The following is a 56,049-nucleotide window of genomic DNA, read 5'->3' as shown; positions in this document are numbered from 1 at the left end:
GGAGGCACCGATGCGCCGCAATCCCGGCGGCGCATCGCCTCACCCCAACTCCATCGACAAGGAAAACATCGTGGCAAACATTCTGTTCATCAATAGCAGCGCCCGCAACAGCGGTTCTATCTCGCGCCAGGTCGCCGGCGAATTCGTCGCCAAACTGCAGGCCTCGCAACCAGGCAGCGTCGTCGTCGAACGCGATGTCGCCGCCAATCCGATTCCGCATCTGGACGAACAAAAACTGGGCGCGTTCTTTACGCCTGCCGACAAGCGCAGCGCCGAACAGCAGGCACTGGTCAAGGTCTCCGAAGAACTGATCGCCGAAGTCAATGCCGCCGACATCATCGTCATCGGCGCGCCGATGTACAACTTCTCGATCACGTCCACCCTGAAGACCTGGATCGACCACGTGGCGCGCGCCGGCGTCACCTTCAAGTACACCGAAACCGGCCCCGTCGGCCTGATCCAGGGCAAGAAGGTCTACGTCTTCACCTCGCGCGGCGGCGTCTACAGCGAAGGCCCGGCCAAGGTCATGGACTTCCACGAAACCTACCTGCGCGCCGTGCTGGGCTTTATCGGCATGACCGACGTGACCTTCGTTCACAGCGAAGGCCTGGGCATGGGCGAAGCGGCTGTTGAAAAGGCCATCGCGCAAACCCGCGAAACCATCGGCACCCTGGTTGCGGCATAAACTGCCGCTTCAATAAAAAAGCGCGACGGCCACAAGCTGTCGCGCTTTTTTTACGGCCTGAGAAATCTGTTCGTTAGTTCGTTACAAACCGCCATCGGCGATCTGCGACAGCATGCGATTGAGGACGCCGGTTTCGCGCATGCGCTTGAGCCACCAGGTGAGCGCCGCGCCGTCTTCGCCGACGCGCCAGGCCAGCGAGAAGGTTTCTTCTGCGCGCGGCTGTTCAACTTCCTTGACCACCAGCGCGCCGGAGGCGATCGACTTCTGCACGCACGGCTCCGGCAAGAAGCCGAAGCCCACGCCGGCCAGCTGCAGCGCATACTTGCTGCGCATGTCCGGCACCGTCAGGGTGTCCTGGCCGAACAACAGCCCGACGGTGCGCGGCGCCATCTTGCGCGCCGAGTCGGCGACGCTGATGGCACGGTAAGGATGCAGGTCGGCCTTGCTCAGGACCTTGTCCATCTTCGCCAGCGGATGATGCGGCGCTACCACGAACACGAACTTTACGGTGCCGATCTGCTCCGCCACGTAACCGCCGCCTGCCGGCCCCTCGCCGGGCGCCGCGATCAGCAGATCGACACGACGATCCAGCAAGGCTTCCCAGGTACCGGCCAGCGACTCGCGTGCGATGCGCAGGCGCGTGCGGTCGGCGACCTGATAGAACGCCACGATGTCCGGCTCCAGCGACGCCGCCGAGAAGAGTGAATCGAGGCCGATGGTGAATTCGGTTTCCCAGCCGGAGGCAACGCGGCGCACCCGGTGTTCGAGATCTTCCGCCGCCTTCAGCAGATAGCGGCCTTCCTTCAGCAATTCTTCGCCGGCGCGCGTGAGCACGACCTTCGGTCCCTGGCGCTCGAACACCTGCACGCCAAGGTCCTGCTCCAGCTTCGACACCGTATAGGAAATCGTCGACGGCACCCGATGCAACTCCAGACCGGCGGCGGAAAACGAACCGCGCCGATCAATCGCATCGAGGATCAACAGGGCATCGAGACTGATTCTGAACATGGAATTTTCCGGATAGTGAGAACGAACGCCGCTCAGGCTTCGATCGAATGACCCGCCGCCACCCAGGCGTCGATACCGCCGGTGAGCGGGCGTACGCGCTTGTAACCGCGCCGCATGAGCTGCTTGGCGACCAGCGCGGCGGAGGCTTCATTGGGACAGGCGCAGTAGACGATGACTTCGTCTTCCATCGGCGCCTCAAATGCGAAGGTCTGGATCTCCTGGTTGGAAATCGTCAACGCGCCGGGAATGCGGCCAATCTGCTGCGAGGCCGGCGAACGCACGTCGACGATGGTCGGGCGCACGCCGCTCTTGAGCAAGCGGTCCAGTTCGCCGACCGAGATGCGCGCCATTTCCAGCGACTTGCGGAAGCGGCGGCGCTGCCACCACTTGCTGGCGACGAATACGGCAAAGCCGATCAGCACCAGCATCATGCCGTATTGACCGAGCTCGGCCAATACGCTCAGCACGTCGTCGATGGCGGTGTTGAACAGCGCGCCGAGAAAAATTGCCAGCCCCGACCACAAGGCCGCGCCGACGCCGTCGTACAGCAGGAACTTGCCGCGCGAGGTGCCGACGGTGCCGGCCAGCGCGCTGGCGATCGATGCGAAACCGGGGATGAATTTGGCCACCAGCAGCGACCGTGCGCCCCAGCGCGAATAGATGGATTCGGTCTGGCGTACGCAGGAATCGGGGGAAAGAGAAATGCGGCACAGCGTCGACATGATGCGGCGGCCGTAGCGCCGGCCGGCCAGATACCAGACATAGTCGGCGATCAGCGCGGCGACCACCGCCACCAGCAGCAGCAATACGATCGGATACTGGCCGCGCCAAGCCAGCGCGCCGGTGATCACCAGCGTCGGATACGCGGGAATCGGCGCGCCCAGCTGCTCGGTCAGCACGTTCAGGAATACGATGATCAGACCGTACTGTTCAATCAGGTGATACAAATAACTCATCGCTGTTCCACTGCCTTCCGCTTCCCTGCTGCCTTATCGTTCGAATACCCCAGACGCACATTATAGGTCGAAGCGGCGTTCAGGCCTTGCTCGCTTGCGCGGCACGGAATTCAGCCACGATCATTGCCACCAGGATAAGCACCGGCAACAACAGCGCGAGGAACAATGCCTGGCGGTAGGCAAACGCGCCGCCTATCGCTCCCACGCCGAACGCCACGATGGGCCAGAAGAACTTGATGCAGCGCTGGCGCACGGCGTCATCCGCCGCACCGCGCACGATGTCGGTCACGTCGATGACCAATTGCGTGACGTTGCCGGTCATGACGGTAGTCGGCGCCGCCTGCGGCAGGATCAGGCGGGCGGCGGCGTTCTGGATGCCCATGGCAGCGGCGCCTAACATGCCCGCCAGCAAGACGCCGATGGCGCGTGCATCGGTCACATTGACCGGGGCCATGCTCTGGCCCAAGCCCATGAATGCCAGCAGGAACACCAGTTGCAGCATCAGCACCCACGGCAAGGCAGGCTTGCCGCTGCGCTCCAGCGCAATCACCACCAGCCGCGTCATGACCACCGACAGGATGAATGCGGGGAAAGCCAGGAACTTGATCAATACGCCGTGAGAAGGATTCGCCAGTTCACTGCCGATCAGCACGAAGTTGCCGGTGACGTGGGCAGTGAACAGGCCGAACAAGGCGACGAAGCCCAGCGTATCCACATAGCCTGCCAGGAAACTCATGGCGATGCCCTGGCAGGTGGCGCGATTCAGATAGCGAAACGCAGTGGGACGACCGGCACTATTTAGCGCATCCATCTCAGCTCTCGACTTTCTTTGCCAGGACGGCGTCGATCGAATACCGGCCGGCGCCCATCAAGGCGATGCTGCCGAACACGATCATCAGCAACCAGCCGAACTGACCTTCCGCCACGCTCCAGTCAGGGTGTACCAGGAACATCGACACGCCCAGCAATACCAGCACCGCTGCGCTGGCCAATCGCGTCAGGATGCCCGGCACGATCAGCAGCGGGCACAGGACTTCGGCGAAGATCGCGAAACCGAGCGTGAAGGCGCGGCCGACGTGCAGCGGATCGTCGATGTGCTGCAACTCGCCGGCGAAGTTGATCAGCTTGGGCAGGCCGTGCACGTACAGCAGCAGCAAGGCGCCGGTCAGGCGCAGGAACAGCAGGCCGAGGTCCTGGGCCGGCGCCCACAGCAGACGCAGGAACAGATTGTCTTTTTCGTTTTGAAATGTTTGCATGTCGATTCTCCTTGATCAGAAATGTCCTGCCAGCACATAGCCGGCAAGCACGTAACCCAATGTCATGGCCACCACCAGCGATGCGCCGACCGGTGTCGGCGGCGTCGGCGACGGCAAGCCGAACCAGCGGCAGACGGCGCCGATCAGCGTGCCCAGCACCGCGCCCGCGAACAGCGCGCTCATGGTTGCACCCCGGCTTGGCCGGCTGCCTTGGCCGCCTTGGCGGCCAGGTGGCGATCCACCAGCCAATAGCCGCTGCTCATCATGAACACCAGCAAGGCGCCGCTGAGGACCGGCGGCGACGGCACCGGGATTTGCGCGAGGTGACAGCAGAAGCCGACCACGAAGGAAAGCAACAGGCCCCAGATGATTTTGGAATAAGTCATGTTCGTCTCCCGATCAGAATGCGAAGCAGCTGCAACCGAGCGCGCCCCAGAAACCGGAGAAATTCGACGCCGGCACCGACGAGCGGCGCGCGACATCGTGCGAATGTGCATGAACGTTGCAAGCCCCTGCGCACTGGTGCGGCAGGATGGAGCGGCGTTGCTGCTGCTGGCTTTGCGCGCCCGACTTCAGTGCACGGTAATGACCCGGTACGTTCTTCACCGGCGACCAGTCCGGCAGCACCGGGATGGCCGGCGGCGCCAGCGGGTCGAACTCTTCGGCGCCGTAGACGATCTTGCCGCCGACCACGGTCATCACCGACTCGATGGCCTTGATGTCTTCTTCGGCGACGCTGAAGAAGTCCGACGACAGCACCACCAGGTCAGCCAGCTGGCCGGCCTTGATGCGGCCCTTCTTGTCCTGCTCGTTGGAGAACCAGGCGCTGCCTGCGGTCCACAGTTCAAGCGCGGTTTCGCGCGGCAGACCGGCTTCCGCCAGTTGCAGGCCGCCCACGGTCTTGCCCGACACCAGCCAGTACAGCGCAGTCCACGGGTTGTAGCTGGCGACGCGGGTGGCGTCAGTGCCGGCGCCGACCGGTACGCCCATGTCGAGCATGCGCGCCACCGGCGGCGTTGCCTTGGCGGCTTCCTTGCCGTAGCGATCGACGAAATATTCTCCCTGGAACGCCATGCGATGCTGGATCGCCAGGCCGCCGCCGAGTTCGCGTACGCGCTCGATGTTGCGCGGCGAAATGGTTTCGGCGTGATCGAAAATCCAGTGCAGGCCGTTGAAGGGGATGTCGCGATTCACTTTTTCAAACACGTCGAGCATGCGGCTGATCGACTCATCGTAGGTCGCGTGCAGGCGGAACGGCCAGCGATTGGAGACCAGGTGGCGCACCACCTTCTCGAGTTCGTCCTCCATGCCTGCGGCGAGTTCGGGACGCGGCTCGAGGAAGTCCTCAAAGTCGGCTGCCGAGAACACCAGCATTTCGCCGGCGCCGTTGTGGCGATAGAAATCGTCTCCCTGTCCCGGCTTGATCATGTCGGTCCAGCGCTGGAAATCTCCCAGCTCCTTGCCCTTGTTCTGGGTGAACAGGTTGTAGGCGATGCGCACGGTGAGCTGCTGCTCGCGCGCCAGCTGGTCGATGATGGCGTAGTCTTCCGGATAATTCTGGAAACCGCCGCCGGCGTCGATCACGCTGGTGACGCCGAGGCGATTGAGTTCGCGCATGAACTGGCGCGTCGAATTGACTTGCTGGTCGAGCGGCAGCGTCGGCCCCTTGGCCAGCGTCGCATACAGGATCATGGCGTTGGGACGGGCGATCAGCATGCCGGTCGGATTGCCGGCGGCATCGCGCTGGATTTCGCCGCCCGGCGGATTCGGGGTGTCCTTGTTGTAGCCGACGGCGCGCAGCGCGGCCTGGTTCAGCAAGGCGCGGTCATACAGGTGCAGGATGAATACCGGAGTGTCGGGCGCGGCGGCGTTGATTTCTTCCAGCGTCGGCATGCGGCGCTCGGCAAACTGGAATTCGGTCCAGCCGCCGACCACGCGCACCCACTGCGGATGCGGCGTGCGCAGCGCTTGCTCGCGCAGCATGCGCAAGGCATCCGCCAGCGACGGTACGCCTTCCCAGCGCAGTTCGAGGTTGTAGTTGAGGCCGCCGCGAATCAGATGGATGTGCGAATCGTTCAGGCCGGGCACCACGCTGCGGCCGTTCAGGTCCACCACTTTGGTGGCGCTGCCGCGATGGCGCATGGCGGCTTCGGCATCGCCGACGGCGAGGAACTTGCCGTCCTTGATCGCCACGGCGCTTGCCAGCGGCTGGGCTTTGTCGATGGTATGGAAATTTCCGTTCAGCAGAATCAGGTCGGCGCTCATGTTCACTCCGGGGGGTTGTACGTTGTTGTCAGGGGATATCAAAAAACTGCGGGATCCCGTTCATCGCGGAACGGGATCCCTGTGCTGCTTAGTGGCCTTCCGAGGCGTTGAACATGGTCTTGGCGTAGATCAGGCCCAGGCCGTAGGCGCCGCCGTTGGTGATCGCGGTGGCGACCGTTTCATTGTAAGTCTCGGTGCGGGCCCAGTCGCGCTGCAATTCGAGCAGGTATTGCAAGGAAGTCATCGGACGTGCGCCCAGCTGGATCATGCGTTCGACGGCGCGTTGGTGCGCTTCGTTCGAGACGTCGCCGCTGGCGTCGGTGATCACATAGACTTCGAAGCCCTGGTCCAGCGCCGACAGCGCAGGACCGACGATGCATACCGAAGTCCACAGGCCGGCCAATACGATCTTTTCCTTGCCGATGGCGTTGACGCGGTCGGCGATGCGCGGGTCTTCCCAGGTGTTCATGCTGGTGCGGTCGATCACTTCTTCGTTCGGGAACACCGATTTGATTTCATCGAACATCGGACCGGAGAAGGACTTTTCAGCGACGGTTGTCAAAATCGTCGATACCTTGAATTCCTTGGCGGCCTTGGCGACCAGTGCGACGTTGTTGCGCAGTGTGACCATGTCGATAGAGTGAGTGGCGAACGACATTTGCGACTGATGGTCGATCATGATCAGTGTGTGGTTGCTTGGGTTCAACAGAGTTTTGCCTGGTTGTGCTTTTGCGATTGCCATGATGTTCTCCTGAGGTATTGACGATTAATTCGATAAGGGGTGATTGCTTCGTAGGTGTCCGTCTTTGTCTGTGCCGTTCACCATGGAGCGAAGTATGGGCGAACGTTAAACGAAAGAAAAACGGAAAGAATATCCATCAATCATCGAAATATTCGAAAATAGAATCGAGGGCGTTCAGGCCTATCGATATTTGCTTCTTGGGCAATAAAGTTTTGCTTTGCACCGTATTTTTGCAACAGCACTTTGACCGCATACTGCTTTCCCCGGAGTACGTACCGAAAGGTCCGTCCCACCTCACTTACCAAGGAATTTCATGAGCACCATTCCCGCATTCGGCCTCGGCACCTTCCGCCTGAAAGAACAGGAAGTCATCGATTCGGTCACCAACGGCCTCGAACTCGGCTACCGCCACATCGACACCGCGCAGATCTACGGCAACGAAGCCGACGTCGGCAAGGCCATCGCCGCCGCCGGCGTGGCGCGCAAGGACTTGTTCGTCACCACCAAGATCTGGACCGACAATCTCGGCAAGGACAAACTCATCCCCAGCCTGAAGGAGAGCCTGGACAAACTGCGGACGGAGCAGGTCGACCTGACGCTGATCCACTGGCCGTCCCCCAATGACGCCATTGCCGTCGCGACGTATATGGAAGCGCTGGCCGAAGCCAGGGCGCAGAGACTGACCAGACTGATCGGCGTATCGAATTTCACCATCGCGCATCTGCAGCAAGCCATCGCCGCCGTCGGCGCCGCAGAAATCGCCACGCTGCAGGTCGAAATCCATCCCTTCCTGCAAAACCGCAAGGTGGTCGAGTTCGCGCGCGCTCAGGGCATACACCTGACGGCCTACATGCCGCTGGCTTACGGCAAGGTCATGACGGATCCGACCCTCATCGGGATCGCCAAGGCGCACCAGGCCAACCCGGCCCAGATTGCACTGGCATGGTCGCTGCAGCAGGGCTTCGCGACGATTCCGTCGTCGACCAAACGAGCCAACCTGGAAAGCAACCTGGCGGCGCAGAAGATCGTCCTGAGCGACGCCGACATGCAGGCCATCACCAAGCTGGACAAGGGTGAACGCCTTGCCAATCCGGACTTCGCACCGCAATGGGATTGATGCTGTCCTGAGGAATTGCTTGCGCCTGCGCGGCGCAAGCCCTCCCCCAATTTCTCGCCGGGCCGCAACGACATTCAGAAATTTTTATTTTAAATTGCTTGCAATTTAATTTTCATCAATTTATTATTCATTCCATGCACTGCCCCTTACCCCGGAAAGGCAAGCGCATGAATGACTTGTTTCATTTGTCAAAACACCAAATATATTGTGCGCAATTTAATTGCGCAGATACACAACCCTATCTTCGAAAGGAAACATCATGAAATCGATCAAGCAACTGCTCGCCCTCAGCACCATCGCTCTCGCCGCCGCCTCGGCCGCCCAATCTGCATCGGCAGCCTCTGTCGAACCGCAAACCCAGGGATTCCTCGATGCGCTGGCCGCAGCCGGCGGTCCTCCGATCTACAAGCTGACACCTGAACAGGCGCGCAACCTGCTGGCCGGCGCGCAGTCCGGCAAAGTCGCCAAACCCGCAGCCGACATCGAAGACCGCGTGATCCCGGTCGGTCCGACCGGCAGCACCCGCATCCGCATCCTGCGCCCGCAAGGCAACAAGGAAACGCTGCCGGTGGTGATGTACTTCCACGGTGCGGGCTGGGTGATGGGCGACGTCAATACGCATGATCGCCTGGTGCGCCAGATCGTTGACGGCGCCAAGGTTGCCGTGGTGTTCGTCGATTACGACCGCTCGCCGGAAGCGCGCTACCCGATCGCCATCGAACAGGATTACGCCGCCACAAAATACATCGCCGAACACGCCGCGGAATTCAACGTCGATGCCAGCCGCCTGGCGATTGCCGGCGACAGCGTGGGCGGCAACATGACCGCCGTGGTGAGCCTGCTGGCCAAGGAACGCAAAGGTCCGGCGATCAAGTATCAGGTGCTGTTCTACCCGGTCACCGATACCAATTTTGAAAACGGTTCGTACAAGCAGTTCGCCAACGGCCCATGGCTGACAAAGGAAGCGATGAAGTGGTTCTGGAACGCCTACCTGCCCGCCGGCGCCAACCGCAAGGATCCGCATATCGCACCGCTAAACGCGACGCTGGAGCAATTGAAGGATCTGCCGCCGGCGCTGGTCATCACCGATGAAAACGACGTTCTGCGCGACGAAGGCGAAGCCTACGCCGCCAAGCTGGCCAAGGCCGGCGTACCGGTGACGCAAGTGCGCTATCTCGGCACCATCCATGACTTCGTGATGCTCAATGCGCTGGGCGACACGCCTGCCGCGAAGAGCGCCATCGATCTGGCGACCTCCAGCTTGCGCAAGGCGCTGGCCAAGTAATCCCGGCAGCGCAAAATAAAAACGCCCGCTTCATCCATGTGAAGCGGGCGTTTTGCGTACGGCGGAAAGAACAGGTTTATGCAGGCACCGCGACCGGCTTGTCATGCTGCTGCCCCTTGATGCGCAACACCATCACAGCACCGATCAGGCAAGCCACGCCCATCAGCATCGACGAGGCCGTGTAGTCACCGAGATTGGCGCGCATGAAACCCGATATCGTGGTGGCCGCAGCAGCGCCGAGCTGGTGGCCGGCGACGATCCAACCAAACACGATCGGTGCGGCCAGGCGGCCGAATACATCGTTGGCCAGGCGCACGGTCGGCGGCACGGTGGCGATCCAGTCGAGACCATAGAAGATCGCGAACACGGTCAGGCCGAAATAGTCGAGTCCGAACGCGAACGGCAGGAAGATCAGCGCCACGCCGCGCAGGCCGTAGTACCAGAACAGCAGCACGCGCGGGTTGAAGCGATCCGACAACCAACCCGACAAGGTCGTGCCGACCAGATCGAGCATGCCCATCGCCGCCAGGATGCTGGCGCCGCCGACTTCGGAAATGCCGTAGTCGTTGCACATGGCGATGAACTGCGTGCCGATGTAACCGTTGGTGCTCATGCCGCAGACGAAGAAGCTGAAAAACAGCAGCCAGAAGTCGCGCACCTTCATCGCCTGGCGCAGCGCATCGAAGGCAATCGCCAGCGGATTGCGCGCCGCCACGGCGGCATCGGCCGGCGCATCGGCAGCCTGGCCGTAGCGGCGCAGACCGACGTCGGACGGACGTTCCGGCAGAAACAGCGCCACCAGCGGCACCGCTGCAGCAGCGACGATCGCCACCAGGAAGGCTACCGAACGCCAGCCGTAATGCTCGACCATCGACGCCATCAGCGGGAGGAACACCATCTGGCCGGTGGCCGCGCTGGCGGTCAGCAAACCCATCGCCAGACCGCGGCGCATTTCAAACCACCGGCTGACGATGGTCGCGCCCAACGTGTTGGCGGCGACACCGGTGCCGGAGCCGACCAGCAAACCCCAGGTCATCACCATGTGCCACGGCATCTGCATCAGCGTGCTAAGCGCAGTGCCGACCGACAACAGCACCAGCGCGCCCATCACGACGGGACGGATGCCGAAGCGCTGCATCGCGGCCGCGGCGAACGGACCGATCAGGCCGTACAGCGCGATGTTGAAGGAAATCGCCAGCGAGATGGTGGAACGGTTCCAGCCGAACTCATGTTCCAGCGGCAGGATCATCACCGACGGCGTGGCGCGGATGCCGGCCGAGGTCAGCAGGACGAGGAAGATCACGGCGACGACGACCCAGGCGTAACTGAAACGGTGCGAGGTGCGCTGCGCGATGGCTTGAGTGACTTTATTCATGACGCTCATTCGAAATAATGGTGAATAAAAAACCATCAATGCGTTTGCTGCGCTTACGCATTGATGGTGATTGATGATGACTGATGGTGCTTGTACTGAAACTGTCCCCGGCGCCTGAAATGGCCGCTCAGGCTTCCTGCAATTTGTCGTAGGCGTCGTCGATCATGCCGGACAAGGCCGCATGCAAGTCCTCGCCGAGCAGGCCGTCGATTTCCAGCTGCGCCTGCACCCAGTTGGGCCGGGCCGCCGCCAGCTTGGCCTTTCCTGCCGCGCTGAGACCGAGTCCGAACGAGCGCTTGTCGACGTGCTCATCGGGCGGCATGTCGACGGTCTCGATCCAGCCGGCCGCCATGAGCGGCTTGATATTGCGGCTCAGGGTGCTGCGGTCCATGCCCATTTCCGCAGCCAGGCGCAGATTGGCGATGGAACCGTGCCGCCCCACCCGGCTCAGCAGCGAGTACTGGCTGATGGTCAGCTCATCCGGCAGCAAGTGGTGGTCGTAAATCGAGGTGATACGCCGCGTCAGCCGACGCAGGCGGGTACAGGTGCATTGGTTAAACATGACGATCCGGCCTTTTCAGCGCATTCAAATCAATGCATATGCATTAATGTATATGCATACTAATCAGCGAGATCGTCGCTGTCAAGCGCGTATTTTTGGAACGGGACAAAAAAATGGCGTCGCAACAACGACGCCATGGAGACAAGCGAAACAGGTGAATCAGGCGCTGCGTGGGGCAGCCTTCTTGCGCGGAGTCTTGACCGGCTTGGCCGGCTTGGCGGCGGCAACCGCCTCGGACGGGGTCGCGGCCGCATCGTTGGCAGCCGCTTCGGCGGCGCGTTCGCGGGCAAAGTTGATCCGCGCCTTCATGCCTTCATTCGCCTGCGGACCCGGAGCAAACACGAAATCGGGGGAATTCAGGCGCTTGCCGCTCTTGCCGTCGATCATCACCGGTTCGGCCTCCTCGCCCGTGGTCGAATCGACCAGCAGCACGCTTGGGCCTTCCGGGGCGAAATGCTTGTTGCCCCAGGTGTTGAGCGCGACCAGAATGGAGCGGAAATCACGTCCCAGGTCAGTCAGGATATATTCGTGGCGCGGCGGCCGTTCGCTGTACTGGCGGCGCTCCAGCAGGCCGGATTCGACCAGCGAGTTGAGACGGCGCGTCAGCATGTTGGGCGCGATGTCCAGACTCTTCTGGAACTGGTCGAAGCGGGTCAACCCGTGCAGCGCATCGCGCAGGATCAGGATGCTCCACCACTCCCCCACGCGCTCCAGCGTGCGGGCTACCGGGCATTGCATGTTGCCGAAGCTTTTACGTTCCATGGACAAGTCCCATCTGGCTGGCTATCATTCGGATGAACAACTAACTATCATTTTGCAATCTACATTATAAAACAAGTCAAGGGAGATCGCCATGTCCGTTAATCCGATGTATCTGGAAGACTTCGCCCCGGGCCAGAAATTCGGCCACGCCGACGAGGAAGCATTGAGCGCCGACGCCATCAAGGCGTTCGCTGCGAGCTACGATCCGCAGCCTTTCCATCTCGACGAAGCCGCTGCAGCGCAGAGCTTTTTCGGCGGACTGGCCGCGAGCGGCTGGCATACCGCCGCACTGACCATGCGCCTGCTGGTGAAAACCCTGCCGATTCACGGCGGCATCATCGGCGCCGGCTTCGAGGAATTCCGCTGGCCGCGCCCTACCCGTCCCGGCGACCGCCTGCACATCGAGGTGGAAGTGCTGGAGTTGAAGTTCTCGCAATCGAAGCCGCAACAGGGCTTCCTCAAGCACCGCGTCACCACTTTCAACCAGGACAAGCAGCCGGTGCTGGTCATGACCGGCAATCTGCTGGTGCCGCGCCGTCCGCCGGCTTAATTATCGAAGATGAATTGGGTGGCCTTGTCGGCCGACAATGGCCGGCCGTAGAAATACCCCTGGATTTCATCGCAGCCCCAGGCGCGCAGCAGTTCACGCTGGGTCACGGTTTCCACGCCTTCGGCGATCACCGACAAGCCCAGATGATGGCCCAGGTTGATGACCGCCTGCACGATCGCCGCGTCTTCGCTGTTGGGGCGCAGGTGGCGGATGAAGGACTGATCGATCTTGAGCTTGTCGATCGAGAATCGCTTGAGATAGGCCAGCGACGAGTACCCGGTACCGAAGTCATCGATCGCCAGCGTCAGGCCGCGCTTGCGCAGGTCTTCCAGCAACTCGATGGTGCGTTCGACATCGCGCATGACGATGCCTTCGGTGATTTCCAGCTCGATGAAGGATGGATCGATCATGCTTTCGCTGAGCGTGGTGGTGACGCGGCGCAGGAAGGATGGATGGTGGAACTGGCGCGGCGAGATGTTCACCGCGATGACGAATTTGCGCGGCGTCTCCAAGCTCCAGATCTTGGCCTGGCGGCACGCTTCGGCCAGCACCCAGTCGCCGATCGGTACGATCAGGCCGGACTCTTCGGCCAGCGGAATGAAGTCGGCAGGTGAAATCAGCTCGCCGTTGCGGCGCCAGCGCACCAGCGCCTCGAAGCCGACCAGGCGATCGTCGGTCAGCCCCTGTTGCGGCTGGAAATGCAATTCCAGTTCGTTGCGTTCGATCGCGTGGCGCAGTTGCGCTTCCAGCGCCAGGCGTTCCTGCGCGCGCGTGTTGAGCGCATTCGAATACTGCACAAAGCAATCGCCGCCGGCGTCGCGCGCCGCCTGCAGCGCCGCATCGGCATTCTGCAGCAGGTGCGCGGGCTCGGCGCCGTCGCGCGGATACTCGGCGCCGCCCATGCTCATGCTGGAAAAAATCTCGTGCTGGCCGAACTCGAACGGTTGGCGCATGTATTCCTGCAGGCTCGACAGGGCTTCCTGGAAGCTGACGTTGTCGCCGTTGGACTTGTACAGGATCGCCACGTTGGCGCCGTTGAGGCGGAACACCTCGCCGCCGTGACGTTCGGCTGCGCGCTTGATGCGGGTCGCCATTTCCTGCATCAGGCGATCGCCGAACGCATGGCCGAGGCCGCCGACCACGCGCTCGAAGCGGTCGATCATACCCAGCACCACCGTGTGCGGCTGGTCCGCCATCGTCTTGAGGCGACGCTCGAACGAGCCGCGGTGCGCCAGCCCGGTCAACGGATCATGCGCCGCCTGGAAGGCCAGCACATTCTCGGAACGGAAGCGCGCCCATACGTGATACATCATGAACAAGGCGGTTAGCAGCATGCCGACGCTGTAGATATGCACCAGCCGTGAAATCTCGTCGACGCCGCTGTTGGCCATGTCGCCCACTTCATAGACGCCGGCTTCAACCTCGTGCTTGGCCTTGCCGAGCAAGACGCGGATCTGGTTGGTCCTGACGTTGAGTTCGCTGAGCAGCAGGCGCGCCTTTTCCCGGTTGACCGGCGGCGCCAGCATGATCTTTTCGAGCACCGGGCCCATCGCCAGCACGGCGTCGTAGTTGCTGCGCAGATTGCCCATCTCGGTAGCCTGCTGCAAGTCGCGCCGCACGTAGTCGAAGTTGTCGGCCATTTCTTCGCCGGCCTGGGTTTCCAGGGTGTCGAAGCGGTCGCGTCCGATGGAGGCGACGTAATACTTGTTGAGCGCCAGCTGGTAGCGCAGCAATGCACTTTCAAAATCGGACAAGTGGCGCAGCGTGGGGATTTTTTCCTGCAGCAGCGGCGTCGTCGACGCGCGGATATCCTTGGCCGTGCGCGCCATGGCGAAAAACAGCCCGATACCGGCGGCGATCACGACCACCAGCAAACCGTAAATCGCCCAGCGATAAGGTCGGCTGACCACTTGCATACTTGAACCCCAGCGAAGAAAAACCGCCCCCCGGAAACAGCGTCGGCATGCGTGAACGTGGTGGTGAACATCTGTCGCTCTGCACGCCTCCCACGACCGCAGTCTTCTCCTGCGGCGCGGTGCAGCGGCATGTCAAGTCGATGTCATTTCCCGCTTCCCGTCATCACGACAACGTGATTCCCTGAGTCAGACTGAATCGTTTTATGGACAGACGGTGCGAGCGTCTGCAATATTGCTTTTTTGCCATCGGACCACGTGTGTCTTTTTTTATTATCGGCAGCGCAGAAAATTATACCGGCAATCGCCAGCGCTCCCGCCATTTCCGGGATGCGCAGTACGTCCAGGCGACAAACTTTGGTAAATTTCCAACAGGCATTACTCGAAATCCCTGCAACGCAATACCGTGGCAGGATTTCAAGATGCTCTTGGGAGAGATTGCCGGCGGCAACGACGGCGCCGCCGGCGGACGCCTCGAACGAGGCTGCAGAAAATTACGCCGCGTCGGGCTGGGCCGAAGGCTGCGCCAGCTGGAAGGCCTCGAGCGCGCTACAGGCTTCCTCAATAGCCGCAAGCGTCGGGTAAGGCGTCATGTCGACGTTGAAGCGGCGGGCATTGAAGATCTGCGGGATCAGGCAGCAATCGGCCATGGTCGGCGTATCGCCGAAGCAAAAACGGCCGCGCCGGGGGCTGCCCGCCAGTTGCGTTTCCAGCGCGCCGAAGCCGAGCGTGATCCAATGCTGTATCCACTGCTGCTTGATCTCGTCACTCAGGCCCAGCTCCTGCTTGAGCATGCGCAGCACCCGCAGGTTGTTGAGCGGATGGATGTCGCAAGCGATCGCCAGCGCAATTTCGCGCACGTGAGCGCGGTCGAGCAAACCCGGGGGTAGCAGCGCCGGGGTCGGGAAGCGCTCTTCCAGATATTCCAGGATCGCCAGCGATTGCGTGATATGACGTCCCTCTTCCTCCATCACCGGCACCAACGACTGCGGATTCAGGGCGCTGAATGCCGGCGCATATTGTTCGCCGCCGTTGTTGAGCAGATGCACCGGCACGGTGTCGTAGGACAGCCCCTTGAGATGCAGGGCGATCCGCACGCGATACGACGCCGAACTGCGAAAATAGCTGTAGAGATGAATCGTCATGGCCCTGTCTCCTTGTACTGTTCAAACCTCGCGCGCCGGCAGCACGGTGCCCGCGACCTCGCCGAAACCGATGCGCGGCAAACCATCGCATCCGGCCCAGCCGCGCATGATGACGGTATCGCCGTCTTCGATGAAGACGCGCGTTTCGCCATTGTTCAGGTTGATCGATTGTTTGCCGCCGGCGGTCAGTTCCAGCAGCGAACCGGCCGACTCCGGCGTCGGTCCCGATAGCGTGCCCGAACCGAGCAGGTCGCCCGCGCGCAGGTTGCAACCACCGACGGTGTGGTGCGCCACCAGTTGCGACACGGTCCAGTAAGCATCGCGGAAATTGCTCAGCGACAGACGTTGCGGCGCCGTGCCGGCCTCGCGCATGGCTTTGGTCTGCAGCAGTACTTCCAGTTGCACGTCGAAGGCGCCGTGCTCGCGCACCTCCGGCGCATCGAGATAGGCCAGCGGCTGCGGATCGGCGGCATCGCGCGTCCACGCGGCACGATACGGCGCCAGCGCTTCGATGGTGACGATCCATGGTGAAATCGTCGAAGCAAAATTCTTCGCCAGGAAAGGGCCGAGCGGCTGGTATTCCCAGGCCTGCACGTCGCGCGCCGACCAGTCGTTCAACAGGCACAGGCCGAACACATGCGACTCGGCGGCACCGATGGCAATGGCGTCGCCGATGGCGTTGCCCTGCCCCATGAAGACGCCGACTTCCATTTCATAGTCGAGACGCTTGCACGCGCCGAACACCGGCGTGTCTGACGTCGGCGATTTGAGCTGGCCGAGCGGACGGCGAAATTGCTGGCCCGAGACTGCTATCGAGGAGGAGCGGCCGTGATAGCCGATCGGCACCCATTTGTAATTCGGCAGCAGCGGATTGTCCGGGCGGAACAGCTTGCCGATGGCGGTGGCGTGATGGATCGAGGTGTAGAAGTCGGTGTAGTCGCCGATCTGCGCCGGCAAGGCGTGTTCGGCTTCCGCCTGCGGCACCAGCGCCGCCTGCAACTGCGACTGATGCACCGAACCATCGCGCAACAGAGTCGACAAGGCCAGGCGCAGGGCCGACCATGCCGCTGCATCGAGTTCCATCAGCGGATTCAGATTACTCCCCGCCGTCGCTGCGACGATGGCCTTGTGCACGGTCTCGCCGAAACCGGCGAATGCGCCGCTTTCGAACGCCGCGCGCAAGTCGAGGATGCTGTCGCCGATGGCAACGCCGGCGCGGAAAACCTCGTCGCCTTCCCGGCCGCTCCTGCGGAACACGCCGTACGGAAGGTTCTGGATCGGGAAATCGCTGCCCGCGGCATTGGCCGAGGCGACCCAGCTTCGCAGGTCAGCGTCGTGGGTTTCATTCAGGATGATGCTCATTGTTGCTCCGGACGATGTTGTGGATTGAAGTGCGGGTCAAAGTTCTTTTTGATATCCATCCAGCACTGGTAGTAATTCTTTTGCAGCGTCGGCGAGCTCAGCGCATGGCGCGTCGGCTTGATCACATTGCGCGTCTCGAACATGAAGGCCATGGTGTCGCCGACCTTGTCAGGCTTGCTGGTGTCGCTGCGGCTGGCCTTCTCGAACGTGGCGCCGTCGGGGCCGTGGCCGGTCATGCAATTGTGCAGGCTGGCGCCGCCGGGACGGAAGCCTTCGGCCTTGGCATCGTACACACCGTGGATCAGCCCCATGAATTCGCTCGCCACGTTGCGATGGAACCACGGCGGGCGGAAGGTGTTTTCCGCCGCCAGCCAGCGCGGCGGGAAGATCACGAAGTCCAGCGTATCGACGCCCGGCGTATCGCTCTGCGCCTGCAGCACGAGGAAGATCGACGGATCGGGATGGTCGTAGCTGATCGATCCGATGGTGTTGAAATGGCGCAGGTCGTATTTGTACGGCGCGTAGTTGCCGTGCCATGCCACCACGTCCAGCGGCGAATGCCCGATCCTGGCCTGCCACAGGTTGCCGCCGAATTTGGCGATCAGCCTGAAGTCGCCTTCCCGGTTTTCATACCAGGCATGCGGCGTCAGGAAGTCGCGCGGATTGGCGAGGCCGTTGGAGCCCAGCGGACCGAGGTCGGGCAAGCGCAGCAGCGCACCGAAGTTTTCGCACACATAACCCTGCGCGGCGCCGTCGGGCAGCTTGACCTGGAAGCGCACGCCGCGCGGAATCACCGCGATCTCCTGCGGCTCGATGTCGATCGCCCCCAGTTCGGTGAGCAGCTGCAGGCGGCCGGTTTGCGGCACGATCAGCAATTCGCCGTCGGCGGAATAAAAGTAGCTGTCGGTCATCGACTGGTTGGCCGCATACAAGTGAATCGCGCAACCGGTCTGAGCATCGGGCGAACCGTTGCCGGCCATGGTGATCAGTCCTGCGACGAAATCGGTGGGCGCGTCGGGCATGGGATGCGGATCCCAGCGGTACTGGTTGGGCGGCGTCTCGACGTCGTCGAAGCGATCGACCAGGCCGTTGCCGATGCGCTCGAACGGCTCATGCATCGCCGCCGGACGAATCCGATACAGCCACGAGCGACGGTTGTGCCCGCGCGGAGCGGTAAAGGCGGTGCCGGACAATTGTTCGGCATACAGGCCGTAGGCGACTTGCTGCGGCGAGTTCTGATTGACCGGCAACGCGCCGGGCAGCGCCTCGGTCGCAAACTCGTTGCCGAAGCCGGACTGATAACCGGCGGTCCTGATCACCGCTTGGGCAATGAAAGATTCTGCACGCGTATTCATGATGCGTCCTTCTCAAAAAACCGATTCCAAAAACTATTGCGGGCGATACCAATGCAGGCGCGCCACCATCAGCGCCGAGATGATCGCCGGTACGGCCGCAGCCATGAACAGCGAACCGTTGGCCCATTGCATGGCGATCAGCTGGCCGCCGATGACCGGCCCCAGCACCGAGCCGATGCGGCCGATGCCGAGCGCCCAGCCGATGCCGGTCGAGCGCAGCTGGGTCGGGTAGAAAGTGCCGGCCAGCGCATTGACCGCAGGCTGTCCGCCCACCACGCAGAAGCCGGCTACCACTACGCAGATGAACAGCAGCACCGGCGTCGCGGCGACGTGACCGATCAGGGCGATGAAGACGCACGCCACTACGAAGCAGCTGCCCAGCACGCGGGTAAATCCGAAGCGATTGATGAACCAGCCCAGCGTCAGCGTGCCGACGATACCGCCGACTTGCAGCGAAGTGCCGATCAGCACCGCTGCGCCGGTCGAATAACCGGCGTCCTTGATCAGCGTCGGCAACCAGTTGGACAGGAAATATAGGTTGATCAGGTTCATGAAGCTGATCAGCCACAGCAGCAGCGTGACGCCGGCGCGGCCCTCCCGGAACAGTTCGGCCACCGGCATGCCGTCGTTGCGCGCTTCCTTGACCACCACGGTGCTGCTTTCGGTAACCAGCAAACCCGGCTGCACCTTGTTGAGCCAGCGCGCCACTTGTTTCATCGGACGCTTGCGCAACACCAGGAACTGGATCGACTCCGGCAACCAGATCAGCATCGCCACGCCCAGCGCCGCCGGGATCAGGCCACCGACCAGGAACACCGAACGCCAGCCGAAGGCCGGGATCAGCGCCGCGCTGACGAAGCCGCCGACCGCTGCGCCGACGGTAAAGCCGCACGACACCAGCATCATGCGCGTTACGCGCGAGCTGTTCGGGCTGAACTCGCCGACCAGCGCCATTGCGTTGGGCATGATGCTGCCGAGGCCGAAGCCGGTGATGAAGCGCAGGACCAGCAATTCATCGATGGTTTGCACGCGCGTGGTCAGCAGCATGCAGGCGGCGAAGAAAAAGGTGGAGATGATCAGCACCGGACGGCGGCCGTATTTGTCGCCCACGGGGGTGAGCACCAGCGAACCGAGCAGCATGCCGAACAGGCCGGCGCCAAACACCGGACCGAGGCTGGCCTTGTTGACGTGCCAGTCGCCGATGATGGCGGGCGCGACGTAACCCATGGCCTGGATGTCGAAACCGTCGATGATCAGGCACAGGCCGCACAGCAGCAGCAGACCGAATTGAAAGGCGCCGAAACGGCTCTGCTCGACGACCTGGTCGACATTGATGACATCGGATTGCATCCTTGCTCCTCCTTATTGGTTGTGGATGGTCGCAACTTGCCTGCATGACAACACGCAGGACGACGTCGCGTTTTTTTATGAGTGGTGCAATGATCCGACTTTTACGATATAAATGGGTAAATGTGGTCCATTGATATTATGAATAGTGGTCGGAAAAATAACGGAAGCGCTGCACGAGCATGATCGAACCCAAAGACATCGACCTCAACCTGCTGGTGGTGTTTCAGGAAGTGTTCCAGGATCGCCAGATTTCCTCGGTGGCGCGCCGCCTGAACCTGTCGCAGCCGGCCGTCAGCAATGCGCTGGCGCGCCTGCGCCGCACCTTCGGCGACGAGCTGTTCGTACGCACAGCGCAAGGCATGCAGCCGACGCCGTTCGCACAGCAGCTGGCCGAGCCGGTGGCGGCGGCGCTGATGCACGTGTCGAAGGCGCTGAACCGGCAGGAGCCGTTCTCGGCGGCGGGCAGCGCGCGCCATTTCACCATCGCCATGACCGACGTCGGCGAGGTGTACTTCATGCCGCTGCTGATCGAGACCTGTGCCCGGCTCGCGCCCGGCATCCAGATCAGCACGGTGCGCGCCGGCGCCATCGATCTCAAGAGCGAGATGGAATCGGGCCGGGTCGACCTCGCCATCGGCGCCTTCGACAACGTCTCTGGTGCGCTGTACCAGCGCCGGCTGTTTCGCCAGAACTATGTGAGCATGTTCCGCCAGGGTCATCCGCTGAGCGGCAAGACCGTGACGATGAAGGATTTCCTGGCGGCGCAACATCTGGTGGTGTCCTCGCTGGAAAGCCCCTACGATCGCATCAATCAGAATCTGGAAAAAGCCGGCATCCGCGCCAACGTCAATTTCCGCGTACCGCATTTCACCGCCGTTCCCTATATCGTCAGCACCACCGACCTGATCGTGACGGTGCCGCAAAAACTGGCCGAGAGCGCGGCGCAACCATTCAACCTACAATACATTCGTCCGCCCTTGCGGCTGCCGTCGCTGCAGACCAATATCTTCTGGCACCGCCGCTTCAACCAGGACGAAGGCAACCAGTGGCTGCGCGGATTCGTTTCCGAGCACTTTGCGGAACAGTAAGTGTTACAAGATTCAGGAGACGCGATGAAGCATTACCTGCACTACGACCGCGATCAGCTCGACCGTCAATACAATGTGCGCGCCGGCATTCCGCGCTTTCAGGATATCTTCGACAGCTGGAATGAAACCGCGCGCGCGTACCGGCAGCAGCATGAAGTGCGCACCAACCTGCACTACGGCGCGCATCGCCTGCAGGCGCTGGATTATTTCCCGGCGACGCAGGCCGATGCGCCCTTGCTGGTGTTCATCCACGGCGGCTACTGGCGCTCGCTGGACAAGGACGACTTCAGCCACCTGGCCGGGCCTTGCCACGAGGCCGGCATCGCCGTGGCCATGATCAATTACCGGCTAGCTCCCGAGGTCGACATGCCCGAGATCGTCGGCGACGTGCGCCTGGCCTTCTCCTGGCTGTACCGGCAAGCGGCGCAACTGGGCTTCAATGCCGACGACATCTATGTCGCCGGACATTCGGCAGGCGGCCATCTGGCAGCCATACTGGCGGCGACCGACTGGCAGGATAGCGGTTTGCCGGACAATGCCGTGAAGGGATTGTGCAGCGTCAGCGGGCTCTACGACCTGGAGCCGATTCGCCTGTGCTACCTGAATGAGGCGCTGCAACTGGATCAGTCCCAGGTGCAGCAATTCAGTCCCCTGCATCATCTGCCGCGGCTGCCGATGCCGGTGGTGCTGAGCGCCGGCGGCGCCGAATCCGCCGAATTCCATCGCCAGCTGGCGGCATACGGACTGCGCTTGCAGGCGGCGGGATTCCCGGTACGGCAAGTCAGGCTGGCCGACGGCCATCATCTCGATGTGATCGGCAAACTGGCCGACAAGGATAATGAACTGGCGCAGGCGCTGGTGGCGCTGATCCGCGCCTGAAGGGACGGACTGCTGCTCTTACTGCTGCCCGAGTTCCCGATACAGCGCGTTGGCGCGCATCAGGTGACTGCGCATCGCTTCGGCAGCAGCATCGCCGTCATGGGCCGCGATGGCGTCGACGATGCGCTGATGTTCGGCCAGCGTAAGTTCTTCCGCACCCGGCGCGCGCACCAGCGTGAAATAAAACTCTCCGGCCCACTTGAACATCGATTCGACGATGGAGGGAAACAGAGGATTGCCGCTGATGTCGGCGATCTCCCGATGAAAGGCCATGTCACGTTCGATGAACTCTTCCAGGTTGACCATGGACGCGCGGTGCTGCGCAATGCTCAGGCGCAGGCGCGCGATCTGCTCTTCAGTGGCGCGCTCGGCGGCCATGCGGGCGGTGCTGGTTTCGAGCAGGACGCGGGCTTCCTTGAGATGTCCCAGCATGGCGGGCTTGGTGCGCAGCAAATGCTGTGCGCCGATGGCGATCTGGGCGATCAAGCGGTCGGCGGTCGGATCGACCACGCGGGCGCGCTCGCCGTGGGCGATCTCGACAAAGCCGGAGCGCTCCATCGCCTGCAGCGCTTCACGCACCGCAGGGCGGCCCACGCCGTACTGCTCCATCAGCTCACGTTCCGACGGCAGTTGCGATCCGGGCGGCAGTTCACCGCTATGGATGCGCTCCATCAGGCGTTCCAGGACTTCTTGATATAACTTGCGTCGCTGTATGGTTTCCGGCATGGCTTGCGTCATTGCGTCAGCTTGAATAAGGCGTGAATGAAAATTGAGATGGAACTTTAGCACATCAATTTTACTGCCCCTCGCTCACGGATCGGACCAGGATCAGGTGGAAACCGGTGACGCTCCTTCGAGGACATCGCCGAAAAAGCTGCGCGCGCCGACCTGCCCGCCCTTGAGGACCACTTCCAGCCCGTCGCGGCGCGGATTGTCGGACCAGGCGCGACACAAGGGTGCCCCCGGCGACATCGCGGCGCATACGCTGAGCGCGCTGATGTCGAGCGCGCCGGCCACCTCGCCTGAACTATCCCCGCCGGCAATCGCCAGCCTCGACACCGTGCAGGTATCGAGCAGGCGCCGCATGATCTCGGCCAGCGCGGCGCCGACGCGACGCGCCGCCTCGGCGCGGCCGAGACCGGCGTGCCTTGCTATCGCGTCGAAACCGATGACGCAAGGATCATCCGGACCTTCGGCGCTGTACACCAGCGGACTGCGTCCCGCGCGGATCGCCGCCGCCGCCAGCGCGACGACACGCGCCAGTTCCGTCTCGCGACTGCCGGCGCCGAGCGCCGCCGCCAGATCCAGTCGTTCCACCGCAAATCCATGCGTGCGCGCCCAGGCGATCTGTCCGGCTGTCACCGGCGAACAACTTCCGCTGACTGCGGCGATGACCGGAACCGGCCCGGCTTTCGGCAATGAAGTCTTTTCTGCAATCCAGCCGCGCGAGCGCCAGTACGACGTCAACGCGTATTGCAACCCGGATGACGATGCACTGAACACGCCCGCGCCGCGCTGCTCCCATACCAGGCGGCCGGCTTCGCGCAAGGTTTCTTCGTCGAGCACGTCGAGCATGACCACAGGCGCGTCCGCCCCCTTGAGGCGCGCCAGACTCTGCGCGTCCGCCGCCGCACCATTGCGCAACTGGACCATGTCGATCAGCTGGATGCGGCGTTGCGTCTGCAGCGCCAGATGACGGCGCAAATCCGATTCGGCCATCGGCGTAACAGGATGGCGCGCCATGGTCGGATGGCGATCGAGGCGATAGCCGACGCCGTCGACGGCCGCAAACAGGTTGCCGAACAGCTGATAGCGCTTTAACCGCGGCGCGCCGACGATCATCGGCGACCATGTGCCGGGCATGTGCACCACACCCAGATCGATGGCGCGGCCGATGGAGCCGGTCGTCGCCGACGAGTCGAACGTCGAGCACACCTTGTATTGCATCAGCGGCGGATGCAGCGCCGCCAGTTGCGAAAACGCTCCCGGCAGATGCTCGCCCATCCATTCCGGTGAACGGCCGCGCGAAGAACCGGCGATGCCGACGCAGCGCACGTCCGGAAAGCGTTGCAGCATGGCGCGGTCGGGTGTCTGCAGGAACAGCACCGTCGGCAAACCCGCCGCCGCCATTACTTCCATCGCGTCGGTCGAACCGGTGAAATCGTCACCGTAGTACGCCAGCAGCAAACCTGCCGGCAAGGCGTTTTCTTTTCCGTCTGTCGTCATGAGCAGTGCACTTATTTCCAAAAACCGAGCGCAGCCTGCAAGGCTGGATGGCGCTCGGCATGACGTTCCAGCGGCACGCCTTCCATCGCCGCCACCCAGGATTCGCGCAGCGCTTCGACACCGGCCGACACGCCTTGCGGATGCCCGAAGATGCCGCCGCCGGCGGTGTGGATCAGATCCGCGCAACCGATGGCGCGATAGGTGTCGGCCGCTTGCAAACCGGTCTGTCCCGAGCTGAAGACCGGCATGGCCGACAGCGGCGCATCGGGCATCACCGGGCTAAGCACCGAGCGCGCTGCGGCGATGACGCTGTCGTCGGGCTCGCTGAATTTGTTGCGCAGGCCGTTGACGTGCATGTGATCGGCGCCGGCCAGGCGCCACAGCATCTGCCACGGCGCGTAATCCCAGCCCAGCTGCGGACAGCGCGTCAGGTAACCCCAGCCGGCGCGATGCGCATGGATCGGCAGTTGTGCATGGCGGCGCAGCTCCTGCAAACCGATCAGGCCGATCGAATTGAGACTGGCCATCACGCAGGTGCCGCCTTCGGCCAGCACCAGGTCGTGGCGCCGGCGCATCTGGTCGAGATCGCCGGTCAGGTTGAAGGCCATCATGACTTTTTTCCCGGTCCGCTCGGCATGCTCGTTGATGACCCGCATCACGCCGCGTACGCGCTCATCGAAAGGACACCGTGCGCCATCGGCCTGCAATTCGTCATCCTTGATGAAGTCGACGCCGCCGGAGACCAGTTCGCGCACTTGCTGTACGGTCTCGTCAACCGACAGGCCGACGCTCGGTTTGATGATGGTGCCGATCAGCGGACCGTGTGTCACGCCGCTCAGGCGGCGCGTACCGGCGATACCGAAGGCCGGTCCCTGATAGGCTCGGGCAAACGCCGGCGGCAGACGCAAGCCGGTCAGGCGCAGGCCGGACACCTGGCGCAACTCGAACAGATTGCCCGCGATGGTCGCCATCAGGTTGGGCAGCGAGGGGCCGAGGTTTTCCAACGGCCAGGAAATCTCCAGTTCGCATTGGGTGTAGCGCTGCGACGGCATGCCGCCCGGCAAGCTGGGTTGTTTGCTGTGGCCCAGGATGTCGAGGCGCTCGACACGTGCGCCGGAGCGTTCCTTCAGTTCGGGCGTCTCGGTCGGCAGGGCGACGAAGGTGCCGCTCGATTGTTCGCCGGCGATGACCTCGGCGGCGCGGGCGGGATCATCGCCGGTTTCCAGCCAATAGCTGGCGTAGATGCGTTCCATGTTTTACTCGCTGATAGTCTGGTTCATCCGTGGCAACGATCGCCACGGATGTCTGCGGCTGCAGGTGCTCAGGTGATGCGCCGGATGCTTTCGGCGATTTCATCGTGATCGAAGACGTTCAGCCAATCGTCGCGCAACAGGCGCGGCAGGCCGTTCTGGATCGCTTTGTTGCAGGCGTCCGAAAACGCGCCGGGGATTTCCTTGAAAATCACCGCCCCCAGAATGTTCATGTGGCCCAGCAGGAAATCGCGCGCGGCTTCCTCGGGTACGCCGCGGCGCACGGTCTCGTCCATGGCCTGCTTCATCGCGTAAAGCAAGGTGGCGCAGACGGTTTCCGACAGGCCCGGTTCCAGGATCGCCATCTGGTCCACCGTCAGGCGATAGCTGCGCAGGATCGGTTGATAGATCACCTTGGCCACGTCTTCGCCCAGGTCGAAGGCCGACTCGGGACCTTGCATCAGCGCGCTGGTAATCGATTGCCGGGCGGCACCGCCGCCGAAGAAATCGCGACGGCCTTCTTGCGTCGTCTCGTCGTTGAAGATCGGCGGATGGCAAGGGTGGGCCACGAAATAGACCAGGTCCGGACGGTCCGGCAGATGGCCGGCGAACGGCGCAGCCGCATCCAGCGTCATCACCATCACGCCGGCGCGCAGCTTGGGCGAAATCTCTGCGGCGATTTTGCCGATCAGCGTATCCGGCACCGCCAGGATGACGACGTCGACGTTGTCCAATGCCGCGTCGATGCTCACGCACTCCACGCCGAGCTCTTCCTTGAGGCGCTGCTGGCCTGCCTGGCTGACTTCCACGTGGGCCACGCGGTAGTCGGATTTCTTGAGATTCTTGGCCAGCCGCACACCCATCTTGCCGCCGGCGCCGAACAGGGCGATTTTTTCCTTCATGATGATTCTCCAGTTGCTCAGTGACGATTCAATGATTCGGTAATACAAAAATTTGCCGAGGATGCACGGTGAGACGCTAATCCGCGATCGCCTTTCCCTGCAGTTCCGACGGCAAGGTTTGCTCTTGCCGTACGCCCGCTCCGATGGCAAAGATCACCACCGCCGAGGTCAGCATCAGCGCGCCGACCACGAACATCGGCGCCTGGTAGGAACCGGTCGCGTCCTTGATGGCGCCCGTAACGAACGGTGCGATGAAGCCGGCGGCGTTGCCGACCGTATTGATCAGCGCAATGCCTGCCGCCGCGGCAGCGCCCGACAGGAAGCGCGCCGGAATCGACCAGAAGGTCGGCAAGGCCGAGAAGATGGCGCAGGCGGTGACCGTGATGGCCGCCACCGTCGCCGCCGGCGTGTTCATGTACAGCGCCATCGGAATACTGACCGCGCCCAGCAGGGCCGGTACGCCCACGTGCCAGCTGCGCACGCCGCGATGGGTGGCGTCGCGGCTCCAGAGGTACAGCGCAACCGCCGCCGGCAGGTAAGGAATCGCCGTGATCAGTCCCTTTTGAAAGACGTTGAATTTGCTGCCGAATTGCGCTTCGAAGCCGCCGATGATGGTAGGCAGGAAGAACGCCAGCGCATACAAACCGTAGATCAGGCCGAAATACACCAGCGACAGCAACCACACGCGGCTGTTGGTCAGCGCCGAGGTGACATTGGATTGAGCGGTGATGCGCTTGATCTTGTTTTCGCTGGCCAGCGCGGCCGTGAGCCAGTTGCGCTCGGCTTCATTGAGCCATTTGGCGTCGGCCGGCTTGTCGGCCAGATAGAACCAGGCGATCACGCCAACAACGATGGCAGGGATCGCCACGCCGGCGAACATCACGCGCCAGCCCTCCAGTCCGAACAGGCCGTGCGCCTCGATCAGCAACGCTGCGACCGGAGCCCCGATGACGATGGTCAGCGGCTGCGCGAGATAGAACAGCGCCAGGATATGGCTGCGATGGCGGGCCGGCACCCACATGCTCAGGAACAGGATCGCGCCCGGGAAGAAGCCGGCTTCGGCGACGCCCAGCAGGAAGCGCAAGACATACAGACCCTCGACATTGCTGACCCAGGTGAACAGCAGCGCGACGATGCCCCAGGTCACCATGATGCGCGCCAGCCAGCGACGGGCGCCGTACTTGTGCAGCGCCAGATTGCTGGGAATTTCCAGCAGTACGTAGCCGATGAAAAACACGCCCGCAGCAAAGCCGAACTGTGCCGCCGTGAGGGCGAGGTCCTTGGTCATGCCATTCGGACCGGCGAAGGAAATCGCCGTGCGGTCCAGAAAATTGATAAAGAACATCAGTGCGACGAACGGCACCAGCCGTAACGATACTTTCCTGATTGCCGACTTTTCGACGGCGCTTGTTGCTGCCTCCATGCTGTCTCCTCAGTTGATTGAACAAGGGTATTGCCGAATCAACAACAACCTTGTTTTCCCGCCGACGCTTTTCGGAAAGCGTTTCTGACGGTGGTTTTAGTGATGTGCAGTTACCTGCCTCGCCAGTGTTTTATGAAATTTTCTAACTGGTATGATCACTATACCATTTGGATTTGAGATTAGACCAGATTTTTATCGCCGTTGACGTAATCCTGCACACAGCCCCTACGCTGGGGTGGCGCCCGGCAAAAACGCTCCTCGGAAAAGCCGGTGGTATCATGGCCGCTCTCCGCGTTCCGGGCAGCGCACCTGCGTGCGACTTCCTGCATGCCTGCCGCCCCATGTTTCCGCTCCTTGCGTCTTACTGAGTTTTTCCGATGTCCCGTCCTCCTCTGCTGCAAATCGTCCCGCTCGCCGCGCTCACCGGCGTCGGCATGCTGGCCACCGATCTTTACCTGCCTGCGCTGCCCCATCTCGCCCACGATCTCGGCAGCGACGTGCCGGCCGTGCAGGCGACGATTTCTTCTTTCATGATTGCGCTGGCGCTGTCGCAACTGCTGTGGGGCGCGCTGGCCGACAAGCTCGGCATGCGCAATACCTTGCTCGCGGGGGTTGCCCTGTTGGCGGTCACCGGCGTGGCCTGTGCGTTGGCGGAGGATGTCGACGCACTGATCATTTACCGCACCGTGCAAGGCATCGGCGCGGGCGCCGCCACCGTGGTGGTGCCGGTGCTGTTGCGGCGACGCTTCGCCGATGCCGATGCGATCAGGGCGATTTCCTGGGTCAGCATCGCCGAATCCGTCATCCCCGCCGTCGCGCCGGTGATCGGCACGGGCATCCTGCTGGTGTCGGGCTGGCGCAGCAATTTCTGGCTGGTGGCCGTCCTCGCGCTGGCGCTGCTGCCGTTCATCCTGAAACTGGTGCCGGGCAGGCAAGTGCTGCACGACGCCGATGAAACCGTCAGCTACGCCGTGCTGCTCAGGAATCGCGTGTACCTGCGCGACGCCGCCGTGTACGGCCTGACCTTCGGCGCGCTGGTCACCTTCGTCGCCAGCGCGCCGCACCTGATCGAACAATGGAGCGGTCGCGGTCCCGGCGCCTTTGCGCTGATGCAGGTCTGCGGCGTGTCCTCCTTCATCATCGCGGCCTCGCGCGCCGGCGCCATGGCGCATCGTTGCGGCACGTTCAAGCTGATGAATGCCGGCGCCATTGTTCAGTTGATTTCGGTGGCGGGACTGATCGCGCTGGGCCTGCTGGACCAGCGCCATGTCGCGCCGCTGATCGGATGCTGGATGCTGTTCTGCGCCGGCCTCGGCCTGCGTGGACCGTCCACCGTGACGCGCGCGCTGTCGGTGCCGAAGTCGCTGACCAGCCTGGCCTCGGGGTTCCTGATGTTCCTCGCGCTGACGCTGTCGGGCGTGGGTACGCAGATCGCCGGTTTCCTGCTGCATCGCGGACTGTTGCCGGTGGCGTTGCTGGTGGCGGCGATGATCCTTGCCAGCATGGTGCTGCAAAAGGATGCGCCCGCACCGCATTGACATTTGAACAATGAGATATTTTTGGAATAATTCTCATTCGTCTATCCTCTATAATAGGGCGCTTTAGCGAAAACGCCATCCACCGGCGTCAGCAAGCCGCGCGGCCCACAAGAGAAAAACAATGTTCAAGAAAATCTGGTTCCAGGTGCACTGGTTCATCGGCATCACTGCAGGGACCGTGCTGATGTTCATCGGCGTGACCGGCGCCATTCTGTCTTTCCGCGAAGAAATTACCGACTGGCTTAATCCCGGCATCGTCCATGTCGCCGTGCGCGACCAGGCCATGCTGACGCCGCCGCAGATTCTGGAACGCCTGCGCGCCGAGGTCCCGCATGAGCGCGTCGCGGTGCTCATCGCGTCGGTCCGGCCCGGCGCTTCCGTGCGCATCAACTTCGCCCCGCCGCCGGGCGTGCGCCGCGGCGAAATGCGCTACGCCGATCCCTACACCGGCGCACTGCTGCCGCCGCTGGCCGGCAACGAGTTCTTCGAATTCACCGAACGCTTCCACCGCTGGCTGCTGCTGCCGACCGATACCGGCAAGATCGTCGCCGGCAGCCTGTCGATGTGCCTGCTGGTCCTGGCGCTGTCGGGGCTTTACATGCGCTGGCCGCGCCGCGCGCTGAACTGGCGCGCCTGGTTCAAGCTGGACTTCGGCCTCTCGGGCCGTTCCTTCCTGTGGAACCTGCATTCGGTGATCGGCACCTGGGCGCTGGTGATGTACGTGGTCTTTACTACGACGGGGATGTACTGGGCGTTCGACTGGTTCAAAGCCGGCGTCAACAGCCTAGCCGGGCAGGAAGTGCGTGCGCCGCAAGCCAAACGCGAAAAGCCCAAAGGCATGGGCATGGACAAAGAGAAGGACAGGGCGGACAAAGCCGAAGCTGCACCGCTCGACCTCACGCTGGCCTGGGACGTGTTCGTGCGCGAGGCCGGTCCGTACACGCTGGTCAACATCCGCATTTCCGACAAGACCGCGCAGCCGGTCCAGTTCAATTACCTGCTGCCCGACGCCTCGCACGAGCGCGCACGCAATCGCCTGAACGTGTTGCCGCTGACCGGCGAAATCAAGCTCAATGAACGCTTCGCCGACAAGGATGCCGGCGGCCTCTTCATCGGCGCGATCTATCCGCTGCACATGGGCACCTACTTTGGCATGCCGGGTCGCATCGTGATGACGATTGCAGCACTGATCATGCCGCTGTTCGGCATCACCGGCTGGATGCTGTACCTCGACCGCCGACGCAAGAAGCGCGCGGTGCGCGCCGAACGCGCCCTGCTCGACCGCAGCCGCGAAGCCGTCGTGACCAGCCCGGGCGGCGGCAGCAAGGAAGGCAAGGAAAGCGTACTGCTGGCCTACGCCACGCAAGCCGGTCAAGCCGAACGCATCGCGCTGCACACTGCTGCAGCGCTGCAGAAAGCCGGCGTTGCCGTCACCGTGCAATCGCTGGCCACGCTCGATCCGGAACGGCTGCGCCACTTTCACCGTGCGCTATTTGTGGTGAGCACCTTCGGCGAAGGCGAGCCGCCCGACAGTGCGCGCCGCTTTGCACGGCAGCTTGCACAACCACCCGGCAACGCCCTCGCTCACGTGCAATTCGGCTTGCTGGCGCTGGGCGACCGCCACTATGAAAAATTCTGCGGCTTCGGCCACAGCGTCGACCACTGGCTGCGCAGCCAGGGCGCGCAAGCGTTCTTCCCGATGATCGAAGTCGACGATAACGCAACCACGGCACCGGCCGCGCTCGCAGCCTGGCAACGCGAACTTGCGGTGCTGACCGGCGGCGCGCCGCTGGAAGATGCCGCGCCGGCGCCGGCCGAAGCGCCCTATGCCGGCTGGCTCCTGCGCGAACGCAAGCTGCTCAATCCGGGCAGCGCCGGCCAGGCCATCTACCACCTGGAATTCGACGCGCCCGCTGGCGGCAATGTGCAGTGGCAATCCGGCGCACTGGCGGAAATTCTGCCACGCCATGCCCCCGACCGCGTTGCACTATTCCTGAGCCGCACCGGCCTCGACGGCGACGTCGCGGTCCGCCATCAGGGCGTCACGCTCACCCTGGCCGAGGCGCTGTCGCGCAGCGTTCTGCCGGCTCCCAGATCCGGCCCCGGTCTGGCGCCGCAAGCATTGGCCGACACCCTGCAGCCGCTGGCATCGCGTCGCTACTCGGTCGCCTCGGTGCCGGAGGACGAACGCGTACACCTGCTGGTACGCCAGGTTGCGCATGAAGACGGCTTCGGCCTGGCTTCGGGCTGGCTGACGGAATACGCGCCTTTGGGCAGCACCGTCGAATTGCGCTTGCTGGAGAACAGCAGCTTCGCACTCGCACCCGAACCGACCCCGGCCATCTTCATCGGCAACGGCTCCGGCCTGGCCGGTTTGCGCGGTCATCTGCGCGCCCGCATCGCGAGCGGCCAGCGCCGCAACTGGCTGCTGTTCGGCGAACGTCACCGCGCCCACGATTTCCTCTATCGCGAAGAGATCGAACAATGGATGCAGGACGACATGCTCAGCCGTGTCGACATCGCCTTCTCGCGCGATCAGCCCGAGCGCGTCTACGTGCAGGACAAGTTGCGCCAGGCCGCCGATATGCTCAAGGCCTGGCTCGACGAAGGCGCAGTGCTGTACGTCTGCGGCAGCCTCGACGGCATGGCTGCGGGCGTCGACGCCGCGCTGGCCGACCTGCTCGGTGAAGCCGCGCTGGAAGACCTCATCGCCCAGGGCCGCTATCGCCGCGACGTGTACTGATCCGGATCTTCCCGGGCCTGCACTACGATTGCCGCAGGCCGAACTCGGCCTGCGGCAGCGCCCACATCACCGCATCCATCACCATCGGCACCGCCTCGGCCTGCACGCACAGGCACAGACACATGCGGCGGGCATGGTCCAGCGGCGACATGCGCATGAAGCAGACGCAATGGCAACTCTGCATCACCACCTCGCGCAGATGCGTGACCTCTTCCCGCGTCACCGTAATGTGCATCAGGCGTTCACGCTGCTTGGGCAGCGTCAGCGTCTTGCGCGGTCCGGGGCGCGCCGGCTCGTTCGGCTGCGGTTCTGCCGGTGCAGCCGGCAGCAAGGAGGGCATGACTTCCGGGAACAGCAAACGCGTGAGCGGGGACGACCGTTTTCTCCAGACCATGGGGGGCATGACGGACCTGCTTTCGTGGCATTGATAACGGGATCAGATTAGTCCGCACCGCGTAAAGAAATCCTAAAAAGAAGCGCGGTCCGGATAAACAAAAAGTAAAAATCCGCACGCTGCGCCGCCGCAACCCGGCGCGTCCCTCCACTCCTGCGTAGGCAGCCCTCTCGTTTTCATGTAGGACAGCGCCGATTCCTGCCAATAACGTGGCATTCACGCCGCAAGCCTGCTTTTGCGCGGCATATACTCCGAATGACATTGTCGGATTCCCGACCATCGCCTTGCAGGACAGTCATGACTACACAAAAAAATCACGTGATTTTCAACACAAGCATCACCGCGACCGCACGGCTCAACCGCCTGCGCTTGTGCGCCGCCGTCGCAGTCATGGCGCTGGCCGGATGCGGCTCTCTGCCACGCATCGTGCCGGACATGGACACGCAATCGGCCAAGGCCATCCAGATCAAGGGCGGACGCGGCATCCTCACTCCCGAGCAAAGCAAGGCCGTGCTCGACAAGTTCAAGGATTCCAAGCAGGACAACCTGATCCTCGAGAAACACCTCGCGGTCGAACAAGCCATTACCGGCTCGCCGCTGGTGGCCGGCAACAAGGTCTCGCTGCTGATCGACGGGCCGGCCACGTATGCCTCGATGTTCGCCGCCATCCGCGAAGCGCGCGACCACATCAACATGGAAACCTACATCTTTGAAGACGACGACGCCGGCAAGCAGTTCGCCGACCTGCTGATCGACCGGCAGAAACATGGCGTCCAGGTCAACCTGATGTACGACAGCGTCGGCACGCTCGGTACGCCGCGCGAATTCTTCCAGCCGCTGATCGACGCCGGCATCCAGGTGCTGGAATTCAATCCGGTCAATCCGGCGCAGGCGCGCAAGGGCTGGGAAGTCAACCAGCGCGATCACCGCAAGTTGCTGATCGTCGACGGCAAGACCGCTTTCGTCGGCGGCATCAACATCAGCAGCGTGTACTCCAGCGGCTCGTTCCGCAAGCGCAAACCCAAGGAAGAAGACAACCCCAACAAGGTGCCGTGGCGCGACACTCAGGTGCGCATGGACGGCCCGGTGGTGGCGGAATTCCAGAAGATGTTCATCGACACCTGGCAGAAGCAGCATGGTCCCGAACTGGCGAAAAAAAACTACTACCCCAAGATCGACAACAAGGGGCCTGAAATCGTGCGTGGCATCGGCAGCGCGCCCGAAGACCCCTACAGCGTGATCTACGCCACCTTCATCTCGGCCATCCAGCACGCCGAATCCAAGGTCTATCTGACCAACGCCTACTTCATCCCCGATCCGCAATTGCGCGAGGCGTTGAAGGATGCCGTCAAGCGCGGCGTCGACGTACGCCTGGTGTTGCCGAGCAAGAGCGATTCGGCGCTGGTGCTCAACGCCTCGCGCTCCTTCTACACCGAGCTGCTCGAAGGCGGCGTCAGGATCTATGAACGCCAGGACGCACTGCTGCATTCCAAGACCGCGATCATCGACGGCGTCTGGTCGACCATCGGCTCGACCAACCTCGACTGGCGCAGCTTCATCTACAACCAGGAAATCAACGCCGTCATCCTCGGGCCGCAATTCGGCGTGCAGATGCAGGCCATGTTCGAGCGCGACCTGGATGCCTCCAAGGAAATCACGCTCGACGCCTGGAAGCATCGTCCCCTCGGCGACCGCCTGAAGGAATTCGGCGCCGGATTGTGGGCGCGCTGGCTGTAACGGCAAAGATCATCAAGGAGAACCAGGAGACCCGCATGCGCTTCCCCATTTCCGAACCATTGCACCAGAGCCTGCGCGCCGTGGTCGCCGCCACCGTGGTGGCGACGCTGCTCGCGGTGTCGTTGGCGGTGTGCGCCTCCGCCCTGGCCGCCGAATCCTCCGGCGGCCCTGCCCTGCAGGAAAAATACCAGGCGCTGCAGCCGCAATTGACGAACAATCAATTTGCGCGTCCGCTGTATCTCAATTCGACCGAAAGCTCATCCAGCATCAAGGGCGACATCTATGCCGTGATCGATTATCCGTTTGCCCAGGTGCGCAACTCGCTGACCACGCCGGCGCACTGGTGCGACGTGCTGATACTGCATCTCAACACCAAATACTGCCGTCCAGGTCCTGGTCAGAATCCCGCCACGCTGAGCATGCGCGTCGGCAAGAAGCACGATCAGGCCATCGACGACGCCTACCGGATCGACTTCAACTACCGCGTGCCGGCCAACGGCGACGACTACTTCGACGTCCGCCTGGCCGCAGACAAGGGACCGATCGACACGCGCGACTATCGCATCCAGCTGGAAGCAGTGCCGCTCGGCGACGGCCGCAGCTTCCTGCATCTGACGTATTCCTACTCGTTCGGCCTGGCCAGCCGCGTGGCGCTGCGCGCCTATCTTGCCACCGCCGGCAGCGACAAGGTCGGATTCACGCAGGATAAGTCCGACAAGAGCGGCTATATCGGCGGCATGCGCGGCACGGTGGAACGCAATACCATGCGCTACTACCTCGCGATTGACGCCTTCCTCAGCGGTCTGGCGGCACCGCCGCAGCAGCAGCTGGAGCAACGCTTGCAAACCTGGTTCAGCGCCACCGAACGCTACCCGCGCCAACTGCATGAGGTCGACAAGAACGAATATCTGGTCATGAAACGCAAGGAATATGCGCGGCAGAACAGGGAGTGACGCGGCAGACAGGCAATGGAAGCAGCGCGTCAGGTCTCCGCCTGTGCACCGCCGAGATACCAGTGCTGCTCGATTTCACTGGCCGTCAGCGGTTGCGAATGCAGATAACCCTGCACCATGTCGCAGCCGGCTGCACGCAGGAAATCGTGCTGCTCCTGCGACTCGACGCCTTCGGCAACCACCTTCAGATGCAGCTTGTGGGCGATGGCGACGATGGCCTCGGTGATGGCGACATCGTCGGCGTCGGCTGGGATGCCCTTGACGAAACTGCGGTCGATCTTGAGCGTATCGAGCGGGTATTGCTTGAGACTGGCCAGCGACGAATAGCCGGTGCCGAAATCATCCACCGAAATCGTCACGCCCAGTTCACGCATGCGCTGGAGCAGCACCACCGCTTCCTGCGGATTCTGCATGATCGCACCTTCGGTGATTTCCAGCTCGAGCATGGCCGACGGCAGGCCGCTCTGATCGAGCGCATTGTCGATCGTGGCAAGCAGGTCGTCCGATGAAAACTGGCGCGGCGACAAATTTACCGCAATGCGCCCGAACTGATAGCCGCGATCCAGCCAGGCCTTGCCTTGGCGGCAGGCTTCGCGCAGCACCCACGCGCCCAGCGGCACGATCAGGCCGGTCTGTTCGGCCAGCGTGATGAACATGCCCGGCGTCACCAGCCCGCGCGTCGGATGACGCCAGCGAATCAGCGCTTCGGCGCCGCAGATGGCGCCGTCCTGCGCCGAAAACTGCGGCTGGTAGTACAGTTCGAATTCCTTGCGTTCGATGGCGTGGCGCAGGCTGTTTTCGAGCAGCATCTGCTCGAGCGCATGATTGCTCATTTCCTTGTTGAACAGCTGGAAGGCGTTCTTGCCGCGATCCTTGGCGTGGTACATCGCGATGTCGGCATTCTTGAGCAGCGTGATGGCGTCTTCACCGTGTTCCGGATAAGCCGCGCTGCCGATGCTGGCGCTGATGAACATCTCGTGGCCGTTGATTGTGAACGGCTGCAGGATGCTGTTGATCAGGCGCTGCGCAATGGCCGCAATCATGGCCTGTGGAGGCGAGCCGCCCAGCACGACGACGAACTCGTCGCCGCCGAAGCGCGCCAGCACGTCGTCCGGGCGCAACTGCTCGCGCAGCCGTTCAGCGGCCGCCACCAGCAATTGATCGCCGGCGTGATGACCGAGCGTGTCGTTGACGGTCTTGAAGCGGTCGAGGTCGACGAAGAACAAGGCCAGCGTCTCACCGGCCGCCTGCGCCGCTTCAATCTGCTGCGCGAAAATCCGCATCAGGCTGCTGCGGTTGCGCAAGCCGGTCAGGCTGTCGTGATCGGCCAGGAAAGCCAGCTTGGTTTCGGCTTCCTTGCGGATGGTGTTGTCGGTAAACACGCCGACGTAATTGCTGATGCCGCCGCGGTTGTCGCGTATGGCGGAGATCGACAGCCAGGCCGGATACCAGCTGCCGTCCTTGCGCCGGTCCTTCATTTCACCCTGCCAGTGGCCGTCGCGCGCCAGCCGCTCCAGCATGCCGCGGTTGATTTCAGCCTGAGCGCCGGGGCCGGTCATCATGCGCGAACGCTTGTCCATCGCTTCTTCGGGACGATAGCCGGTAATCCGCGTGAAAGCGGGATTGACAGCCAGGATGCGAAACTCGGCATCGGTGATCAGGATGCCTTCGCTGGTCGATTCGAAGACCCGGTCGGCCATGCGCGACTGCCATTCGGACTGCACCTGCTTGTTGACGTCGAGCGCGGTTTCGACCAGCGCGGTGCCGCCTTCGTGCGGGCAGACGCTGCCGTGCACTTCGACCCAATGACGGGTGCCGTCGCGACGCAGAATGCGATAGGAATATTGAACGGTGCCGGCGTCGCCCTGCAGGCGCGACTGCATGTTTTCCTGCAGCAGGGACAGGTCTTCCGGCGCCGTCAGACTCGCTACCGGCATGCCGACCAACTCGGCGCCGCGCTGGTAGCCGAGCATGGCGGCCATCTTGTCGTTGGCGTGCAGCACGGTACCGTCATTGCGCAGCACGTACACGCCGACCAGGGACTGCTCTGAGAAATGGCGCAGGTTGCGTTCGAGCTCGGCCGAAGGCGCAGGCATCTCCTGCTGATAGAGGCTGGCATAGGCATGCGTACGCAAGTGCATTGTGTGCGTTGTGTGCGCTGCGTGCGTCCGCGGCGAACGGCGATAGCGCGCCTGAATGGCGACGAACGCATTCGATAGTCGTCTCTGCAAAGCTCTCAAGCTGATTCCCGTATCAGGCCCGCCCCGACCTGTCCCGGTCATGTGGCGTCGCCTGTGTCTCCAATGATTGTTGTTCTGAGCCTCTTTCCTTGGCGGAAAAGGGCCGACCGTTCGTCCCGGTCGATCGCCGCGATCATGACGCGTTGTCTGTTTTACGGTGCACTGATCGCTGAGATAGCAGCGAGCGCCCGGCGCTTTTTTGCGCAAACGTAGATTAGCACGACGGCAACAGCAGAACCTGTTAATAATCCCATCAAATTGATTATTGACAGGCCCTGCCATTGATTCAGCGTGAAAATATCAGGCGCAGCTTACGCCGTGCTTGCGGCATTGCCGTGAATCACTATTCGGCTCGGGCATCCGCAAGAGGAAGCGCCTGCTGCAAATCTTCCAGCGTCAACGCGATGTAAGGCACCAGGCCAGGACGCGCCAAGCGCTTCTTGACGGCTTCGGCAATACGCGCGCGGTGCTCGGTGTAGAGCGCGACGATGTTGTTGCTGGTCAGCCCGCCGATGGAAATCAGCGCGGCTCGGCTCACGAAACCGGGCAGCATCGTGCCGTTGTTGCGGATGATGAAGGTCACGCGGTCGTCGCCGGTATCCCTGGGGCTTTCAAGCAAAAACTGTTTCGACATTGCGGCTTCAATGAGGCGTTGCAGAGGGTCAGCATCCTACCATGACGCGCCCTTCATGGCAGCAGCGGCATGCGCAAATGCCACCGCCCGTGCAGCTTAATCCTGCGCCCGATTCAGTACCTGCTGCACGACGTCGGGCAACTCGTCCAGATAATCCTGCGACTTCGGCAGGACATGGGCAATGCCGCAACGCAGCGCCTCGCCGAAATGCGCCTCGTCTGAAAAACCGCTGCACATCACTGCTGGAATCTTCACGCCCTCTTCGCGCAACTCGTTGTAAAAATCGAGACCGCTCATGTTTTCGTCGAGCTGATAGTCGATCACCAGCAGATCGAAGGCGCCATCGCGCAACAAGCTGCGCGCCTGCGCGATGCTGCCGGCGCTGCCGACCTTGAAGCCGCGCTTTTCCAGACGGCGACGCGCCAGCATGCGCAGGCCTTCATCGTCTTCGATGATCAGAATGGAGGGTTCCGATGCAGTCATGCAACACCGCGCCCTACCGGGGGCACCTTGATGATTTGCAGGAAGAACCCGAGGCGGCGCACCGCTTCGATGAAGGCTTCGTACTCCACCGGCTTGGTGATGTAGAGATTGCAGCCGTAGTCATAGCAGCGTTCGATCTCGCGCGGATCGTCGGTGGTGGTCAGCATGATGATAGGAATGGCTGCAGTGGATTCGTTTTCCTTGAGGCGCTTCAAGACGTCGACACCGCTCACGCGGGGCATGTTCACATCCAGCAGCACCACCAGCGATTCGAATCTTTCCCTGGCAGGCACGCCCTCGCCGTTGAAAAAATAATCAAGCGCTTCCTGGCCGTCCTTGAGACGCAGGAAGCCGTTGGACAAACCCGCGCGGCGCAGATTTTTTTCCACCAGCAAGGCGTGGCCATCGTCGTCTTCGACCAGCAATATCCCTACTTCGTCTTTGTCAGCCATGAGTCTGTTCTCCTTGAGCCAATTGGGTTGCGGGCTGCACCGGTCGCACCGGTAGCGAGGTATAAAAGGTGGTGCCGGCGCCTTCGACGGATTCGACCCAGATCTTGCCGCCATGGCGCAGTACGATGCGCTTGATCAGCGCCAGGCCGACGCCTTCGCCTTGGGCGACATCCGCGTGAAGACGGTGGAAGGCGGAAAACATCTTGCTGAGATAGTCGGCCGGAATGCCTAGGCCGTTGTCGCGCACGTAGTAGATGCGAAAATCGGGCTGGCCAGGATCCGGCGGCAGCACGCCGATTTCGACCGTACCGGGGCGCTTGGGATCGAGGTAATTGACTGCATTGCCGATCAGGTTGCCGAAGATCTGTTCGATCGCGGTCGGGTCGCCGTAGCACGGCGGCAGCGGCTGCGACACCACCAATGCCTGGCGCTCGCGGATGGTGTTGCTCATGGCGTCGATGACGCGCGCGACGATCTCGTCGACGTTGGTCTCTTGCGCCTGGTACTCGACGCGCCCCACGCGCGACAGCCGCAACATGGCGTCGATGATCGCTGCCGAACGCGTTACCGCAGTGCGGATGAAGCGCAGCGACACTTCGACGTCTTCCTCGATGATGTCGCGGATGCGCTGCTTGTCCCCGTCGTTGAGATCGCTGGCGTTGATGGTGTCGTGCAGCTCGCCGACAGAATGATGCAGTTCCTTGCTGAACCCCTGCAGGTTGACCAGCGGCGAGCGCAGGTCATGCGACACGCTGTAGATGAACATTTCGTTGTCCTGCGTCTGGCGCTGCAGATCTTCATTCACGGCGGTCAGCTCGCGTGCGTGACGCTCGAGTTCTTCACGGTAGGCCCGTGCGTCGTCCTCGGCCTGGCGCAGGCGCGCGCTGGCCTCGTGCAGCACTTTGTCGAGCTCGGTGATTTCATCGTTGCCGCCTACGCGCTGGGCCAGCACCCCGCCTTCGGTCAGCTTGAGCGCATTGCCGGTCAGCACGGCCAGACGACCACCGACGTCACGGCTGAAAATCCGTGCAGCCAGTGCGGCGGCGAGTATTGCGCCGAGCAAGGCGATCACCAGAGCGACGTTCTGCATCAATCGCGCCTCGGACACGGCTTTCAGTCGCTGCTCATCCAGGTTTTCTTCCACCTTGATGAACTCGACCAGTTGCCGCTGAATCACCTGAATCAGCCGCAGCGCCTTGGGATCGCGCAAGGCCGCCACCAGCTCATCGCGCTTGCCGTTCTTGAGAAGTTCGGTCTGGATGTCAATCCACTGGCGGTATTCCCGCACGGAGGCGCCGATCTCCTCCACACGCCGGCGTTGTTCGGTGTTGTCGCCGACCAGCGCGCGCAGTTCGCCGATTTCCTTGTCGAGGCTGTCCCACAGATCGTTCTTCTCAAGCCCGGACGGATCATTAAGAATGATGGCGGCGCGCAGCCGCGCCGATTGCAGCAGCACGGGCTCGCGCACTTCTCCCGCCTGGATGATGACGTCCTTGGTGTGCAGGGCCCAGACTTCGGCCCGCGTAGCGTTCTCCTGGCTCTTGTACAGGATCCCCAGCAAGCCAAGCTCGAACATGCCGGGAATCGCAACCAGCAGCAGGCCTTTTCTGAATAGCTTCATAAACGGCTTCTCTCTCCGGAAAAACACGTCAGCAACAATCGATACATCCCCTCGGCACAGTGATCTGCGCCGTACTGTTTTGCTCTTGCTTTTTTGCTATTCGTCTATTCTTGTTGTTTGCTTCCCGCAGCGATGCGCATGCGCGACCGGTGTCGGGTGCCGCGTGTTGACGTTATCAAAAGTTACGTTGATGTCAACAAAATTATCCATTGGCAATCGTCTCACAAACGATTTCAAATCGCCATGATTTTTTAGAGGCGCGACAGGGTATTGACGCCGGTGCGGGCGCAGCCGGCGGATGAATTTTTTCGATGCGTTGTTTAATTCGCAATTACATAAAAAAAATGACAACATCGAAACGACTTAGTGACCCCGCATGGTTTTGTCGTTCTTGTAGCGTTCGTGCCATGACAGGGCTTCGGGGAGCAGATGCGGCGTGTGGCCTCCGGCCCGGCAAGCGCGGGCGAAATAGTCGCGCAGCGCCGGGCGATAGTCGGGATGGGCGCAATGCTCGATGATCAGCGGAGCCCTTTCGCGCGGCGCCAGTCCGCGCAGATCAGCCAGGCCGAACTCCGTGACCAGCACGTCGACGTCGTGCTCGGTGTGATCGACATGCGACACCATAGGTACCACGCTGGAAATGTCGCCGCTCTTGGCCGCCGCCTTGGTGACGAAAATCGACAACTGCCCGTTGCGCGCGAAGTCGCCCGAACCACCGATGCCGTTCATCATGTGGGTGCCGCCGACATGCGTCGAATTGACGTTGCCATAGAGATCGAATTCGAGCGCGGTGTTGAGCGCGATGATGCCGAGCCGGCGCACCAGCTCGGGATGATTGCTGATCTCTTGGGGGCGTAGCACGATGCGCGAGCGATAGTGGTCGAGATTGCGCATGAACTTCTCGTTCATGGCCGGCGACAACGTGATCGACGACGCCGAGGCGAAGCGCAACTGGCCCGAATCGAGCAACTCGATCGCGCTATCCTGCAACACTTCGGAAAACATCGTGAGGTTACGGAACGAGGACTGCGTCAATCCGTGCAGCACGGCATTGGCGATGGTGCCGATGCCGGCCTGCAGCGGCGCCAGCTCCTCGCCCATGCGGCCGGCCGCGACCTCGGCCTCCAGGAAACGAATCACATGGCCGGCGATGGCCTTGGTCTCGTCATCGGGCGGCAATACGCTGGACGGACTGTCTGGCATGTCGGTGACGACAATGGCGGCAATGCGCGCCGGATCGAACGGAATGGCGCGCGTGCCGATGCGCTGCTCAGGACTGGTCAGCGGTATCGGCTGACGCCCCGGCCGCCCTTGCGGCAAATAAATGTCGTGCAATCCGGCCAGCGCCATCGGCACGCTGGCGTTGAGTTCGATGACGATCATCCCGGCTTGCTCGACGAAACTGGCGGAATTCCCCACCGACATGGTCGGGATGATGCCTTCGCTGGTGATCGCCGCCGCTTCGATTACCGCAATATCGATCGCTCCCGGCGTACCGTTGCGCAACTGCTCGGCGGTTTCCGACAAATGCTGGTCGATGAACATGACCTCGCCGGCGTTGATCTTGCGCCGCAATGTACCGTCAACCTGGAACGGCATGCGCCGCGCCAGCAAGCCCGCCTCCGCCATCAGGCCGTCACTGTCGTTACCCAGCGAGGCGCCGGTGATCACCGTGAAGCGCAGCGCTTCGCTGCGGGCGCGCTCGGCCAGCGCACGCGGTATCGCCTTGGCGTCGCCGGCGCGCGTGAAGCCGCTCATGCCGATGATCATGCCGGTGCGGAACAGGCTGGCGGCGTCGCCGGCGGACATGACTTTGCCGGCCAGCGCCGGCGGAATACGTTCGGAATACATCTGGTTCTCCTGCTCGATTTTGGAAAGACAGAATGGATTTCTGCCATCTTTTTTTCACGAGTATAGAATCGGCTAACCATGCGCCGTATGATTTAAACTCTCTTCAATCAGTCGTTTTTTGCATAATTTGGACCATCATCATGGACATCCGCGCCCTGCGTTACTTCTCGGAAACCGTCCGGCTCAACAGCTTCAGTCGAGCCGCCGACGCCCTGCATGTCACGCAGTCGACGGTCAGCAAGATGGTGCGCCAGCTCGAAGACGAGATCGGCACGCCGCTGCTGATCCGCGCCGGACGCAGCCTGCAGCTGACCGATACCGGTCGCGTCGTGTACGAGCAGGCACAGCAGATCCTGGCGGGCGTCCAGCGCCTCAACACCGAAATCCACAACACCCGCAACCTGCGTCAGGGTCACCTGGAGATCGGTATCCCGCCGATGGTGAACATTCTCTGCACACCGGTGCTGAAGGCCTTCCGTGAACGCCATCCCGAAATCGCCATCACGCTGCTGGAAGACACCGGCCCGCAAATCGAGCAGCGCGTCGCCGCCGGCACCCTGGAAATCGGCATGACGGTGCTGCCCGTCGCGCCCGAGCTGGAACTCGAAATGACGCCGGTGGCGGCCTATCCGATCTGGGCCGTGGCGCAGGCCGGCCGCTTCCAGAAAAATCGCAGCACGCTGCCGTGCAAGGCGCTCAAGGACATGCCGCTGGTGTTGCTCAATAACGAGTTCGGCCTGACACGCACCTTGCGCAACATGTTCCGCGATACCGGCATCGCGCCCGAAGTGGCGGCCCAGAGCGGCCAATGGGATTGGCTGGTGGCCATGGCGCTGGCCGGCATGGGCGTGGCCCTGTTGCCGGAACCCTTTATCCACCGGCTCGCCTCCGATCAATTGCAATCCGTGCGGCTGGTGGAACCGGAGGTGCAGTGGCAGGTGGCTTACGTCACACGCGGCGGTTATCTGTCGCATGCGGCGCGCGCCTGGCTGACGCTGAGCAGCGAACTGTTCGCCGGCGGACCGCCTGTGACGGGCAAGAAAGTCGCCAGAAGCGAGTGAATTTTCATGAATATTCCGACTGCATTCGTCGAAATTAAGTCATACCGGCAATAGCGGCGTTTTCTATACTGGCAGGCATCCCCATTCATTGCTCCAGCCCATCCCCAGAATGCCGCCGCTCTCCTCCTTCGCCACGCCGCGAATGTCGCGCACATCCCTCACCTTGCTCACGTCGCCTCTGGCCACGCGCGTGCGCCGCTGGTCGGTCAACTTCCCGATGCGCCACGCCAGCCTGTCGGAGGGACTGCGTGCGGCCCTGGCGGCGGGAACCATGCTGCTGGTGGGTGAGTGGCTGCACAATCCGCTTTTTTCGTGGGCCGCCATCGGCGCCTTTCTGACTTGCCTGGCCGACAGCGCCGGCTCCAATCGCGCGCGCCTGGCATCGATGGGCGGCTTCGCACTGGCATCGGCGCTGGGCGGCATCTTCGCCGCCACACTGAGCGGCATGGGCATGTCGGCCGGCTTGCTGGCCATCATGGCCTGCGCCGGCATTGCCGGCTTTGCGCGCATCTACGGCGCCGCTACCGGGCTGGTGCTGATACTGGCGGCCGGGGTGTCGGCGATCCTGGCGGACTTCCCGGTGACGCTGCTGCCGCTGCAGCACAGCCATGTCGTGATCTATTTTTCCGGTTGCGCCTGGGCCACGCTGCTGGGCCTGAGTGTGTGGCGCATCCATCCGTTTGCCCCTGCGCGCCAGGCGGTTGCACGCGTCTACGGCGCGCTGGCCGAACTGGCCGACATCGGCGGCAGCAACGATAGTTCCGGCGTGCGCGAGGAAGCCGCCGCCCAGACCCGCCGCCATATCCGCGCCGACATTGCCGCCGCCCGTGCGACCCTGGCTGCGATCCCGGCCGACCGCAGCGACGCCAGCAAGCTCTACGAGAACATCCTGATCAAACTGGCGCGCGCCGACGCGCTGCTCGACTGCATCACGGCGCTCTGCGATCTGCGCCTGCCGCTCTTTCGTTCCCAGGATGCCCGCTCGCGCCGGCGCATCGCCCGCATCCTGAACGCCATGGCACTATTGCTGCGCACCATACAAAGCGGTGTGGCAACAACGCCCGGCAAGCGCAACCTCGCGCATAGCGACGCGGAAGATGCGCGCGCCATGCTGCGGCTACGCCAGCTGACCGGCCGTGCGCCGTCGCAGGTGGCGCAACTGCTGAAATTGCGCGACCTGCATGACGTAGATGGCCTGATGGTGCTGGCTGACTGGAAACAGGCGGCGCGCCCAAGCCTGCCGCAGAGCTCACTGCGCCAAGATGCACTTGATGCACTGCGCATGGCTGCCGCGCACCTGCGCAGCGGTTCTGCTGAAGTAAGGCACGGCCTGCGCTGTGCGGTCGCGGCCGGGGTCACTTACCTGATCGTGCACCTGCTGCAGCTGCCGTTCGGTTATTGGGCAACCATGGCGACCATGCTGGTGATGCAACCCTCGGTTGCCGACAGCTGGTCGCGCAGCATGGAGCGCGCCATCGGCAGCATCGTCGGCGGCATGCTGGCGGTGGTGCTCTGCCTGTTCATCCATTCGCCGCTTGCGCTGGCCTTGCTGGTGTTTCCGATGGCGGCGCTGGCGATGGGTCTGCGGCCGGTCAGCTACGGCTTGTATTCACTGTTCCTGACACCGGTGTTCGTGCTGGTGGCCGACGTCGCGACCGAACCGCAACTGCAGCTAAGTAACGCGCTGCTGCGCGCCGGCAACAACGTCATCGGCGCCGTGGTCGCGATTGTCGCCACCTACCTGCTATGGCCCCAGCGCCGCCAGGCCAACCTGCATCGCAACCTGTCGCACATGATCCTGACCAACCTGGCTTACCTGCGCGGTGCGCTGCAGCTGCATCCGCACGCTGCGCAAATGCACGCCTACCGGCGCGAAGCCTGCGTGGTCAATATCGAGAGCGGCCTGCTGCTGCAACGGCTGCTGCGCGAAGGCGGCGTCGATGCACGCCAGATCCACAACGCCCGCACCTGCGTCGCGCTGGCACGCCGGCTGGCGTGTGCGGCCACGCATATCTGGCTGGAAGAGAGAGCATCGGCAAGCGCGGCGGAACGGCAGGCGCGCGTCGAATTCGACAACTGGTTGCGGACGATGGAAGATCTGTTTGAGCGCCGTGTCACCGCTGCCGTACCCTGTGCGGCCCTGCTGCAGCAACGCCCCCTGGTGCATGACCTGGCGCGTGCGGATGCGGTGGAGACGGTATGCCTGCTGGCGGCGGCCATGTATCCGGAGTTGTCGCCGGCCGGCAAGACTTGATTGCAGCTGCTCCGGCAGCTGCGATGGCCTATTGACCCGATTGTTCGCGCAACTGCGCCAACACGTCGCGCGTCGGCGGCAACGCTTGCGCTGCAATACCCACCATCGAACTCCATTCCACCCAGTCGCGGCCGACACGGTCGCACAGCGCGCTCACGTGATCGATCTCGCCGTTGAGCGGTGCGCCGGCATCGAGCAAGGCCTGCAAGGCCGGTACGCGTGCGTTTTCAGGCGCCACGCAATAATCGGCGATGGCGCCGGCGACATGCAGCATCTGCGCCAGCCGTAACTGGCGCGACTCATCGTCAAGCCCCGACTGCGACGGCGCCTTGTGATGCAGCACCGCTTCGCAGAACAGGCGCGGGATGCTCCAGTCCTGCATCATGGAGGCGGCAAGGTCGAGATGGGTATAACCGAAGGCCGCTTGTTCGGCGTCGCGCAGTTTCGCGTCACTGCTGTCATCGTCCGTGACGCTCGCCAGCGCGCCGGCATATTCCGCCGGACGCGCCGCCGCCAGGCCAAGGCTGCCGATATTGGCCAGCAGGCCGCTGGCGAACATTTCGGTCGGCGGCGCCTCGCCGTAGTATTCGGCCAGCGCTTGAGCAGCGCAGGCCATGGCGACCGTGCGCGCCCAGAACGTGGCGTAGTCGAATCCGGCGCAGTTGCTGTCGCGGCGTTCGGTGGTCAACGAAATCGCCAGCGCCAGCTGGCGCACCGCATCCAGTCCGATCATCAGCAACACGTCCTTGCTGATGGCGACGATGGGACGCCCCTTGTTGACCGAGGCGCCATTACCGATCTTGATGATGCGGCCGCCCAGCACCGGATCGGCCTGGATCTGCGTGACCAGATCGACCAGGGAAACATCCTCTTGGCGGCACATGCGCATGATGTTGAGACGAACGCCGCTCGGCGACGGCAGCGCGTCGTCCTGTTTCAGCGCTTCGAAATCGGTGGGGTCGATGAAATTGGGCATGGAGTCGAAGTATTCACGTGGCAACTATTCAGAGCGCAGAATGAAATGAGCCCTGTTCTTTATATCGCAGCTTGGATAGCTTCGATGGTATCAGTTGCCGCCGCCTTCGCGCCAGCGATCTTCATGCCTGGGCCGATGCTTCCGCTGTTCCTCCGTGGCCGCGATGCAGCGACGCGCACCACAGTACCCCGCTCACCAGGCAGACGATCGCCAGCACTTCCAGCCGCGTCGGCCAGCGTTGTTCCCACAGGAAACCGTACAGCAGCGCAAACAGCGTCTCGAAGATGATCATCTGCCCGGTCAGCGTCAGCGGCAAGAGACGGCTGGCGCGATTCCAGAAGGCATTCCCCACCACCGAGGCGAAAATCGCCACGGCCGCCGCCACTGCCCAGAAGCGCAGCCAATCGCTGCCGTCATGCCCGTTCGTGCCGTGCGAGAACGCCGGTACTACCAGCAGCAAGGCCAGCGCACCGGTGACGATGCCGGTCAGCAACGACCAGTCGTGCGATGAGATGTCGGGCCGGCGCGCCAGCCAGCGGCTGTTGCGCACCGAATAGACCGACCACGACGCCAGTGCGCCGAACGCGCACAGCAAGCCGGCCGCGCGTGTGGCCAGATCCGTCGTGGCGTGCTCCGCCGACAGCGCCTGCACGCCGACCAGGCCGACCCCGAGCAGGCACAGCGCCAGCGGCGCCATCAGCGACGACAACTTGAGCGCTCCCTCGTCGCGCGCCCCCGCCAGCGTCACCACCACCGGCAGCAGGCCGATGATCAGCGAGGTCGACGCGCCGCCCGCCCATTGCACGGCGCTGGCGAGGAAGAGGTAATACAGGATGTTGCCGAGCAGGCTCAGATACGCCAGCGCCAGCCATTCGGCGCGGCCGAGCCGTCCCGCCAGGGCGCGCCAGCGTGGCGCCAGCAGCATCATGGCGACGACGCCGTAAGCGAGATAGCGCGCCGCCGACAATTGCAATGCGCTGAAACTGCCGAGCACCTGCGGCGCCAGGAACACCAGCCCCCAGAACGCCCCCGCCGCGATACCGTTGCCGACACCGGCCGAGATATTGCTTTTCATGTTCCGCCTTGTTCGATTCACTGCCAGGCAGGATAGGCAAAGCGGCGGCGCGCGTCTTGACTGCGGCTCTTCAAAATTGGGCTGAGGCTATTGCAATTGGAAACTATCGATGCTCGCGGCGATATGCGGCAGGCGTCATGCCGGTGGTGCGGCGCATGGCGCGCGTCAAGGCGCTCTGGTCGGAATAGCCGGCACGCAACGCCAGTTCCGCCACCGGCACATCCGAGCCGGCCAGCGCATCCTGCACAAAACGCAGGCGCACGTCCGACAACCACTCCTGCGGCGTGCGGCCGAGTTCGCTCTTGAACAAGGCATGCAGGCGGCTCACGCTGAGGTTCGCCACACGCGCCATCCGCGCTGCAGTCCAGGCTTGTCCCGGCGCGGCGTCGATGCGCAGCAGCAAGCCGTGCAAGCGCGATTGCCGTTGCGGCATCGCGGTCAATGCTTCCAGCAACAGCGGCGTGCAATGACGCACCACCGATTCCGGCAGCACCAGTCCGGCGGTGCCGCTGCGGCTCAGGTCGAGGCTCAGATCGATAAACTCGGCCAGCCGCCGCACCGCGGCAGGAACCGGCAGGAAGGTCTGGCGGCGCAGGCGTTCGGCGGCATCGGCGCCGATGTCGGACAGCTTGCAATCGAGGATCAGGAACCGATTCGGACCTTGCGCCGACTGCGCGTGGCTGATGTCGGGCGCAACAAAGGCCGCACGGGTGACGTCGAGCATATTGCCGCGGCCGTCGACTTCAATTTCCATCTCGCCCAGCATCGGCAGGACGATCTGCACATGGTCGTGGCTATGCAACGGGCCATCAGCGCCATAGGTGCGAAAACTCAGATGTTGCGGGGTGTTCATGGCGTCATTTTACGCCAGCGGCATACCGGCTTCCGGGCTGCCGTACTGAAGCGGCGACTATGCACGACTGAGCGCGACTGAGCGTGACCGCGGGGTGTGACAATTTGACGCAAGCGCAGCGCCGCGAATTTTTTTATACTTCGGTTTCCCGCATTCCATCGCCATCATGTCAAACCACAGCAAAGACCCCAGCCACTCCGGCTTCAGCCTGTCGAACCTGCAAGTCATGCTGCTCCTGCTCGCCGCCGGCATACTCCTGATCGGGGTGACCTTCGTCTTTGCCAAAGACATAGGCCGGATTCCGGTGTCGCTGTGGGATATCTGTACCACCCCGGCGGAACCGGCCACCGCGCCGCGGTCTTCCGGTTCCGGTTCCGTGTCAGTCTCCCCTTCGCGCAACTGACTGCTCGTCAGGAGTGCTCAAGCCCCGATGCCCGCGGGCAAATCCGGCGCCAGCGTGAAATAAAAGGTTGTGCCGACACCGATCGTCGATTCAGCCCATATCTTCCCGCCATGCTTGGTGACGATGCGCTCCACGATGGCAAGGCCGACGCCCGTCCCTTCAAATTCCTGGCTGCTGTGAAGACGCTGGAAGACGCCAAACAATTTGTGGGCGTACGCCATGTCAAAGCCCACGCCGTTGTCTTTCACGAAGTAGACCGGCGGGGTGCTTTCCTTATAGCCGATGGTGATGATGGAAATGTCTCTTGTCCGGGAATATTTGATCGCGTTTTCAATCAGGTTCCACCACACCTGGCGCAGGATCTTCCCCTCGGCCAGGGCGGCAGGCAGCGGAACGATGTCGAACCGGATATGGCGTTGTGGATTCGCCGACTTGAAATCCTGAACAATTTCACCAACCAGCAAATCGGAATTCACGCTTTCCATACTCAGGGGCTGCTGCCCCATCTTCGAGAACGCCAGCAGATCCTCCACCAGGGAAATCATCTTGCCGCTGCTTTTTCTGATGATGGAAACGAAGCGTCGCCCCTCGTCATCGAGCACGCCGGCATATTCGTCATCCAGGATCCGTGCGAACTCGCCGACGACCCGCAAGGGGCTCCGCAAGTCGTGAGAAACCGAATAGCCGAATGACTCCAGATCACGATTCAATATCTCCAGCTCGGCCGTTTTACGCCGCTGCTGTTCATGCATGCTGACCAGTTTCGCATACAGATTGCTGTTCTCAAGCAACAGCATGCCCAGAACGAAGCTGGCCGCCAGCAGCCCGTAAAGGCGGCCGGCATAGAAACCGAGATCGAATCTCTTGGCATTGAATATCGTTGACAGGCCGACGTCGAACAGCCAGGCGCAGACCACCACCAGTAGCCATAAATCCAGCACCGAAAAAGATCGCCTGCGCCAAAGCAGCAAGAGTGCCGTCAAGGACAGGCCGCCGATGCAAAACACGGTGACGGTCAGTGCAGGAGTGTATTTTCCCTCGGATAAAAGCACGGGCAGATAATCGTGGCCCGCCGTCCCCAGATACGCCAAAGCGCATACCAGAAAAAATACGCCGCCAAGGCCCAGGGCGATGAAACGGCCGGTCGGAAGCACGTTCTCCCGATTCTTGAGCAAAGCATAGGCAATGACGAACAGCGGGAATCCTGCGTGCCAGAACATGTACAGCCACACCGTGGTCTGCGACCCTCCGCTGAGCAATCCCGACGGCGAAAACAAACCCGGAAACGACAGCGCATGCGTGGCCGTCATCAGCGCCGTAAAGGTATAAGCCAATGCCAGCACCAGAATCGCCCTGGAGCGCAAGATGACGAATTGCCCGAACAGCAGCAATGAGGTAATGGCATCGTTGATGCAGAGCGCCGACGCGTAGATGGGAATGAAAGCGTCCACTTTCGCCAACGGCGTCTTGGCAAACGGAATGCAGACGACAAAGAAAACCGCTGACAGGGCAATGAGCACCGTCGCCAGCTTGCGTTCACTGGCGCTCGCCGGCATCGTGGGCAGGAACAAGGAGATTTTTTCTGATTGTGTTTGCGTCATATGCTTTGCGAATCTCGTCGATTGAAAGCCCAACACGTCGAATTTCAGAATGATTCTACCCTGATGGAGTGACGAGATTCACGTAATCGAAGTTCACAGCCTTTGGTTGCGGCATTTGGTCGCGCCAAGGCATCGGAAAGATGTGTTTTTGAAAACATCCTGCCGCGTAGACAGCGCATGTCGCCTTTGCTGGCGACATGCGTGGGTATCGAAGGGGTTCTTCCAGTGCTTAGTTGAGAACCAGAAGCAGTTCGTCCAGACGTTCCAGGGTCGAGGCCAAACCCTCTTTCAGTCCCATGTTGATGACTTGCTGGAGCGCCTCGGGCGACGAATAAGAGACGACTGTCTCCACCAGGGTATGCGCCTTGGCATCCGAGAAACTGACGTTCCATTTGGACCTGGGCAATGCCGGATTCACTGCGCCGGTGCTGTCGCTGAAACCGTCGAGCGAGGTGTAATTGTCGATGGGGTGAATGGTCAGATAGTCCACCCGGCCCCAGTACTCCTGGCCGTTCGGCTCCACCATCGCGTAGTGCCAGTGCCCGCCTTCGCGGAAATCCATGGACTTGGTTTTCGTGGTCAGCGGTTTGGGTGCAAACCAGCGGTCGAGCAGTTCGCTCTTCGTGTGGCAGTCCCAGACTAGCTGGCGTTTTCCGGCGAATTCTCGTTTGATCGTGATGGTGCTTTTTTCCTGGTCGACCACAAAGTCAAATTGAAGCTCAGTTTTCATCTTCTTCACCTTTCAAAGTAATCAGTAAATTGTCGAGATTTGCGTATCGGCCTTCCCAGGCCGCGCGTTGTTCATCAAACCACTTTTGGGCAGCGATCAGGTTGGCGCGCTTCAGTTTGCAGGTGCGCACTCGCCCTGCTTTTTCCGAGGCGATAAGACCGCTGCTTTCAAGAACCTTGATGTGCTTCAGGAACGAGGGCAACCCCAGGCCGAACGGTTCCGCCAGTTCCTTTATCGACGCCGGGCCGCTGCCCAGCCTGGCGATCACCGATCGCCTGGTAGGGTCGGCCAGTGCGTGGAATACGTTGTTGAGTGAGGCTGAATAGTTTTCCATATGGCGAACTATATCACCATAGTTCGCCATATGGAAAACTATTTGAAAAGGATGGTGCGGAATGGATTGACAGAGAAAAACAGGCTGGCGGACAACGATGTCCGCCAGCCTGGTTCAGAGAAATGCACCGGTTGGGTCCAGGGCAAGGAAAGCATGCGGGAGCACCGCCCTTCTTCCATTTTCAATAAATCAATTATTGGAAAATGAAAGCATTGCGCTGTATGAAATGCGAGAAAGTCGTCGGGATCACATTGAATTCCTGATGAGTCTCCAGGTGCACCGCTGCCTTTGGATTGCGCAGCCGTTCGGTGGCTTGCTCGAACAAAGCGTCCGCAAAATACGCAGGTACGCCGGCGGCCAGCATTTCCTGGCGGCGTTCTTCCGGCGTGATCGCGACGTAGTTGACGGGCCGGCCTGCGACTTTGGAAATCAGCCCGGCGATCTGGCTCATGGTCAGCGCTTCCGGCCCGGTCATCAGATGACGCCTGCCGTCCTGCCACGGCGCCTGCAATACGGCGGTGCTGATTCTGGCGATATCCAGGACATCGATGGGCGCGAGCGTGATATCCCCCGCGGCCAGGCGCAGCTCGCCGCTTTCCTTGATGGTCCTGGCCTCGCGCAGATACACCTGCATGAAACCGCAGGGCTGCAGATGCGTCCAGCGCAAACCCGATCGTTCAAGATAGCGCTCTGCCTGCGCATGCATTTCCGTAAATCGGAATCTGGAGCGATCGAATCCCGTTTCGTTACCCGAGAATTTCACGACATGCTCCACGCCGGCGCGCTTGCAGGCGTCGATGAAACTGCATTGCGTCTCCAGCATGCGAGCGTCGCCCGATGAAATGAGCAAGGCCTTGGCGACGCCTTCAAGCGCCGGCCCCAAGGTCTCGGGCCGGGACATGTCGCCTTCGACGATGTCAACATGGCCTGGAAGAAGAGAAACCGCTTTCGACCGATTTCGCACCAGTGCACGAAACGGCACTCGCTGCGCCGCCAACTCTCTGACGATGTGCGCGCCGCTCAATCCGGCGGCGCCGGTGACCAGAATCATGCGTTCTCTCCCTTGCCCGCCTTGCCCGGCTTCTTCCAGGGATCGGTCGCAATGAAACTGGCACGGGCGGAATGCAGATTCACGTAATGCGCGAGATTGGGCGCGGCATCAATCGCATGCGCCCCCTCCGGAAACAGGCGCACGGCGGCCAATGTCGAAAGAAGGAGAGCGTCTGCGAAGGTAAAGCGCGCGGCGGCGAGGAAGTTTTTCCTGGCCAATGCCTGGTCGAGCAATTTGATCTGCGCCTTCAGCGTGGGCAGCGGCGCCTCAACGGCAGCGCGATCGACCGTTCCATCCGCCGTCTTGGGAAAGAGATTCGCAAAAACATACTGCCTGATCAATACCGGATCCATCGCCGTCATGACGATCGATACCCACTGCTCCGCCTCCGCCGCATCGGGACTTGTGGGCATCATCGGCGTTTCCGGATAAAGGCAATCGAGGTAGGCCACGATCGCCCGCGACTCTCCCAGTGTCACCTGGCCGTGACGCAGGCCGGGGACTTTGCCCAGCGGATGGATTGCATTGGCCTCGTCGGAGTGCGGACGGACGGGGAAATGATCGTAGTCGAGCGCTTTCTCCTCGCAGACCATTCTGACCGCACGCGTAAAGTTGCTTTCGGGGATGCCGTAGATTTCAACCCTGTTCTGATTCATTCGACTGCGCTCCTTCCATGTTTTGATAAAAGAGGACGCAGCGCCGATCGCAATGGCGGCGTCCTCACTTTCTTAAGACGAAGAGCAGCAGGGAAAGGATGCGCCGGATGCGCGAAATATAGATATCAAGAATCAGGGACTAGGGATCAGGGGACTTTGGCCGTCACGGCGCGCATGTCGTCAAAGCCGATCGGCACCGAGGTATGTTCGTGAACGATAAGCCAGTCATTGCCCTCCCTCGCCAGCGCCACGCTCAGCCGGTTTTGTATGGAGCGCAGCGTGCGGCCGGCGGGAGAGACGGCGGCATAAGTGACGATCGCACCGGCGATCGCCAGATCCGCTCCAGCGGTCACCTGAACGTCCTCCAGGGTCACTGCGACGGCTTCTTCCCCGAGGGAGGAAAACCACTTTCCGATCACCTCGCGCCAGGCGTTCTTGCCTTCGTACGACCACGCTTCCCACGTGTCGAAAATGCGCACGTTCTCGCTGTACAGGCGCAGGAACCCTTCCAGGTCCTTGGCAAAAACCGTTGATCTGTAACGTTCAAGAACGCGATGAATTTGCATTTCAGGATGGCTCATCAAGTTTTCTCCGACAGGTTGGCAGGGCTCATCCCGGCACACTCGGCAACATAGCGCGCATGCCGGAAATCTCGTATCCGGACGACCTGGCCGTCCTTCCATTCGACGATCACAAAATAGGATGGCGGTGCTTCCGGCCTGGCCGGATCAAGCACAAGCAGGGCCGGCCGGCCGTCGACCAGCCCCGGGATCAAGCGCCAGTCGCCAATGCCGGCGTAGTTGCTGAAGTATTGCGATACCTCCTTGCGCCCGCTCCTGCGGGTGCGGCTGACGAGTTCAAGGGCGACGTCGTCGGCCAGCATGTTGCGCACGGCGTCGAAGTCATGGGCGTTGAAACAATCGGCGTATCGCGCCAGGCGACGCAGCTCGGCATCATCCAGCGACGGCGGTTCGCCGGGACTGGCCGCCAGCTCGCGCAGACGCACGCGGCCACGATGCAAGGCGGCCTTGACCGCAGGCACGGTCAATCCGGTGATGTCGCGCATTTCCTGCAAGGAATAGCCCAGCACGTCCATCAGGATCACGGCGCCGCGCTGAGCGACCGGAAGATGCATGAAGGTTCGCAAAGCCGCGGTCGCGGCATGCCTGGATACCGCAGATGCCGATTCGTCCACGATCATTTCCGGCTCCTCTTCAGAATGAACTGCTTGCTGCCGCCGCCGGCGGCGCAGGAAATCCGTCGCGGCGTTGTGGGCGATACGGAAGAGCCAGCTTTCCGTATTGTCGATCGGATCGCGCCCGAACGCTTCGACCGCCTTGATGAGGGTTTCCTGGACGATATCCTCGCCGTCGACGGCGGAGCCTGCCATTCGCGCGCAATAGCGATGAAGCCTGGGGCGCAGCTCTCCCAGCCTCTGCTCGAACAAAAGCCGTGCCTCTTGCTGGTCTGGCATGAAATTACTCCGTGAAAGCGCCTGGTTGCCTGAAATCGAACTGGTCCGGCCGGGGATGGAGCCGGGTCTCTGATGATGAGACGTTTCGGCAGCCGGAAAGGATTCGCTCCGTGATCCGGACTGCGACATTTTGCCGCTGACCCGAATGTGGAAATCAGTGGATAATGAGAAGCATTATTAACTGACTCTATCGGCTTCCGCATTGCCGTACGGACACCGGGCAGCTCATGATCTCCCCTACAGCTACAGCCACCGCCACCGCAGCAATTGCCCGCAACACCCTCGCCGATCTTACCAAAGGCGAGCAGGCGTGCATCCGCTTCCTCCCTCCTTCGCAGGACCCCGAACTATCCGCACTGCGCGAGCGGCTGGAAGAACTCGGTTTCCTGCCCGGGGAAATCGTGCGCGTGGTGGCGCTGTCATTTCCGGCCGGCGATCCGATCGCGGTGCGCATCGGCAACACCACTTTCGCATTGCGGCGGCATGAAGCCGAACTGATCCACATCGACCGGCTGGCCTGATTTCCTTCGCATTCTAAAATATCCAGAACACCCATCATGCAGCAATCCGACACGTTCACGTCCCCACTCAACCTTGCCCTCGTGGGCAATCCCAACTGCGGCAAGACCGCGCTGTTCAACCGTCTCACCGGCGCCCGCCAGAAAGTCGCCAACTACGCCGGCGTGACGGTCGAACGCAAGGCCGGGCGTTTCGTCTCCGGCAGCGGCGCGGCCTATCGCCTGGTCGACCTGCCCGGCACCTATAGCCTGAGCGCACTGACCCCGGACGAGGCGGTCACGCGTGCGGTACTGCTCGGCGAACGCGCCGACGAAGCGCTACCCGACCTGATCGTGCTGGTGGTCGACGCCAGCAAACTGCGCCTGAATCTCAAGCTCGCCATCGAAGTGCTGCGCCTGCAGCGCCCCACCATCCTGGCGCTCAACATGTCCGACGTGGCCCGCAAGCGCGGCGTGCATGTTGATGCCGCGCGACTCGGCGCCGAGCTCGGCATTCCCGTGGTCGAAACCGTCGCCGTGCAGCAGCAAGGCGCAACAGCGCTGGCCGATGCAGTCGACGCGTGGCGCAACCGCCATTCGGACAGCCGGCCGGATGCCTGGGTTTCATGCCGCTTCGGCGATGCAGCCACGCCGATGAGTGCAAGCGAGCGCCAGCAAGCGGTGCGCAGCATCCTCGACGTCGCCGTCACCGAACGCACGCAGGCGCGCACCACCGAAGACCGCATCGATGCCTGGGTGCTGCATCCGGTATTCGGCTATGTGCTGTTGCTGGCGCTGCTGTTCACGATCTTCCAGGCGGTGTTCAGCTGGTCGGCGCTACCGATGGAAATGATCAAGACCGGCGTCGACGGCATCGGGGCGCTGGTCACGCAATTCATGCCGGAAGGATTGCTGCGCAGCCTGATCGTCGACGGCATCATCTCCGGCGTCGGCAGCGTGCTGGTGTTCCTCCCGCAGATCC

The 56,049-nt window shown here is 62.3% G+C and carries 53 protein-coding genes (1 of these 53 cut by a window edge); 15 read left to right on the top strand and 38 right to left on the bottom strand.

Translation table 11 applies throughout. From position 1 onward, the window contains the following. Positions 1-70 precede the first annotated feature (70 nt). Complete coding sequence (locus F506_RS07985; RefSeq protein ID WP_053201371.1) at positions 71-685, top strand: FMN-dependent NADH-azoreductase; 615 nt, start codon at positions 71-73, stop codon at positions 683-685. 81 nt (positions 686-766) lie between these two features. On the opposite strand, the gene F506_RS07980 is transcribed toward F506_RS07985, so the two are convergent. The 8 genes from F506_RS07980 to F506_RS07945 all read right to left on the bottom strand — a co-directional run bounded on the left by F506_RS07980 (position 767) and on the right by F506_RS07945 (position 6,912). Continuing rightward, positions 767-1,693, bottom strand: a complete 927-nt coding sequence (locus F506_RS07980) for a LysR substrate-binding domain-containing protein (RefSeq protein ID WP_053196428.1) — start codon at positions 1,691-1,693, stop codon at positions 767-769. Positions 1,694-1,725: 32 nt separating this feature from the next. Further along, the gene (locus F506_RS07975) at positions 1,726-2,649 is read right to left on the bottom strand and encodes a DedA family protein/thiosulfate sulfurtransferase GlpE (protein WP_053196426.1); all 924 of its coding nucleotides are present in this window, start codon (positions 2,647-2,649) and stop codon (positions 1,726-1,728) included. Positions 2,650-2,728: 79 nt separating this feature from the next. Beyond that, the gene (locus F506_RS07970) at positions 2,729-3,460 is read right to left on the bottom strand and encodes a YoaK family protein (RefSeq protein WP_083457666.1); all 732 of its coding nucleotides are present in this window, start codon (positions 3,458-3,460) and stop codon (positions 2,729-2,731) included. 1 nt (position 3,461) lies between these two features. Further along, the gene (locus tag F506_RS07965) at positions 3,462-3,905 is read right to left on the bottom strand and encodes a DoxX family protein (protein WP_053196424.1); all 444 of its coding nucleotides are present in this window, start codon (positions 3,903-3,905) and stop codon (positions 3,462-3,464) included. Between the two features lie 15 nt (positions 3,906-3,920). Further along, a complete protein-coding gene (locus F506_RS07960) occupies positions 3,921-4,088 on the bottom strand; it encodes a DUF1427 family protein (RefSeq protein ID WP_053196423.1) in 168 nt (55 codons plus the stop codon). Continuing rightward, on the bottom strand, positions 4,085-4,291 hold the full coding sequence (locus F506_RS07955; RefSeq protein WP_053196421.1) for a DUF1427 family protein: 207 nt from the start codon (positions 4,289-4,291) through the stop codon (positions 4,085-4,087). Before F506_RS07955 ends, F506_RS07960 begins: the two co-directional genes overlap by 4 nt. Positions 4,292-4,304: 13 nt before the next feature. Further along, the gene (locus F506_RS07950) at positions 4,305-6,170 is read right to left on the bottom strand and encodes an amidohydrolase (protein ID WP_053196419.1); all 1,866 of its coding nucleotides are present in this window, start codon (positions 6,168-6,170) and stop codon (positions 4,305-4,307) included. A gap of 88 nt (positions 6,171-6,258) precedes the next feature. Beyond that, entirely contained in the window at positions 6,259-6,912 is a 654-nt protein-coding gene (locus F506_RS07945; RefSeq protein WP_053196417.1) for a hydrolase, read from the bottom strand. 313 nt (positions 6,913-7,225) lie between these two features. Here F506_RS07945 and dkgB point away from each other — a divergent pair, with 313 nt between their 5' ends. After that, positions 7,226-8,029 carry a 2,5-didehydrogluconate reductase DkgB gene (gene dkgB / locus F506_RS07940; RefSeq protein WP_053196415.1) on the top strand — a complete coding sequence of 268 codons (804 nt, stop codon included), beginning with the start codon at positions 7,226-7,228 and terminating at the stop codon, positions 8,027-8,029. Positions 8,030-8,288: 259 nt separating this feature from the next. Then, the gene (locus tag F506_RS07935; RefSeq protein ID WP_053196413.1) at positions 8,289-9,314 is read left to right on the top strand and encodes an alpha/beta hydrolase; all 1,026 of its coding nucleotides are present in this window, start codon (positions 8,289-8,291) and stop codon (positions 9,312-9,314) included. 76 nt (positions 9,315-9,390) lie between these two features. Here the strand turns inward: F506_RS07935 and F506_RS07930 are convergent, their stop codons facing one another. From F506_RS07930 to F506_RS07920, 3 genes are all read right to left on the bottom strand, one after another. Beyond that, positions 9,391-10,689, bottom strand: a complete 1,299-nt coding sequence (locus F506_RS07930) for an MFS transporter (protein WP_053201368.1) — start codon at positions 10,687-10,689, stop codon at positions 9,391-9,393. Positions 10,690-10,816: 127 nt separating this feature from the next. Further along, positions 10,817-11,251 (bottom strand): MarR family winged helix-turn-helix transcriptional regulator, encoded by a 435-nt coding sequence (locus F506_RS07925; RefSeq protein WP_053196411.1) that lies wholly within the window; start codon positions 11,249-11,251, stop codon positions 10,817-10,819. A gap of 159 nt (positions 11,252-11,410) precedes the next feature. Beyond that, a complete protein-coding gene (locus F506_RS07920) occupies positions 11,411-12,013 on the bottom strand; it encodes a winged helix-turn-helix transcriptional regulator (protein ID WP_053196409.1) in 603 nt (200 codons plus the stop codon). Positions 12,014-12,104: 91 nt separating this feature from the next. On the opposite strand from F506_RS07920, the gene F506_RS07915 reads away from it, so the two are divergent. After that, positions 12,105-12,563, top strand: a complete 459-nt coding sequence (locus F506_RS07915) for a MaoC family dehydratase (RefSeq protein WP_053196408.1) — start codon at positions 12,105-12,107, stop codon at positions 12,561-12,563. Here F506_RS07915 and F506_RS07910 read toward each other — a convergent pair. The 5 genes from F506_RS07910 to F506_RS07890 all read right to left on the bottom strand — a co-directional run bounded on the left by F506_RS07910 (position 12,560) and on the right by F506_RS07890 (position 19,688). Continuing rightward, positions 12,560-14,479, bottom strand: a complete 1,920-nt coding sequence (locus tag F506_RS07910) for a putative bifunctional diguanylate cyclase/phosphodiesterase (protein WP_053196406.1) — start codon at positions 14,477-14,479, stop codon at positions 12,560-12,562. The genes F506_RS07915 and F506_RS07910 overlap by 4 nt on opposite strands. A 491-nt stretch (positions 14,480-14,970) precedes the next feature. Next, positions 14,971-15,621 carry a maleylacetoacetate isomerase gene (maiA, locus tag F506_RS07905; RefSeq protein WP_053196404.1) on the bottom strand — a complete coding sequence of 217 codons (651 nt, stop codon included), beginning with the start codon at positions 15,619-15,621 and terminating at the stop codon, positions 14,971-14,973. A gap of 21 nt (positions 15,622-15,642) precedes the next feature. Then, complete coding sequence (fahA, locus tag F506_RS07900; protein WP_053196402.1) at positions 15,643-16,983, bottom strand: fumarylacetoacetase; 1,341 nt, start codon at positions 16,981-16,983, stop codon at positions 15,643-15,645. Then, positions 16,980-18,338 (bottom strand): homogentisate 1,2-dioxygenase, encoded by a 1,359-nt coding sequence (gene hmgA, locus F506_RS07895; RefSeq protein ID WP_053196400.1) that lies wholly within the window; start codon positions 18,336-18,338, stop codon positions 16,980-16,982. The genes fahA and hmgA overlap by 4 nt, the downstream gene beginning before the upstream one ends. Before the next feature lie 33 nt (positions 18,339-18,371). Beyond that, entirely contained in the window at positions 18,372-19,688 is a 1,317-nt protein-coding gene (locus F506_RS07890; RefSeq protein ID WP_053196398.1) for an MFS transporter, read from the bottom strand. A gap of 179 nt (positions 19,689-19,867) precedes the next feature. On the opposite strand from F506_RS07890, the gene F506_RS07885 reads away from it, so the two are divergent. Then, positions 19,868-20,776, top strand: coding sequence for a LysR family transcriptional regulator (locus tag F506_RS07885; RefSeq protein ID WP_053196397.1), 909 nt, complete (start codon positions 19,868-19,870; stop codon positions 20,774-20,776). A gap of 24 nt (positions 20,777-20,800) precedes the next feature. Further along, entirely contained in the window at positions 20,801-21,655 is an 855-nt protein-coding gene (locus F506_RS07880; RefSeq protein ID WP_053196395.1) for an alpha/beta hydrolase, read from the top strand. Positions 21,656-21,673: 18 nt separating this feature from the next. Here the strand turns inward: F506_RS07880 and F506_RS07875 are convergent, their stop codons facing one another. From F506_RS07875 to F506_RS07855, 5 genes are all read right to left on the bottom strand, one after another. After that, on the bottom strand, positions 21,674-22,381 hold the full coding sequence (locus F506_RS07875) for a transcriptional regulator NanR (protein WP_029363207.1): 708 nt from the start codon (positions 22,379-22,381) through the stop codon (positions 21,674-21,676). A 102-nt stretch (positions 22,382-22,483) separates the two neighbouring features. Then, positions 22,484-23,881 (bottom strand): 3-oxo-isoapionate kinase OiaK, encoded by a 1,398-nt coding sequence (gene oiaK / locus F506_RS07870; protein ID WP_053196392.1) that lies wholly within the window; start codon positions 23,879-23,881, stop codon positions 22,484-22,486. Between the two features lie 11 nt (positions 23,882-23,892). Continuing rightward, a complete protein-coding gene (locus F506_RS07865; RefSeq protein WP_053196390.1) occupies positions 23,893-25,134 on the bottom strand; it encodes a ribulose-bisphosphate carboxylase large subunit family protein in 1,242 nt (413 codons plus the stop codon). Positions 25,135-25,202: 68 nt separating this feature from the next. Further along, positions 25,203-26,033 (bottom strand): phosphogluconate dehydrogenase C-terminal domain-containing protein, encoded by an 831-nt coding sequence (locus F506_RS07860; RefSeq protein WP_053196389.1) that lies wholly within the window; start codon positions 26,031-26,033, stop codon positions 25,203-25,205. Between the two features lie 76 nt (positions 26,034-26,109). Next, complete coding sequence (locus tag F506_RS07855) at positions 26,110-27,456, bottom strand: MFS transporter (RefSeq protein WP_053196387.1); 1,347 nt, start codon at positions 27,454-27,456, stop codon at positions 26,110-26,112. Between the two features lie 377 nt (positions 27,457-27,833). On the opposite strand from F506_RS07855, the gene F506_RS07845 reads away from it, so the two are divergent. Together F506_RS07845 and F506_RS07840 are read left to right on the top strand one after the other, a co-directional pair. Further along, a complete protein-coding gene (locus F506_RS07845; RefSeq protein ID WP_053196383.1) occupies positions 27,834-28,994 on the top strand; it encodes an MFS transporter in 1,161 nt (386 codons plus the stop codon). A gap of 121 nt (positions 28,995-29,115) precedes the next feature. After that, positions 29,116-31,737, top strand: a complete 2,622-nt coding sequence (locus F506_RS07840; protein ID WP_053196381.1) for a sulfite reductase flavoprotein subunit alpha — start codon at positions 29,116-29,118, stop codon at positions 31,735-31,737. A gap of 22 nt (positions 31,738-31,759) precedes the next feature. Here the strand turns inward: F506_RS07840 and F506_RS07835 are convergent, their stop codons facing one another. Further along, positions 31,760-32,077: a hypothetical protein gene (locus F506_RS07835; protein ID WP_158443120.1), complete on the bottom strand. Its 318-nt coding sequence runs from the start codon at positions 32,075-32,077 to the stop codon at positions 31,760-31,762. Between the two features lie 444 nt (positions 32,078-32,521). Between F506_RS07835 and cls the strand changes: the two genes are divergently transcribed. After that, positions 32,522-33,868 (top strand): cardiolipin synthase, encoded by a 1,347-nt coding sequence (gene cls / locus F506_RS07830; protein ID WP_235471515.1) that lies wholly within the window; start codon positions 32,522-32,524, stop codon positions 33,866-33,868. A 35-nt stretch (positions 33,869-33,903) separates the two neighbouring features. Next, positions 33,904-34,821 carry a hypothetical protein gene (locus F506_RS07825; protein ID WP_235471426.1) on the top strand — a complete coding sequence of 306 codons (918 nt, stop codon included), beginning with the start codon at positions 33,904-33,906 and terminating at the stop codon, positions 34,819-34,821. Between the two features lie 29 nt (positions 34,822-34,850). Here the strand turns inward: F506_RS07825 and F506_RS07820 are convergent, their stop codons facing one another. The 6 genes from F506_RS07820 to F506_RS07795 all read right to left on the bottom strand — a co-directional run bounded on the left by F506_RS07820 (position 34,851) and on the right by F506_RS07795 (position 42,102). After that, on the bottom strand, positions 34,851-36,917 hold the full coding sequence (locus tag F506_RS07820; protein ID WP_053201366.1) for a bifunctional diguanylate cyclase/phosphodiesterase: 2,067 nt from the start codon (positions 36,915-36,917) through the stop codon (positions 34,851-34,853). Between the two features lie 487 nt (positions 36,918-37,404). After that, positions 37,405-37,695, bottom strand: coding sequence for a DUF1488 family protein (locus F506_RS07815; RefSeq protein ID WP_053196374.1), 291 nt, complete (start codon positions 37,693-37,695; stop codon positions 37,405-37,407). Positions 37,696-37,791: 96 nt separating this feature from the next. Continuing rightward, the gene (locus F506_RS07810) at positions 37,792-38,178 is read right to left on the bottom strand and encodes a response regulator (RefSeq protein ID WP_053196373.1); all 387 of its coding nucleotides are present in this window, start codon (positions 38,176-38,178) and stop codon (positions 37,792-37,794) included. Then, positions 38,175-38,630 carry a response regulator gene (locus tag F506_RS07805; RefSeq protein WP_053196371.1) on the bottom strand — a complete coding sequence of 152 codons (456 nt, stop codon included), beginning with the start codon at positions 38,628-38,630 and terminating at the stop codon, positions 38,175-38,177. The genes F506_RS07810 and F506_RS07805 overlap by 4 nt, the downstream gene beginning before the upstream one ends. After that, positions 38,623-40,251 (bottom strand): sensor histidine kinase, encoded by a 1,629-nt coding sequence (locus F506_RS07800; RefSeq protein WP_053196368.1) that lies wholly within the window; start codon positions 40,249-40,251, stop codon positions 38,623-38,625. The genes F506_RS07805 and F506_RS07800 overlap by 8 nt, the downstream gene beginning before the upstream one ends. A 363-nt stretch (positions 40,252-40,614) precedes the next feature. Continuing rightward, a complete protein-coding gene (locus tag F506_RS07795; RefSeq protein WP_053196367.1) occupies positions 40,615-42,102 on the bottom strand; it encodes a succinate CoA transferase in 1,488 nt (495 codons plus the stop codon). A gap of 140 nt (positions 42,103-42,242) precedes the next feature. Here F506_RS07795 and F506_RS07790 point away from each other — a divergent pair, with 140 nt between their 5' ends. After that, positions 42,243-43,163 carry a LysR family transcriptional regulator gene (locus F506_RS07790; protein WP_053196365.1) on the top strand — a complete coding sequence of 307 codons (921 nt, stop codon included), beginning with the start codon at positions 42,243-42,245 and terminating at the stop codon, positions 43,161-43,163. A 142-nt stretch (positions 43,164-43,305) separates the two neighbouring features. After that, complete coding sequence (locus F506_RS07785) at positions 43,306-45,417, top strand: FUSC family protein (RefSeq protein ID WP_235471425.1); 2,112 nt, start codon at positions 43,306-43,308, stop codon at positions 45,415-45,417. 28 nt (positions 45,418-45,445) lie between these two features. Here F506_RS07785 and F506_RS07780 read toward each other — a convergent pair whose 3' ends face one another. From F506_RS07780 to F506_RS07770, 3 genes are all read right to left on the bottom strand, one after another. Further along, positions 45,446-46,393, bottom strand: coding sequence for an HDOD domain-containing protein (locus F506_RS07780; RefSeq protein WP_053196361.1), 948 nt, complete (start codon positions 46,391-46,393; stop codon positions 45,446-45,448). Positions 46,394-46,514: 121 nt separating this feature from the next. Then, entirely contained in the window at positions 46,515-47,468 is a 954-nt protein-coding gene (locus F506_RS07775) for a DMT family transporter (RefSeq protein ID WP_053196360.1), read from the bottom strand. Positions 47,469-47,571: 103 nt separating this feature from the next. Beyond that, complete coding sequence (locus tag F506_RS07770; RefSeq protein WP_053196358.1) at positions 47,572-48,321, bottom strand: helix-turn-helix transcriptional regulator; 750 nt, start codon at positions 48,319-48,321, stop codon at positions 47,572-47,574. Between the two features lie 166 nt (positions 48,322-48,487). Between F506_RS07770 and F506_RS07765 the strand changes: the two genes are divergently transcribed. After that, positions 48,488-48,724, top strand: a complete 237-nt coding sequence (locus F506_RS07765; RefSeq protein ID WP_053196357.1) for a hypothetical protein — start codon at positions 48,488-48,490, stop codon at positions 48,722-48,724. 17 nt (positions 48,725-48,741) lie between these two features. On the opposite strand, the gene F506_RS07760 is transcribed toward F506_RS07765, so the two are convergent. The 7 genes from F506_RS07760 to F506_RS07730 form a co-directional block, all read right to left on the bottom strand. After that, entirely contained in the window at positions 48,742-50,325 is a 1,584-nt protein-coding gene (locus F506_RS07760; RefSeq protein ID WP_053196355.1) for an MASE4 domain-containing protein, read from the bottom strand. 229 nt (positions 50,326-50,554) lie between these two features. Then, positions 50,555-51,055: an SRPBCC family protein gene (locus F506_RS07755; RefSeq protein ID WP_053196353.1), complete on the bottom strand. Its 501-nt coding sequence runs from the start codon at positions 51,053-51,055 to the stop codon at positions 50,555-50,557. Next, positions 51,045-51,389 (bottom strand): ArsR/SmtB family transcription factor, encoded by a 345-nt coding sequence (locus F506_RS07750; protein ID WP_053196351.1) that lies wholly within the window; start codon positions 51,387-51,389, stop codon positions 51,045-51,047. Before F506_RS07750 ends, F506_RS07755 begins: the two co-directional genes overlap by 11 nt. 193 nt (positions 51,390-51,582) lie before the next feature. Then, complete coding sequence (locus F506_RS07745; protein ID WP_053196349.1) at positions 51,583-52,440, bottom strand: SDR family oxidoreductase; 858 nt, start codon at positions 52,438-52,440, stop codon at positions 51,583-51,585. Next, complete coding sequence (locus tag F506_RS07740) at positions 52,437-53,096, bottom strand: glutathione S-transferase family protein (RefSeq protein ID WP_053196347.1); 660 nt, start codon at positions 53,094-53,096, stop codon at positions 52,437-52,439. Before F506_RS07740 ends, F506_RS07745 begins: the two co-directional genes overlap by 4 nt. Positions 53,097-53,242: 146 nt before the next feature. Continuing rightward, positions 53,243-53,677, bottom strand: coding sequence for a YybH family protein (locus F506_RS07735; protein WP_053196345.1), 435 nt, complete (start codon positions 53,675-53,677; stop codon positions 53,243-53,245). Continuing rightward, positions 53,677-54,570 (bottom strand): sigma-70 family RNA polymerase sigma factor, encoded by an 894-nt coding sequence (locus F506_RS07730; protein ID WP_053196342.1) that lies wholly within the window; start codon positions 54,568-54,570, stop codon positions 53,677-53,679. Before F506_RS07730 ends, F506_RS07735 begins: the two co-directional genes overlap by 1 nt. 227 nt (positions 54,571-54,797) lie before the next feature. On the opposite strand from F506_RS07730, the gene F506_RS07725 reads away from it, so the two are divergent. Both F506_RS07725 and feoB read left to right on the top strand, forming a co-directional pair. Next, positions 54,798-55,091: a FeoA family protein gene (locus tag F506_RS07725; RefSeq protein WP_053196340.1), complete on the top strand. Its 294-nt coding sequence runs from the start codon at positions 54,798-54,800 to the stop codon at positions 55,089-55,091. A 36-nt stretch (positions 55,092-55,127) separates the two neighbouring features. Beyond that, positions 55,128-56,049 carry the beginning of a ferrous iron transport protein B gene (gene feoB, locus F506_RS07720; protein ID WP_053196338.1) on the top strand. It continues 971 nt past the right edge of the window, so 922 of the gene's 1,893 nt are visible here — the first part of the coding sequence; the start codon lies at positions 55,128-55,130; its stop codon lies off the right edge, out of view.

It is taken from the genome of Herbaspirillum hiltneri N3 (assembly GCF_001267925.1).
GTDB lineage: Bacteria > Pseudomonadota > Gammaproteobacteria > Burkholderiales > Burkholderiaceae_D > Herbaspirillum > Herbaspirillum hiltneri.
Note: the sequence above shows the minus strand (reverse complement) of the source record. Positions and strands in the feature narration are given on the sequence as shown.

Bases quoted from the DNA above. Each gene is read 5' to 3' on its own strand.
- F506_RS07980 (WP_053196428.1), bottom strand. From the start codon at position 1,693: ATGTTCAGAATCAGTCTCGATGCCCTGTTGATCCTCGATGCGATTGAT.
- F506_RS07975 (WP_053196426.1), bottom strand. From the start codon at position 2,649: ATGAGTTATTTGTATCACCTGATTGAACAGTACGGTCTGATCATCGTA.
- F506_RS07970 (WP_083457666.1), bottom strand. From the start codon at position 3,460: ATGGATGCGCTAAATAGTGCCGGTCGTCCCACTGCGTTTCGCTATCTG.
- F506_RS07965 (WP_053196424.1), bottom strand. From the start codon at position 3,905: ATGCAAACATTTCAAAACGAAAAAGACAATCTGTTCCTGCGTCTGCTG.
- F506_RS07960 (WP_053196423.1), bottom strand. From the start codon at position 4,088: ATGAGCGCGCTGTTCGCGGGCGCGGTGCTGGGCACGCTGATCGGCGCC.
- F506_RS07955 (WP_053196421.1), bottom strand. From the start codon at position 4,291: ATGACTTATTCCAAAATCATCTGGGGCCTGTTGCTTTCCTTCGTGGTC.
- F506_RS07950 (WP_053196419.1), bottom strand. From the start codon at position 6,170: ATGAGCGCCGACCTGATTCTGCTGAACGGAAATTTCCATACCATCGAC.
- F506_RS07945 (WP_053196417.1), bottom strand. From the start codon at position 6,912: ATGGCAATCGCAAAAGCACAACCAGGCAAAACTCTGTTGAACCCAAGC.
- dkgB (WP_053196415.1), top strand. From the start codon at position 7,226: ATGAGCACCATTCCCGCATTCGGCCTCGGCACCTTCCGCCTGAAAGAA.
- F506_RS07935 (WP_053196413.1), top strand. From the start codon at position 8,289: ATGAAATCGATCAAGCAACTGCTCGCCCTCAGCACCATCGCTCTCGCC.
- F506_RS07930 (WP_053201368.1), bottom strand. From the start codon at position 10,689: ATGAATAAAGTCACTCAAGCCATCGCGCAGCGCACCTCGCACCGTTTC.
- F506_RS07925 (WP_053196411.1), bottom strand. From the start codon at position 11,251: ATGTTTAACCAATGCACCTGTACCCGCCTGCGTCGGCTGACGCGGCGT.
- F506_RS07920 (WP_053196409.1), bottom strand. From the start codon at position 12,013: ATGGAACGTAAAAGCTTCGGCAACATGCAATGCCCGGTAGCCCGCACG.
- F506_RS07915 (WP_053196408.1), top strand. From the start codon at position 12,105: ATGTCCGTTAATCCGATGTATCTGGAAGACTTCGCCCCGGGCCAGAAA.
- F506_RS07910 (WP_053196406.1), bottom strand. From the start codon at position 14,479: ATGCAAGTGGTCAGCCGACCTTATCGCTGGGCGATTTACGGTTTGCTG.
- maiA (WP_053196404.1), bottom strand. From the start codon at position 15,621: ATGACGATTCATCTCTACAGCTATTTTCGCAGTTCGGCGTCGTATCGC.
- fahA (WP_053196402.1), bottom strand. From the start codon at position 16,983: ATGAGCATCATCCTGAATGAAACCCACGACGCTGACCTGCGAAGCTGG.
- hmgA (WP_053196400.1), bottom strand. From the start codon at position 18,338: ATGAATACGCGTGCAGAATCTTTCATTGCCCAAGCGGTGATCAGGACC.
- F506_RS07890 (WP_053196398.1), bottom strand. From the start codon at position 19,688: ATGCAATCCGATGTCATCAATGTCGACCAGGTCGTCGAGCAGAGCCGT.
- F506_RS07885 (WP_053196397.1), top strand. From the start codon at position 19,868: ATGATCGAACCCAAAGACATCGACCTCAACCTGCTGGTGGTGTTTCAG.
- F506_RS07880 (WP_053196395.1), top strand. From the start codon at position 20,801: ATGAAGCATTACCTGCACTACGACCGCGATCAGCTCGACCGTCAATAC.
- F506_RS07875 (WP_029363207.1), bottom strand. From the start codon at position 22,381: ATGCCGGAAACCATACAGCGACGCAAGTTATATCAAGAAGTCCTGGAA.
- oiaK (WP_053196392.1), bottom strand. From the start codon at position 23,881: ATGACGACAGACGGAAAAGAAAACGCCTTGCCGGCAGGTTTGCTGCTG.
- F506_RS07865 (WP_053196390.1), bottom strand. From the start codon at position 25,134: ATGGAACGCATCTACGCCAGCTATTGGCTGGAAACCGGCGATGATCCC.
- F506_RS07860 (WP_053196389.1), bottom strand. From the start codon at position 26,033: ATGAAGGAAAAAATCGCCCTGTTCGGCGCCGGCGGCAAGATGGGTGTG.
- F506_RS07855 (WP_053196387.1), bottom strand. From the start codon at position 27,456: ATGGAGGCAGCAACAAGCGCCGTCGAAAAGTCGGCAATCAGGAAAGTA.
- F506_RS07845 (WP_053196383.1), top strand. From the start codon at position 27,834: ATGTCCCGTCCTCCTCTGCTGCAAATCGTCCCGCTCGCCGCGCTCACC.
- F506_RS07840 (WP_053196381.1), top strand. From the start codon at position 29,116: ATGTTCAAGAAAATCTGGTTCCAGGTGCACTGGTTCATCGGCATCACT.
- F506_RS07835 (WP_158443120.1), bottom strand. From the start codon at position 32,077: ATGCCCTCCTTGCTGCCGGCTGCACCGGCAGAACCGCAGCCGAACGAG.
- cls (WP_235471515.1), top strand. From the start codon at position 32,522: ATGGCGCTGGCCGGATGCGGCTCTCTGCCACGCATCGTGCCGGACATG.
- F506_RS07825 (WP_235471426.1), top strand. From the start codon at position 33,904: ATGCGCTTCCCCATTTCCGAACCATTGCACCAGAGCCTGCGCGCCGTG.
- F506_RS07820 (WP_053201366.1), bottom strand. From the start codon at position 36,917: ATGCCTGCGCCTTCGGCCGAGCTCGAACGCAACCTGCGCCATTTCTCA.
- F506_RS07815 (WP_053196374.1), bottom strand. From the start codon at position 37,695: ATGTCGAAACAGTTTTTGCTTGAAAGCCCCAGGGATACCGGCGACGAC.
- F506_RS07810 (WP_053196373.1), bottom strand. From the start codon at position 38,178: ATGACTGCATCGGAACCCTCCATTCTGATCATCGAAGACGATGAAGGC.
- F506_RS07805 (WP_053196371.1), bottom strand. From the start codon at position 38,630: ATGGCTGACAAAGACGAAGTAGGGATATTGCTGGTCGAAGACGACGAT.
- F506_RS07800 (WP_053196368.1), bottom strand. From the start codon at position 40,251: ATGAAGCTATTCAGAAAAGGCCTGCTGCTGGTTGCGATTCCCGGCATG.
- F506_RS07795 (WP_053196367.1), bottom strand. From the start codon at position 42,102: ATGTATTCCGAACGTATTCCGCCGGCGCTGGCCGGCAAAGTCATGTCC.
- F506_RS07790 (WP_053196365.1), top strand. From the start codon at position 42,243: ATGGACATCCGCGCCCTGCGTTACTTCTCGGAAACCGTCCGGCTCAAC.
- F506_RS07785 (WP_235471425.1), top strand. From the start codon at position 43,306: ATGTCGCGCACATCCCTCACCTTGCTCACGTCGCCTCTGGCCACGCGC.
- F506_RS07780 (WP_053196361.1), bottom strand. From the start codon at position 46,393: ATGCCCAATTTCATCGACCCCACCGATTTCGAAGCGCTGAAACAGGAC.
- F506_RS07775 (WP_053196360.1), bottom strand. From the start codon at position 47,468: ATGAAAAGCAATATCTCGGCCGGTGTCGGCAACGGTATCGCGGCGGGG.
- F506_RS07770 (WP_053196358.1), bottom strand. From the start codon at position 48,321: ATGAACACCCCGCAACATCTGAGTTTTCGCACCTATGGCGCTGATGGC.
- F506_RS07765 (WP_053196357.1), top strand. From the start codon at position 48,488: ATGTCAAACCACAGCAAAGACCCCAGCCACTCCGGCTTCAGCCTGTCG.
- F506_RS07760 (WP_053196355.1), bottom strand. From the start codon at position 50,325: ATGACGCAAACACAATCAGAAAAAATCTCCTTGTTCCTGCCCACGATG.
- F506_RS07755 (WP_053196353.1), bottom strand. From the start codon at position 51,055: ATGAAAACTGAGCTTCAATTTGACTTTGTGGTCGACCAGGAAAAAAGC.
- F506_RS07750 (WP_053196351.1), bottom strand. From the start codon at position 51,389: ATGGAAAACTATTCAGCCTCACTCAACAACGTATTCCACGCACTGGCC.
- F506_RS07745 (WP_053196349.1), bottom strand. From the start codon at position 52,440: ATGATTCTGGTCACCGGCGCCGCCGGATTGAGCGGCGCGCACATCGTC.
- F506_RS07740 (WP_053196347.1), bottom strand. From the start codon at position 53,096: ATGAATCAGAACAGGGTTGAAATCTACGGCATCCCCGAAAGCAACTTT.
- F506_RS07735 (WP_053196345.1), bottom strand. From the start codon at position 53,677: ATGAGCCATCCTGAAATGCAAATTCATCGCGTTCTTGAACGTTACAGA.
- F506_RS07730 (WP_053196342.1), bottom strand. From the start codon at position 54,570: ATGCCAGACCAGCAAGAGGCACGGCTTTTGTTCGAGCAGAGGCTGGGA.
- F506_RS07725 (WP_053196340.1), top strand. From the start codon at position 54,798: ATGATCTCCCCTACAGCTACAGCCACCGCCACCGCAGCAATTGCCCGC.